The organism is Streptomyces sp. NPDC034049 (assembly GCF_055575575.1).
This window is the reverse complement of sequence record NZ_JBVISJ010000001.1, coordinates 171,226-228,896: the sequence shown is the minus strand read 5'-3', so window position 1 is coordinate 228,896 and position 57,671 is coordinate 171,226. Positions and strand designations below refer to the sequence as shown.

The following is a 57,671-nucleotide window of genomic DNA, read 5'->3' as shown; positions in this document are numbered from 1 at the left end:
TGATCGGACCGGTGAACCCGACCGCGTACGCCGTGTACGAGAACCTCGGCGGCGACTCGATCAACGTGCCGAGCGACCTCACGCTCGACCACCTCACGGAGATCCGGCGGATGTCCGGCGCGCCCATGGACATGTACATCGAGGCGCCCGACGACCTCGGCGGTTACGTCCGGATGTACGAGGTCGCCGAGCTGATCCGGCGCGGCGCGCCGATCTACCTGAAGTTCGGCCTGTCGAAGGCCCCCGGGATCTACCCCTACGGCAACCACATGCGCGACCTGACGCTGGCCACGGCCAAGGAGCGGGTGCGGCGCGGCCGGCTGGCCCTGGACCTGCTGGCGCGGCACGGAGCGGACGGGCAGATGGCTCCGCTGGGCTCCCGGCTGCCCGGCGAACTGAAGCGATTCGGAAATCCCTCATAACGAAGCGGACAACTGTCTTCACAGAAGAAGACGCAGTCACACAGAATCCCCCACATCTCCTCTGGCATCTTTCGGCTCATGAAGCGCCGTCCTCGCCAGAACGTTCCAGGCCTTCAAGACATCAAGGATGATGATCATGCGCACTCGCCGAGCCGCACTCGCCGCCATAGCCTCCGCCGCCTCTCTCGCCCTCACTCTGTCCGCCTGCGGCCAGAGCGGTCAGGGTGGCAGCAAGGAGGAGAGCGACAGCACCGGGGACGCGACCATCGGCATCTCGATGCCGACCAAGTCCTCCGAGCGGTGGATCGCCGACGGCAACAACGTCGTCGCGGACCTGAAGTCCAAGGGCTACAAGACCCAGCTGGTCTTCGGCGAGGACGACCCCGCCAAGCAGGTCTCCCAGATCGAGAACATGATCACGCAGGGCGTGAAGGCCCTGATCGTCGCGGCGATCGACAACAAGTCGATGAACAACGTGCTCCAGCAGGCCAAGGACGCGAACATCCCGGTCATCTCCTACGACCGTCTGATCCTCGGCACCGAGAACGTCGACTACTACGCCTCCTTCGACAACGAGAAGGTCGGCGAGCTCCAGGGCAACTACATCGTCGAGAAGCTCGGCCTCAAGGACGGTTCCAAGAAGGGCCCGTTCAACATCGAGCTGTTCGCCGGATCCAACGACGACAACAACACCCGCTACTTCTTCAACGGCGCGATGAGCGTCCTCAAGCCGTACATCGACAAGAAGCAGCTGGTCGTGAAGTCCGGCGAGACCGACATCACCAAGGTCACCACCCTGCGCTGGGACGGCGCCACCGCCCAGCGCCGTATGGACGACATCCTGACCAAGGACTACAAGACCGGCAAGGTCGACGCCGTCCTCTCGCCGTACGACGGCATCTCCATCGGCATCCTCTCCGCGCTGAAGTCCGACAGCTACGGCTCCAAGGACAAGCCGCTGCCGATCGTCACCGGTCAGGACGCCGAGGTCGCCTCGGTGAAGTCGATCATCGCGGACGAGCAGTCGATGACCGTCTACAAGGACACCCGCGAGCTCGCCAAGGTGGCCTCGAACATGGTCGACGCGCTGCTGAACGACAAGAAGCCCGAGACCAACGACACCGAGACCTACGACAACGGTTCCAAGGTCGTCCCGGCGTACCTCCTCGAGCCGGTCGCCGTCGACAAGACCAACTACCAGAAGGTCGTCGTCGACTCCGGCTACATCAAGGCCGGCGACCTCAAGTAACCGCCGGCATCAACTGATTGGAAGGCACGACCATGGCGGGACCCGTCCTGGAAATGCGCTCGATCGTCAAGACCTTTCCCGGCGTCAAGGCGCTGTCGGACGTCACCCTGACCGTCCGCCAGGGCGAGGTCCACGCCATCTGCGGTGAGAACGGCGCCGGGAAGTCCACCTTGATGAAGGTGCTCTCCGGCGTCCATCCGCACGGCAGCTACGAGGGCGAGATCCTCTTCGAGGGAGAGGTCTGCGAGTTCAAGGACATCCGCGCGAGCGAGCAGCGCGGCATCGTCATCATCCACCAGGAGCTGGCGCTGTCGCCGTACCTCTCCCTGGCGGAGAACATCTTCCTCGGCAACGAGCACGCCAAGGGCGGGTTCATCGACTGGCGGGAGACCCTGCGGCACGCGACCCAACTGCTGCGCAGAGTCGGTCTCGACGACCACCCCGAGACCCGGGTCACCGACATCGGTGTGGGCAAGCAGCAGCTGGTGGAGATCGCCAAGGCCCTGTCCAAGAAGGTGAAGCTGCTCATCCTGGACGAGCCGACCGCCGCCCTGAACGACGAGGACAGCGGCAAACTCCTCGATCTCATCCTGGAGTTGAAGAAGCAGGGCATCACCTCGATCATCATCTCCCACAAGCTCAACGAGATCCGCAAGGTCGCCGACTCGGTGACGATCATCCGCGACGGGAAGTCGATCGAGACCCTGGACGTGAAGTCCGCGGAGACCACCGAGGACCGGATCATCAGCGGCATGGTCGGCCGCGATCTCGACAACCGTTTCCCCGACCGCACCCCGCACAAGACGGAGGTGGGCGCGGCACCGGCCCTGGAGATCCGCGACTGGACCGTGCTCCACCCCATCGACCAGCAGCGCAAGGTCGTCGACGACGTGTCGATCCAGGTGCGGCGCGGCGAGATCGTCGGGATCGCGGGCCTGATGGGCGCCGGCCGCACGGAGCTGGCGATGAGCGTCTTCGGCCGGACCTACGGCCGCTACGTGGGCGGCACGGTCCTGAAGGACGGCACCGAGATCCGTACGAAGTCGGTCGCCGAGGCCGTCAAGCACGGCATCGCGTACGTCACCGAGGACCGCAAGCACTACGGCCTCAACCTGATCGACACGATCAACCGGAACATCTCGCTGACCGCCCTGAACAAGGTCGCCAAGCGGGGCGTCGTCGACGAGCACGAGGAACGCCAGGTCGCCGAGCGCTACCGCAGGACCATGAACATCAAGGCACCGACGGTGTTCGAGCCGGTGGGCAAGCTGTCCGGCGGCAACCAGCAGAAGGTCGTCCTCAGCAAGTGGATCTTCGCCGGTCCGGACGTGCTGATCCTGGACGAGCCGACGCGCGGTATCGACGTCGGTGCCAAGTACGAGATCTACACGGTGATCGACAAGCTGGCCGCCGAGGGCAAGGCGGTCGTCTTCATCTCCTCCGAGCTGCCGGAGCTCCTCGGGATGTGCGACCGCATCTACACCATGGCGGCGGGACGGCTGACAGGCGAGTTCTCGCGTGCCGAGGCCACGCAGGAATCGCTGATGCGCCAGATGACGAAGGACAAAGAGGTAACCCGATGAGCACGGATGTGACCGCCAAGAGCCCGGCCCCGGCGCCGCCGGGCGGCACCGGATCGGCCACGGGCGGCGGCCTGTTGCAGTTGATGCTGGACGGCATGCGCCGCAACATGCGGCAGTACGGCATGCTGATCGCCCTCGGTCTGATCGTCGCCTTCTTCGCGATCCTGACCGGCGGCGACCTGCTGCTGCCGCGCAACGTCTCCAACCTGGTGCTGCAGAACAGCTACATCCTGATCCTCGCGATCGGCATGATGCTGGTGATCGTCGCGGGCCACATCGACCTCTCGGTCGGTTCGCTCACGGCCTTCGTGGGTGCCTTCGCGGCCGTACTGACGGTGCAGCAGGACGTGCCCTGGCCGCTCGCCGTGGTCCTCTGTCTGATGGCGGGCGCGGCCGCGGGCGCGGCCCAAGGGTTCTTCATCGCGTATCTGGGCATACCGTCGTTCATCGTCACCCTCGCCGGCATGCTCGTCTTCCGCGGTGTGACCGAGATCCTCCTGGAGGGCCAGACCCTCGGCCCCTTCCCCAAGGGTCTGGAGAAGATGGGCAACGGCTTCCTGCCCGAGGTCGGCCCCACCACGAACTACCACAACATCACACTGCTGCTGGGCTTCACGCTGATCGGCTTCGTGATCCTCCAGGAGATGCGTGACCGCAAGCGCCAGCAGGAGTTCGCCCTCGACGTGGCGCCGCGCAACATCTTCCTGCTGAAGCTGGTCGCGATCTCGGCCGCGCTCCTCACGGTCACGATGCTGCTCGCCAGCTTCCGGGGCGCGCCGATCATCCTCCTGGTCCTGGGTGCGCTCGTGGTCGGCTACGGCTATGTGATGCGCAACTCCGTCTTCGGTCGGCACATCTACGCGATCGGCGGCAACCTGCCGGCCGCGAAGCTCTCCGGCGTGAAGGACAAGAAGGTCACCTTCCTGGTCTTCGTCAACATGGGCGTGCTCGCGGCGCTGGCGGGTCTGGCGATCGCCGCCCGCCTCAACGCGGCCTCGCCGAAGGCGGGTCTGAGCTACGAACTGGAGGCCATCGCCTCGGCGTTCATCGGCGGCGCGTCCATGAGCGGCGGTGTCGGCACCGTCCTCGGCGCGATCATCGGTGGTCTCGTCCTCGGCGTGCTGAACAACGGCATGAACCTCCTCAGCATCGGCACCGACTGGCAGCAGGTCATCAAGGGCCTGGCCCTGCTGGCGGCCGTCGGGTTCGACGTGTGGAACAAGCGCAAGAGCGGTTCCTGACACACCGGAAGGGGGCCCCGCCGACGGGCGGGGCCCCCTTTTTTTCATGAAAGTGGGGCGCCACCCGTGAAGGAACTCTTCGGCAGGCTCGCCGACGGGACCGAGGTCCACCGCTGGTCGCTGGAGAACGGCGGCACACGGCTGAAGGTCCTGTCCTACGGCGGGATCGTGCAGTCACTGGAGGTGCCGGACGCCGAGGGCCGGTACGCCAACGTCTCCCTCGGGTTCGACACCCTCGAGGAGTACGTCGCCGACTCCCCGTACTTCGGCGCGCTGATCGGCCGGTACGGCAACCGGCTCGCCGGGGGCCGTTTCACCCTGGACGGCGTGCCGTACGAGCTGTCCGTCAACGACGGCGCCAACAGCCTGCACGGCGGCGCCGGCGGCTTCGACAAGGTCGTCTGGCGGGTCGAGCCGTTCGAGCGGGACTCCGAGGTCGGGCTGCACCTGACCCACACGAGCGCCGACGGCGACATGGGCTACCCGGGCACGCTCGACGTGAAGGTGACGTACACCCTCACCGCGCGGGGCGAGTGGCGCGTCGACTACGAGGCCACCACCGACCGGACCACCGTCGTCAACCTCACCAGCCATGTGTACTTCAACCTCGCGGGCGAGGGCAGCGGCTCGGTCGGCGACCACCGGCTGACGATCGCCGCCGGCCGCTACACCCCCGTCGACCCGGGCCTCATCCCCACCGGTGAGCCGGCCGGGGTCGAGGGCACCCCCTTCGACTTCCGGACCGGCAAGACGATCGCCGAGGACCTCCGCCGGGCCGACCCGCAGCTGCTGTACGCCAAGGGCTTCGACCACAACTGGGTCCTCGACAAGGGCGTCACGGCCGAGCCGGAGTGGGCCGCCACGCTCACCGACCCGGCGTCCGGCCGGACGCTGAGGATCTCGACGACCGAGCCGGGGCTGCAGTTCTACTCCGGGAACTTCCTGGACGGCACGCTCGTGGGGCCCTCCGGGACGATCTACCGGCAGGGCGACGCGCTCTGTCTGGAGACCCAGCACTTCCCGGACTCGCCCAACCAGCCGACCTACCCGTCGACCGTGCTCCGACCTGGGCAGACGTACCGCTCGACGACGGTCCACGCGTTCGACTGAGGTCCGGCCGACAGCCCCGCCGACGCCGTCTTCACAGCTCGCTCACAATTTCCCGCCAAATCCTCGGTGGTTGAACAGCGCCACCCGAGCCTCCGTATGTAGGGGCGGCCCGTGCTCCCCGCGCGGGCCGCCCTTAGTCGTCGGACCCGGTCGTCCCCAACGGGTCCGCCCCCTACGGAGGTTCCATGGCCGACAACGTCACCTCGTTGTTCCGCAGCACTGCGGCGCACAGCCCCTCGATGGCGGCGCTGACACGTGAGGGCGGCGACGGTGCGGGTCCGGTGGACTTCTGTATCCCCTGCAACCCCTACTTCCCCACCCCCGCCATGTTCGACGACATGGCGAGCAAGCTGCGCGACATCATCACGTACTACCCGAGCAGCGCGGACACGATCACGTCCGAGCTGTGCAACCTGCTCCAACTGCCGCCGCAGTGCGTGGCGATGGGCAACGGGTCCACCGAACTCATCACCTGGCTCGACCACTTGATGGTCCGGGAGTCCCTCGCCGTCCCCGTCCCCACCTTCGGCCGCTGGACCGACCAGCCGATGGAGACCGGCAAGCGGGTCGACATGTTCCCGCTCCAGGAGTCCAGCGGCTTCGCCCTCGACCTCGCGCAGTACGCCGAGTTCATCCGGGCCCGCGGCACCAGGGTCGCCGTCATCTGCAACCCGAACAACCCCGACGGCGGCTTCCTCCACCGGCACGCACTGGTGCAGTTCATGGACGCGATGGCCGACCTGGACCTGATCGTCATCGACGAGTCGTTCCTGGAGTTCGCCGACGCCGAGTCCGAGCCGTCCACGGTCCAGGACGCGGTCATGCGGCCCAACGTGGTCGTGCTGCGCAGCCTCGGCAAGAACTTCGGCCTGCACGGCATCCGCTTCGGCTACCTCGTCGCCAACCCGGCGCTCGCCGGCAAGGTCCGCTCGATGCTGCCGAAGTGGAACCTCAACTCCTTCGCGGAGCACGTGGTGTTCATGCTGAAGAACCACGGCGCCGAGTACATGGAGAGCCTGCACCAGGTCCGCCGGGACCGGCTGGACATGGCCCGCCAGCTCTCCGCCCTCCCCGGGCTGACGGTCTACCCGTCGCAGGGGAACTTCCTCTTCGTGCGCCTGCCCGTGGGCGCCGAGGGCACCGTGGTCCGCGACCGGCTGCTCACCGAGCACCGGATCCTGGTCCGCGAGTGCGGCAACAAGGTCGGCTCGTCCAGTCGCTTCCTGCGACTCGTGGTCCGGCCCCAGGTGGACGTGCGTCGCCTGGTGTCCGGCCTGGAGTCGGTTCTCTACGGGTCCAGGAGGGGAGCCGCCGTACCCGAGCTGAGCACCGGGACCAGCTACAGCTCGGGTACGGCGGCCGTGGACCGGCTGATGGGCGAGACCAGCGGCACCGGCATGCAGAACCTCGCCGCGCAGGCCATGAGCATGCCGACCCCGGCCCCCGCGTCCTCCATGCAGTTCGCGTCCCCGGCGCCGACGCCCGCCCCGGCCCCCGCGCAGGCGCCCGCTCCCGCCGCCGCGTCCATGCAGTTCCCGTCCCCGGCCCCCGCGCCGGCCGCCGCGTCCATGCAGTTCCCGTCGCCGGCCCCCGCGCCGGCCCCGATGCCGATGCCGGTGCCGGTCCCCGCGCCCGCCCCGGCCCCGATGCCCGCCGCACCGGCGGCCTCCATGCCGGCCCCGGGCCTCCAGCCGGTCGCCCAGACCGGGATGCCCGGTCTCGCGGCCGCCGCCCAGGGCCGCCGTTCCATGGGCGCGGCCCAGGGCCTCACCGCCGCCCAGGTACGCGGCCGCACCCAGCCGGAGCCCCTGGAGGAACCCCAGGGGTGGCCGGCTGCGGGAGGGGTCTACAACCAGGTGGGCTGAGCCTCGCCTCCCGGATGACATCACGTCGACGCCCCCGACGGGCCCCGCACGGGCCCCCGTCGGGGGCGTCGGCCTGTGGTGGGCCGAGTGAACGGCCCCGAGTGAAGACCCTGGCGCCGATTCCGTACTTCCTGCCGGCGAGGGGACATCCCGGTCGTTCCGGGCCGCCGTCACGCCGTCGGAATCAAAACGCAACGCCCGCGGCCCCGTACCCACCGGCACGCACCATACGATCAAGCCCGATCACGACTCCTGTAGGAAGCTGGAAGTGGGTGGACCGTGCGCCACAACGCCCGGACGATCGTGGCGGTCACAGCCGCGCTGGGACTCACGGCCGGGCTCTCCGGCTGCGGCGGCGACGCGGACGCGGAGTCGGGGGCGGTCTCCCTGACGGTCGTCGCGACCAACTACGGCGACAGCGTCCACAAGAACTCCGAGGGCTACTGGGACCGGGTGGTGCTCGCGTTCCGCGCCGAGCACCCGGGGATCGACGTCGACGTCCAGGTCCATGACCCCGACGAGGTCGACGAGAAGGTGGCCGAGCTCGTCGAGCGGGGCGAGGCACCGGACATCGCGCAGACGGACAGCTACTCCGAGTACGCCGCGCGCGACCTCCTCTACAGCGCCGACGAGGTGCTGTCGGTCCCCGTCCAGGCCTCCTTCGTCCGAAGCCTCGCCAACGCAGGGGAGCTGGACCGCGCCCAGTACGGCATGCCCTTCACAGCGAGCACCCAGCTGCTCTACTACAACAAGGACCTGTTCGCCCGGGCGGGCCTGGAGCCCCCGAAGACCTGGGACGAACTCACCGCCGACGCACGGGTGTTGAAGGCGCAGGGCGTGAAGTACCCGATCGCCGTGCCGCTCGGCCCGGAGGAGGCGGAGGCCGAGACGCTGATGTGGCTGCTGGCCGGCGACGGCGGCTACACCGACTCCACCAACCGCTACGACATCGCCTCCGCCGCCAACGTGGCCACACTGACCTGGCTGAAGGAGGACCTGATCGGCGAGGGTCTCACCGGCCCGGTCCCGCCCGGCGACCTGAACCGGGCGGACGCGGTCGAGGCCTTCCTCACCGGCGAGGCGGCCATGGTCAACGCGCCGCTGTCGCTGATCCGCCAGATCGACGACTCCTCCGACTCCGTGCCCTACGGTGCCGTACCGCTGCCGAGCCGCGACGGCGACGAGACGCCGACCATGGGCACCGCGGACTGGGTCGTCGCCTTCCGTGACGACGACCACCGCACCGCCATCGGCCAGTTCCTCGACTTCCTCTACACCGACAAGTACGTGACCGAGCAGGCCGCCGAGTACGAACTGCTCCCCGTCACCACGTCGGCCGCCGACGCGATGCGCGCCGACAAGGCCCACAAGCCGCTGTGGAAGGGCCTCGACACCCTTCAGAACCTCCGCCTCTACCCCGTCGCCGAGACCAACTGGTCCGAGGTGGCCACCGAGATCCGCCGCCGGATCGGCAAGGCGGTGACTCCGGACGGCAACCCCCGCGAGGTGCTGGAGTCGATCGCGAGGACGGCGCGGTAGCGGCCGGTTTCGCGTGGAGGCCGGTGCGCGTACAGGCCGGTGCGCGTACAGGCCGGTCCCCGTACAGGCCGGGTCCGCGCCTGCGGGAACAAACCGATCGCCCTCGCACCGGTGCTCCCGTAGGGTGCGCGGGTTGTCCCGGCGAGAGGCGGTACGGAACATGGCACCCGGTGTGCTGACGAGGGAGCGGCTGGCGAGCGCGGCGCGGGCCGCGCTGGGCGGTGGGCGACGGCTGGCGGCGGTCGAGCGGCTCGCCGGCGGCAGCAAGAAGGGCGTGTACCGCCTGGTGATGGACGACGCGTCGACCGCGGTCGCCTACCTGTGGGACGACGCCGAGAACTACTGGCCGGCGGCCGAGGGCGACGACGACCTCACCGACCCGTTCTCCCCCGGCCTCGGGCTCGAACTGTTCGAGGCCGCGCACACGCGGCTGGACGCGCTCGGTGTCCGCGTCCCGGCGATCCGTCTCGTCGACCGCGACGGCATCCACGGCCCGGCCGATCTCGTGATCGTCGAGGACCTCCGGGGCGAGAGCCTGGAGGAGCTGCTCGCGCGCGACCGGCGGGCGGCGGCTCCGGTCATGGCCCGGCTCGCGGAGTCGCTGGAGGCGATGCGGGGCCACCGGGCACCGGCGTACGGCAAGGCGGCCGTCGTCGACGCGGGCGGAACCTCACGCGGTACGTCGTGCGAGGGTGTGGTCCTCGACCGCGCGCTGCGGGACCTCGCGGAGGCGGCCTCCCGTGATCCGCGGATCGCGGGTGCGCGGGACCGGCTGGAGGAGCGGCTGCTGCACCTGGCGGCGGCGGTGCGGCCGCGCGCGGAGTACGCGGTCGTGCACGGCGAACTGGGGCCCGACCACGTCCTGGTGGACGCGGACGGGAACCCCGTGGCGATCGACATCGAGGGCCTGATGTACTTCGACGTCGAGTGGGAGCACGTGTTCCTGCGGATTCGGCTGCACGACGACTACCGGCCGCTGTGGGTGGCCGACCTGGACGAGGACCGGCTCGCGCTCTACACGCTCGCTCAGCGCCTCTCGCTGACGGCGGGGCCCCTGCGGCTGCTCGACGGCGACTTCCCCGACCGGGCGTTCATGGCGGGCGTCGCCGAACACAACCTGCGCCAGGCACTGGAGCTGCTCCACGTCTGATCCCCGGGCCGTTCAGGAGGGAAGCAGGCGATCCGCGTGCGCGTTGTGCTGTCGCATGAGCCTGCGATTCTCGCTGATGGGACCGGTACGAGCCTGGCGCGACGAGGAGGAGATCGAGCTGGGGCCACGCCAACAGCGGGCGGTGCTGGCGGCGTTGCTGCTGAACAACGGCGTCCGGCTGAGCAACGACCAGCTGATCGGCATGGTCTGGGACGACCCGACGCCGAGCGCGGTGATGGCGTTGCGGACGTACGTGTACAAGATCCGCAAGGCGCTCCCGGAGCTGGACCTGAAGTCCAGGGACGGCGGGTACACGGCCCGCGCGGAGATCGTCGACGACTGCGGCGGCGAGCCCCTGGAGGGCCTCCGGGGCGCCTACTTCGACGCCCAGCGGGTGCGGCTCGGCGACCGCCGGCTCAAAACGCGCGAGGACTGCCTCGAACGCCGGCCGGACGTGCTGGAGCTGGAGGCCCACGTCGCCGCCTTCCCCCTGAGGGAGCGTCCCCGCGCCCTCCTGATGCGCGCGCTCTACCTGGAGGGCAGACAGGGCGAGGCGCTCGACCACTACCACCGGGCGCGCGCCCTGCTCGGCGAGGAACTCGGCCTCGAACCGGGGCCGGAGCTGCGCAGGGTCCATGCGCAGATCCTCAGCGGCGAACTCACCGTGCCGCGCAGACCGGAGCAACTGCTGCCGGACCTGATCGACTTCACCGGGCGCGCCGAGGAGATCGCGCGGGCGCTGCGGACGCTGCCGGGCACCGTGGGCATCACCGGTATGCGGGGCAGTGGCAAGACCGTGCTGGCCACCCGGATCGGCCACCTCGTCAGGGGCCGCTTCCCGGACGGGCAGATCGTCGTCAGGGGCGAGAACGTCGCCGGTGAGCTGTTGCGGGCGGTCGGCGTGGAGAACCCGGTCGGCGACAAGGCAGCGCTGTGGCGGGAGAAGGCGCGCGGCAAGCGGTTCCTCGTCGTGGTCGACGACGTGCGGGACGCGGAGTCCGTACGCGACCTGGCCACGCCCGGCTCGGCGATGATCCTCACGAGCGTCCGCCGGTTGCACGAGCTGCCGGGTGTGACCTGGGTGCAGATCGCCGGGCTGACCGAGCGGGAGGCGCGGGAGTTCTTCCGCCGGACCATCGGACCGGCGCGCGCGGACGCGGAACCCGAACAGGTCGGGGTGCTGCTGGAACGCTTCTCGCGACTGCCGGCCCCGATCAGGGTGGTCGCCGGCAAGCTCGCCTCGCGCCCCGACTGGACGATCGGGATGTTCCTCGCGCAGCTGGACCGGGCGAGCAAGCCCACCGGCACGCTCCCGTCCGACTGCGTCGCGATGCTGGCGCCGATGATCGACGCCGACCGGCGGCTGAGCGACCCGGAACGGCACCTGCTCCTGTGCTTCGCGCGCCAGGACACCGAGATGATCGACTCCCACGAGGCGGCGCGGATGTCCGGGGCCGACCCCGGCGAGATCGAGCGGATGCTGGAGTCGCTCGCGGGGGTCCACCTCATCGAGCCGCTCGTGCTCGGTCGCTACCGGCTGCCGCGGTTCGTGCGCCTCTACTTCGTGCTGCGCACGCCGGCGCTGACCGGTTGAGGTGCGCACTCATGCCCTGGCCAGGCGGTATATACGGAATTTATGCGCCGACGATCCGGCGGGGCCACCGTTGCGGGCATGTCGACCAACGAACTCAAGGGCAAGAAGGCACTCGTCACCGGCGCCACGTCGGGCATCGGCCGCGCGATCGCGGTCAGGCTCGCGGAGGCGGGTGCCACCGTCTATGCGACCGGGCGCAGGGCCGAGCTGGGCAAGGAGACCGTCGAGCTGATCGAACGGGCGGGCGGCACGGGCCACTTCGTCGTCGCGGACGTCGGGAACATCGACGAGGTCCGCAGGCTCGCCGAGGAGGTCGGCGAGGTGGACGTGCTCGTGAACAACGCGGGTGTCTTCCCGTTCTCGCCGACCCCCGAGCAGTCGCTCGACGACTACGAGCGGATCTTCGACGTCAACGTCCGTGCGACCTACTTCCTCACGGCCGCGCTCGTGCCGGCCATGGTGGCGAGGAAGAAGGGCGCGATCGTCAACGTGTCGTCGATCGCCGGGCAGGTCGGCACCGCGGTGGGCTCCGTGTACAACGCCTCCAAGGCCGCGATGGACGCGCTGACCCGGTCGTGGGCCGTCGAGTTCGGCGCGGCGGGAGTGCGCGTCAACTCCGTGGCCCCGGGCCCGATCCGTACCGACATGGCCGTCGACACTGCGGGTGAGATCTTCGAGACGTTCAGCCAGAACACGCCGCTCACCCGGGCCGGCGAGCCCGAGGAGATCGCCGAGGCGGTGGCGTTCCTGGCCTCCGACAGGGCCGGCTACATCACCGGTGCGGTGCTCCTCGCCGACGGGGGTTACCTCGCGACCTGAGGTGACCGTCGGGAGTCGTCCGCCGTCCGTCAACTCACTTGTCCTACAAGGAACTTGACGGTAGCTCACTTTACCGAACTGACAGCGGGGGGACAGCTTCCGCTTCTACAGTGCCGTGTTCATGACAGACACTTCAGCGCCACCAGAGGCATCAGTGCCCCCAGAGGCAACCGAGGCGACCTCGGTCGGACGCCGGACCGTCCTGATCGCCACCGGCGCCACGGCCGCCACCCTGGCCGTCGGCGCCGCCGCCACGCCTGAAGCCCCCACAACCGCGGCGGCCGACACCGGGGACACCACCCCGGTGGCCGCCGCGGCCGTCTGCACCCTCACGAAGGAGATGACCGAAGGCCCCTATCACCTCGACGGACAACTGGTCCGCGCCAATATCAGGGAGGACAAGACCGGCTTCCCGCTCCAGCTGACGCTCACCGTCGTCGACGACGACACCTGCGCCCCGCTGGGCAACGCCCTCGTGGAGGTCTGGCACTGCGACGTCCTCGGCGAGTACTCCGGCTTCGTCGGCGACAACGGCCATGACGAGCCCGACAACGGCACGTTCCTGCGCGGCGCCGTCCTGTCGAACGCCGGCGGCGTCGCACGGATCACGACGGTCTACCCCGGCTGGTACCGGGGACGGTGCGTCCACATCCACCTCAAGGTGCACACCGACGTCACGCTCACCCCCGACGGCTCGTTCACGGGCGGCCAGGAGCTCCACACCGGCCAGCTCTACTTCTCCGAGACCGTCACCACCCGCGTCGCCGCGCTCTCCCCCTACTCGGCGAACCGGGTCCCCCGCACCACCCTCGCCCAGGACCCGATCTACGACGACAGAGGCGCCGCGTCCGGGCTCCTCACCCTGACGGCCCTGGGCACCTCACCGACGGCCGGGTACGCGGGGTCGCTGACGGTGGGGGTGGAGACCGGCTGACACGGCAGACCCCGGCGCGACGTCCGGGGCGTCGGCCGTGACACGCCGTCGGCTCCCTCCCAGACCGTGCGGGAGGGAGCCGACGGGTGTCGGGACCCCTCTCTCTGATCGATCGACGGAAACCGATCAGCAGAGGTCGAGCGAATCCGATCACCATCCGATCGAATTCATACGGTTACGACCAGGCGTGATGTCCTCTCGATCCGCTGGGTACTCATCGGGCGAGCACGGCTAGCGTGGGCGAGGTGCGGCAGTTCGCCTTTGACTCCCAACGACCCGTGTCCGTGCCCATCGACACCCATCGAGAGGAGGCGGCCGTGATGCCGGGCGGGGAGAGGAAGAGTGGCGCCGGGGCGACCGGAACGATGGGCGCCGGGACGACGGGCGCGGGTGCCAGCGTGGACGCGGGTGCCGCCGTGGAGGCGGGTGCCACCGTGAATGCGGGTGCCACCGTGGAGGCGGCCGGCGCGGTGGGCGGCTCCGGCGGCGAGGTTTCACCCCTCCCTCCCGAAACGCTGCTGCTGAAACGCCACTTCACCGGAGAGAACCTCCCCCAGGTGCGCGTCCAGGTCGAGGACACGGCCGCCGCGGCGGGCCTGGGCGGCGTACGGCTCGGCGAGTTCACCCTCGCGGTCAGCGAGATCGCGGCCAACGCGGTCGAGCACGCGGGCGGTCAGGGCCGCCTCGAACTGCGCCTCCTCCCCCACGAACTGGAGTGCCGCATCACCGACGACGGCCCCGGCTTCACCCCCGCCATCCCGGAACTCCTCCCCGGCCTCACCGACACCTGCCCCGGCCGCGGCCTCTGGCTGGCCCACCTGGTCACCGACCGCCTGACAGTGACGACGGCCATGAGGGGAGCGGGCGCGGAGGTGACACTGGCCGTACGGCTGGGGTGAGGCCACGGGTTCCCCCTGCTCCTGGAGCCCGTGGAGGTGGAGAGGCGCCTGGCCTGCAACAATGCTCCTGCCGTACTGCGCGGGCGCGTGCAGAGCACTGAACTCGTGGACCCCGCAACGTGATTCGGGGAGGGCGTCATGGAGCCGTCGGAGCTCCGCCGGGCGGTCGAGGCGGGACGGGCGACCGCTGCGGGCCTCGGCCTTCAGGTGGACGATGTGGTCGTCGTCCACGATTCGGACCGGGTCGCGCTTCGCCTGGCTCCGTGCGACGTGCTGGTTCGGGTCGCGCCTGTGGGGCACCTGGCCGATTCCGAGTTCGAAGTGGAGGTCGCCCGCCGTCTCGCCGATGCCGGGGCTCCGGTGGCGGAACTCGATCCCCGGGTCGAGCCCCGGGTCCAGGTGCGTGATGCCTTCGCCGTCTCGCTCTGGACCTACTACGAACCGGTGGGAACGGAGATCGCGGCGCCCGATTACGCGGACGCGTTCCTGCGACATCATGCCGCCCTGCGCCGGATCGCTCTGGACGCACCGCATGTCACCGATCGAGTCGCCGCGGCACTCAGAGAGGTGAACGACCGGGAGCGCTCCCCCGAGCTGCCCGATTCCGGCCGCGAACTCCTCAGCGCCACACTCAGCGAGCTGAGCACCGAGATCAGCGCGGAGAAGGCCGGCGAACAGCTGCTGCACGGCGAGCCGCATCCGGGCAACCTCCTCAGCACATGGCGTGGCCCGCTCTTCGTGGACCTCGCCACGTGTTGCCGTGGACCGGTGGAGTTCGACCTCGCCCATGCGCCCGAGGACGTGGCACAGCACTACGCGGGGGCCGACCACGGCCTGATCCAGCGGTGCCGTGCCCTGAACTGGGCGATGTTCTCGGCCTGGCGATGGCGCCGGGACGACCAGATGCCCGACCGGGAGCAGTGGAGGGTGGAAGGGCTCAGCCGGGTCCGTGCCGCACTCGACCGCGGCGAACCGGGCTGAACTCGGGACGGAACTCCGGAGCACCCCTGACCCTGGCGGCACGGCGGCCCGGCCCGGCTGTCAGCGACGGGTCGCCAGCGGCTCGTCGTGGCTGGTCACGCCGTCCTTGGCGGCTCCCAGGGGCGCGGGGGCGTTCGCCGGCCTCTCCTTCAGATGCTCTCGGATCGAGTACGTGAGCGCCGCCGCCCACAGTGCGTACACCGTCACATAGACCATCGTGCTCACCGTTCCCGACGCCGCGATCCAGTCGCTGTTCAGCAGGGTGCGGGTGTTCGTCGCGATGATGACGCCGCCCACCGCCGAACCCAGTACGCGCGGCGGGACCAGGCGGACCAGCCACGCGGCGATCGGCGCGGCGATCAGGCCGCCCAGGAGGAACGCGGTGACCCAGGCCCAGTCCAGGCCCTGGGAGCCGAGGGAGAAGAGGAAGCCCAGGCTCGCGGCGACCGCGACGAGGAACTCGCTCGTGTCGATGGAGCCGATCACCTTACGGGGTTCCATGCGGCCGCTCGCGAGGAGTGCCGGCGTGCCCACCGGGCCCCAGCCGCCCCCGCCGGTCGCGTCCAGGAAGCCCGCGACCAGGCCCAGCGGGGACAGGAACCGCTTCCGCAGCGGTCGGCCGAGGCGTCCCCGGGGCAGACCGCGCAGGGTGAAGCGGGACAGGACGTAGAGGCCGAGGCCGAGGAGGATCAGCGACATCATGGGGCCCGCGGCCTCGGTCGACAGCGACGAGAGGACCGTCGCGCCGAGGAACGCGCCCACCGCGCCCGGCACACCGATCCTGGTGACGACCTTCCAGTCCACGTTCCCGAACCGCCAGTGCGAGGCGCCCGACATCAGGGTCGTGCCGATCTCGGCGAGGTGCACCGTGGCCGACGCGGCGGCCGGGTTGGTGCCCATGGCGAGCAGCAGCGTCGTCGAGGTCACGCCGTAGGCCATGCCCAGGCTGCCGTCCACGAGCTGTGCGCCCAGGCCCGCCAGCGCGAGCAGTACCAGCGTCCGCATGCGTCCTCGTCCCGTCTTCCGTCGCCGCCGCCGTTCCCCGGCTTTCCCACCGGTTGAGTAGGGATGAGCCGAACGGCAACGGTACGAGATCGAGCTGAGGAAAGGCTGAGGAGGAGGTGACGATCCTGTGCACGGGGACCGGGCGGGACTTTCGAAACACCCGCTAGGGGTTCTCCCAGGCCGCCGGCTCCGCCGCCAGCTCCTTCACCGGCTCGGGCAGCGCGTTCGCCGCGATGTCGGCCACCGTGACGCCCTCCAGGATGCGGCGGACGTTGGCCCGCAGCGCGATCCACAGCGGCAGCAGCGGCTCGGCGGAGCCCGTGTAGGTCAGGCCGGTGGGCCGTTCCCCGCGCACCGACACGATGGGGCCGTCCACCGCCCTGATGACGTCGGCGACGGTGATCGCGGCGGCGTCCCTGGCGAGTCGGTAACCGCCGCTGCCGCCGCGCCGGCTGGTGACGACGCCGCCCCGCCGCAGGTCCCCGAGGATGCCCTCCAGGAACTTGTGCGGAATCTCCTGCACGGTCGCGATGACTTCCGCCTTCACCGGACCGCTGTCCTGCCGTACGGCGACTTCCAGTACCGCGCGTACGGCGTAATCCGCCCGTGCCGAGATCCTCATGGCCCACATTGTCGACCACGCGTGCACCACGGCGGTCCCGCGCCCCGGCGGGGCGCGGGAGGTGGGCCCGGGGCCTGGCGGCGCGCGCCTCAGGCGAGCCGGATCACGTTCCACGACAGCGGTTCGAGGACCGCGCTCAGCACGCCGTCCCGAAGTGACGCCCCCTCAGCCGCGTGCGGGACGACCCGCTCGGGCTCGGCCAGCGTGTTCCGCGCGTCGGGATCCGCGTCGGCCAGCGCGCTGTGCTCGACGACCCGGGTCAACTCCAGCCCGTTCAGGGCGACTTCCAGCGGCAGCGCTTCCGTACGGCCCCGGTTGACCGCGAACACGGTCACCGACCCGTCCTCGGCACGCACCGCCGTCGCGTGCAGCAGATCCGTCTCGCCGTACTTCTTCGTCTCGTACGTCGGCGAGTCCACCCGTACGTCGAGCACCTCGCCCCGCCCGTACTTCGCGGCCTGGGCGAAGGGGAAGAACGTGGTCTGCCGCCAGGCCGGGCCGCCCGGTTCGGTCATGATCGGGGCGATGACGTTGACGAGCTGGGCGAGGCAGGCGACGGTCACGCGGTCGGCGTGGCGCAGGAGGGCGATGAGGAGGGAGCCGAAGACGACGGCGTCGGTGACGCTGTAGTTGTCCTCCAGCAGACGGGGGGCCTCCGCCCAGTCCCGCGCGCCGGAGTTCTCGATCTCGTGCCACCTCGAGATGTACCAGACGTTCCACTCGTCGAAGGAGAGGTTGATCTTCTTCTTCGACTTCAGCCTGGCGCCCACGTGGTCACAGGTGGCGACCACGTTCTCGATGAACGACTCCATGTCGACGGCGGAGGCCAGGAAGGAGTCGAGGTCGCCGTCCTCGGGCTGGTAGTAGGCGTGCAGGGAGATGTAGTCGACCAGGTCGTACGTCTCCGCCAGGACCGTCGCCTCCCACTCGGCGAACGTCGGCATGGACTGGCTGGAGGAACCGCAGGCGACCAGTTCCACGGACGGGTCCATCTGGCGCATCGCGCGGGCCGTCTCGGCGGCGATGCGGCCGTACTCCGTCGCCGTCTTGTGGCCGGTCTGCCAGGGGCCGTCCATCTCGTTGCCCAGGCACCACAGGCTGATGCCGAAGGGGTCCTTGTCGCCGTGGGCGGCGCGGAGGTCGGAGAGGGCGGTGCCGGCCGGGTGGTTGGCGTACTCCTGGAGTTCAAGGGCCTCCGCGACGCCCCGGGTACCGAGGTTGAGGGCCATCATCGGCTCGGCCCGGGGGCCGATCTTCTTCAGGAAGCCGATGTACTCGGAGAGGCCGAAGCGGTTGGTCTCGGTCGAGCGCCAGGCGAGGTCGAGGCGGCGGGGACGGTCCTCGGCGGGGCCGACGGAGTCCTCCCACTTGTAGCCGGAGACGAAGTTGCCGCCGGGATAGCGGATCGTGGTGACGCCCAGTTCGCGGACCAGGTCCAGGACGTCGGTGCGCAGGCCCGCCTCGTCGGCGGTGGGGTGGTCCGGTTCGAAGATGCCGGTGTAGACGCAGCGGCCGAGGTGTTCGACGAAGGAGCCGAAGAGCCGGGGGTTGACCTCGCCGACCTTGAAAGCGGGGTCGAGGGTGAAGCGGGCGGTGCGGGTCATCTCGGGGCGGCCCTTCGGCTACTCGGCGTTCACTGCGCGGCGTTCGGTATCACGGATGGTGCTCGTCGTGTCGAACGGGACGCTAGGGTCGAAGTGGGGGTGAGTCAATGGGGCCCCGCGTCCACGCCCGGGGCCTTGCGCCCATTCGTCCGCCAGGTGCGGCAGTTCGACCGTTCAGCGGTGCGGCGGTTCGGCGGATGCGGGTCGGTCGTGGTCGCTCGCGCGGTTCCCGGCGCCCCTGAAGCGGCGCCGCCCAACCATCGTTCGTCGGGATTCAACGATCGTTGGATTTTCATGGTGTCGGCGGGCGGTGGCACGTAGGGTCGGCCGCGTGCCCGCGCTCCACGATGCCCTTGCCGAGACCCTGTCCCGACTCGACGTCCGTATCGCGGAGACCGGTGCCGACCGGAGCCGCCTGCTCGACGCGAGAGCCCTGGCGGACCGTACGGCTCTCGGCGAGGAGGAGGTGCGGGCCCTGCTCGACGGGGACGCGCCGGTGGCGGACCGGGTCGACGACCGGGTGCGCCGACGGGTGCGGGCGGTGCACGGATCGTATGTCGCGCGGAGCGGGAAGCGGGCCGGAGAGGTCGGCAGGGAGGTCGCGGAGCGGCTCTCGATCAGCCCCGAGTGGGCCCGGCAGCTGCTGCTCGGCCGGAAGATGCCGAACGTGCCCGACCTGACCCAACTCGCGGAGTTCTTCGGGATCGAGGAAGGTGTCCGGTTCTTCACCGACCCGGCCGCGACCGTCCTGGACCGCGAACTCGGGCGGATCCTGGCGGGACTCGAAGGGGGCGCGCACGACGACGGGCCGCTGGTCGAGTTCGCCACCCGGCACGGCGTCGCCACGCTCGCCCTGCGCGGACAACGGCTCACCCCTCGCAAGCAGGAGGCGCTCGCCGTCATGCTCGAAGGGTTGCTCGGCGTCGACGACGAGGGGGCCCGGTGATACGCCGCGGCGAGCGCCCGGGCGGCGGGCGGCCCACGGAATCCACCGGGCTGCGCGCGGTGCTCGGCAGGGTGCGGGGCGCGTTGGGGCCGCCGCCGTCCGCCGCCGAGATGCGAAAGTTGACGGCCGGGCTCAGCAAGGCGGTGCGGGGAAGGCTCGACGCGCCCGTCGGCGTACGGGAGTTGGGCGCGGCGCTGTGCGAGGAGATGAGCGCGCGGCGCGGCGGGCGGCCGGTGAAGCTGCGGTTCGAGCGGTTCCCGGACGGGATCGGGGTGACCGGACTGTGGATGGAGTTCCCCGACTTCGATCTGGTGATCGTCGAGGAGCGGGCCGAGACCGTGCAGCAACTGGTCATCCTGGGGCACGAGTTGTGGCACATGCACGCCGGGCACTGCCATCACCATCTGCCGGGGGTGGACGCGGCGGCGCTCGCGGCGGAGACCGTGGACCCGGGCACGAGCGGCGAGCACGCGTCCGCGCTGCCGCCGCTCTCCCCCGAGCTGTCGGCCGCCCTCGGGCAGGGCGGTACGCCCATCGCGGCCCGCAACGGCTCGCACGAATCGGACGAGCAGGAGGCCGAGGACTTCGGCCACCGGCTGGCGACCGCCTTCCGCTCCTGGGTGGACACCGGGCAGAGCGGGGCCCCGGCGGGCGGCGGAACGGCCGGGGCGCCCGGGACAGCGGGGTCCGGCGACCCCGTCGGGCAGGCCATCCAGGCGTCCCTCGGCTATCGCCGGCACGGGAGATGAGGGGGGCGGCCGTGCCCGCGACGACGACCGGGGCCCTCGGCGCGGGCGGTCCCGCCGACTTCTTCGGCGAGCTGTACATCTCGTTCTGGATCCCCACGGCCGTCCTGACCGCCGCCCTGGTGATCAAACTGCCCAGCATCGTGAAGCTGTGGCGGGACTCGCTGCTGCGGGCGGTCGGCGGGGTGCTGCTGCTGGCCTGCTGTGTGTTCGTGTTCGCGGTGCCCTCGGTCATCGCGTGGACCAACCAGGTCGTGGGCGTGCCGAACGTCGCCGCACCCTGGGTGTACTCCCTGATCACCGCGTTCTGCGCGTGCTGTCTGCTGCTGATCGTCGCCTGGCGCAACGGCCCCGCCGACCGCTCCCCGGCGACCCGTCGGCTCATGCGGTGGGTCGTCGCCGTGTACGCGGGGGTGATCGTCGTCCTGTGGGCGCTGTTCGCGCTGGCGGACGTCCCCCGCGAGCGGCTGCGCGACCTGGACACGTACTACGCCACGACGCCCTTCATACGCGAGGAGATCCTGCTCTACCTCGTCGCGCACACGGCCGCCTGCCTGATCACCTACCGGCTGATACGGAACTGGGTCCGCGCGGAGAGCCTGGACGTGTGGCTGCGCGGCGGTCTGAAGGCGCTGGGTCTGGGCTGTGCCCTCAATCTGGTGTTCGACGCCGCGAAGCTCACGGCGGTGGTGGCCCGCTGGACGGGGCACGACCTGGACTGGCTGAGCACGCACGTGGCACCGCCGGTCGCCGCCCTGGCGGCCATCTGCATAGCGGTGGGCTTCATCCTGCCGCACGGCGGTCAGTATCTGCAGGACCGCTGGCGGGTGCGCGCGAGCCATCGGCGGCTGCGGCCGCTGTATCTGCTGACCCGGTCCGTCGACGACTCCCGGGTCCCCTTCGCGCTGCGGGCCACCCCCGAGCTGCGGCTCACCCGCCGGGAGACGTTCATCCGGGACGCCCTGCTGCGGCTGACCCGTCACCTCGACGAGGATCTGCGGCGCCGCGCGTACGACGCCGCGCTGGACCTCGGGCACGAGGCGGGCCGGGCGAAGGCCCTCGCCGCCGCCGTGGCGATCCAGGACGCGGTGGCGACGCGGAGGAGGTCACCGGAGAGCGGGCCCACGGTCACGCTCTTCTCGGGCCCGCTGGTCTTCCCGGGTCTCGGAGCGGACGGAGGTCCGGGCAGGGGTACGGGCGAAGGTCCGCGCGGGGGTCCGGGCGGGGGTACGAGCGGGGGTCCGGGTGCGGGTGATTCGGCGGGGGCGTCCGGTCGTAGGGCCTTCCCCGAGTTCAGGGTCTCCTCCGACCCCACCGATCTGTTGCAGGACATCGAGGCCGTGTCGCTGGTGCTGCGCGAGCCGGCCGAGATCGAGGCGGTACGGGCGCTCTCCGCCGCGCCTCGGGCGGAGAGCGGTGTACCCGCGCGTGACTGAACGCCCCTGCGGGTTCAGCCGGTGAACGCCGGCTGGGCAAGGCCCTTGCCCGCGCCCGGTACCACCAGCAGGGAGCCCGACAGGGGGTGCGGGGTGTCCGTTCCGGTGCGGGCCGTGGTGATGTACAGGTCGGTCAGGTCGGGGCCGGCGAAGGCGCAGGCCGTGGGGCGGGGTGTGGGGAGGGCGATGACCCGGTCGAGGGTGCCGGCCGGGGTGTAGCGGCGGACCGCGTTCCCTTCCCACAGGGCGACCCAGACACAGCCCTCGGCGTCGACGGTGAGGCCGTCGGGGAAGCCGCCACCGTCCTCGATGGTGACGAAGGGGCGCCGGTCGACGGGCAGGTGGACGCCGTCCCCGGTGTCCACGTAGTCGAAGACGTCGATCCGGCGGGTCGGCGAGTCGATGTAGTACATCAGCCGGCCGTCCGGGCTCCAGCCCGTGCCGTTGCTCACGGCGACGTCGTCGAGGACGGTCGTGGTGAGGCCCTCGGCGGTGAAGCGGGCCAGCGTGCCGCCGCCCGGGGCCTCGTCGTAGCGCATGGTGCCGGCGAAGAGGGAGCCGTCGGGGGCGACGGCGGCGTCGTTGGCGCGGCGGCCCGGGACGGGCTCGTGGTGCAGCCAGCGGAAGGAGCCGTCGGGGTCGGTCAGGGCGACGCCGTCCCGGAGGTTCAGGACGAGGCCGCCGCCGGCGCGGGGCTTGACCGCGCCGACGTGCTGCTCGGTGACGAGGACCGTGCGGCGGTCGGAGGCCGGGTCGTAGGTGTGGACCCGGGAGCCGAGGATGTCGATCCAGATCAGTCGCTGGGCGGCGGCGTCCCAGGTGGGGCCCTCACCGAGGGCCGCGAACTCCCGGACCGCGACCTCGTAGGCCGGGTGACTCGTGTGGGTGCTCATGCCACGCTCCGGTGACCGAGACGCTCGGACAGTTGCGCGGCGCCCTTGGCGGCGAGCTGCTCCAGCTCGATCCGGCGCTCGTCGCTCCAGCGGATCATGGGGACGGAGATGGAGAGCGCGGCGACGACCTTGCCGGTGCGGTCGCGGACCGGCGCGGCGACGCAGGAGACGTCCGGGTTGGACTCGCGGTTCTCCACGGCGAGACCCCGCTCACGGATCCGGGCCAGGGTCTCGCGCAGGGCGGCCGGGTCGGTGATGCTGTTGGGAGTCATGGCGAGGAGGTCGGCGTCGTCCGGGACGCGGGCGTTCAGCTCGACCTCGGGAAGGGAGGCGAGGAGCATCTTGCCGACGGAGGTGCAGTGCGCCGGGAGGCGGCGGCCCGCGGCGGAGACCATGCGCACGGCGTGCGTGGAGTCGACCTTGGCGATGTAGATGACGTCGGTGTACTCCAGGATCGCCACGTGCACCGTCTCGTCGCAGGTCTCGGCGACGGAGCGGGCCACCTGCTGGCCCTCGGCGGCGAGGTCCAGCTGCTCGGCGTAACGGCTGCCGAGCTGGTACGGGCGGACTCCGAGGCGGTAGCGCCCCGGCTGGCCCTGTACCTGGACGATGTAGCCCCGGGCGGCGAGCGTGGTGACCAGCTCGTGCACGGTGGTGCGGGGCAGTTGGAGTCTGCGCACGATGTCGGGGGCGGACAGCGTGCCGTCCCCGTCCAGGAAGAGCTCCAATATGTCGAGCGCTCGGGTCACGGCAGGTACGAGGCGTCCCACGGCCGGCCCCCTTCCTCTGTCAGTCGGTTCGGTGTTCTGTCTGCGGCGGTGTTCGAAATTTCAACGGTCGATCGGCATGACGAACACAGGCTAGTCATAGTGCGTTGACCGGGCAATAACCGCGGACGATCGAGAGGTGTGTGGTGGGGGTGGGGCGCGTTGTCGAGCGCGGCTCCGGTGGGGCTTCTCGCGCAGTTCCCCGCGCCCCCGAAAGACCAGGCCCCTGCGGGCCTGAAAGACCACGGCCCCGCGGGCCGCAAAAGCACGGGGCGCAGCCCCGGCTTTGCAGGGGCGCGGGGAACTGCGCGAGAAGCCCCACGCACCCGCGGTCGCCGACGCACCCGCACCCCCGAGCCAGGACGCGCCCCGGTCACCGCCGCCCGCGCGGATCCCCCAGCTCCCCCCGCAACCGCTGCGCCCGAAGCACCAGCTCCAGTTCGAACCGGCGATCGGGATCGTCGATCTCGTCGCCCCAGAGTTCCCGGATCTGCCGGAGACGATAACGAACCGTTTGCGGGTGTACACCAAGACGCGTGGCGATCTCCGGCGCCCCGCCCCGCGTCTCCAGCCACGCGAGAAGGGTCTCGGCGAGACGACGACCGTGGGTGGGACCACAGTGGGCCAGCGGCGCGAGACACCGCAGGGCGAGGTCGTCGATCAGTTCCTCGGGCTGGAGGAGGACAAGCGCCTCGGTGTGCTCGGTGCAGTGCAGCACCTCCCCGGTGGGCAGCAGCCGCCGTTCCATCAGACGCACCGCCGCCTCCGCCCAGCGCAGCGACTTCGCCGCGTCGGCCAGCGGCACCGGCGGCCCGATCGCGCCGGACCAGCCGGTCAGCGCGCGGTGGAGAAGTTCGGGGCGGCCGGCCGCGTCCGGTTCGGGGACGACCATGCGGGGCTGCTCGTACTCCATGTCGAGCAGGACGCCCTGCCCGACGGCCGGTGCCATGGCCTCACGGGCCGGGCGTAACAGGACCCCGACCGCGACCTTCTCCGGGAGGGCCCAGCCGATCCGGGCCGCGCGTTCGGCGAATGCGTCGGCCGGGTCGCCCCGATGGTGCTCGGCGAGCAGCAGCTCCATCAGTCGGCGTTGCAGTCGCAGACGCTCGCCCGCCTGCCGGGCGGCCGCCTCCGCGTAGCCGCGCACCGACTGGTCCACCAGGCCGTCCAGATATTCGTATCCGGCGTCGACGAGCTCGTACATCGCGGGCGGCGGGATCTCCACGCGCTGGCCGATCTCCGCGAAGCGGCGCCAGGCGAGGCGTACACCGAGCCGGTAGATCGCCTGGAGCGAGTCGAGGCTGCGGCCGTGCAGGCCCTCGCCGCGGCCGAACTCCTGGAAGACGCCGGGAGGGACGCGCGGGCGGCCCTCGGCGGTCTCCAGGTGCTGCACGAAGACCTCGATCGCGCGGCGGATGCCGATGAGGGCCATCGGTTCGCCGGAGTCGTCGAGGACGACGGGCAGGTGCGGGTACTCGCGGCGGATCTCGCCCAGGATCTCCTCGGCGAGGGCGGGTGCCTCGGCCATGGCGATCGCGGCGAACTCGCGCACCTGGAGGCGCGGCACGTCGTGCCACGCGGAGCGGACCGTCACGGTTCCCGGCACACCGGTCACCCCTCAGCGCTCCCGACCGGCGTTCTCGTACGTGATGAGCGGCGTGTTCGGCTGGTCCGGCGTCGCGTCGAGCAGCGCGACGATGCCGAACGCGGCCCCCAGCGCGAGAGCGGCGGCGGCCGCCATGGTGAGCACGGCGGCGAGCAGTCTGGACATCGCAGGGTCAGCCTCTCGGTCGACAGGTCGGCCCCACCCAGGCACCCCGCCGACTCAGTGTCAGCAATGCATTGACACTGCGTCAAGACTCCGCCTACGGTTCCCGGCCCATACGTCACGCGCACCTTCCCCTGGCGTCGTCTCTGCCGCACGTCTACCCGAGCCGCACCTCCCAACGCCCCCTGGAGTGCCCGGATGCGCCGTACCGCCTCACCGTTCTCGCTGGTCCTGCTGGGCCTCGGCACCTTCCTGCTGGTGCTCGCGCCGCTGCTCGCGTGGTACGTGGAGCCACGGGCCGCCGTGAATCCGATCGACATCGACACGACCGCCGTCTACACCGGCACGGGCAGCGTCTTCGACGTGGAGCAGGTGAAGACCGTGCCCGACCAGAAGATCACCGTGACGCAGCGGGTGCGCGGCGATGTGGCCGAAAGTGAGCGCAGCGGGGCCGCGGTGTGGGACGTGATCACCTCGGTCGACACCGACGAGTCGCTGCCGGCGGCCGACCCGCACGACGCGCTGGACTTCGCCCCGCACCGCTGGGTCAGCGACCGGAAGACCAACCGGCCGGTGCACTGCTGCGACGAGAAGCCGTACATCGAGGGCGAGGCGTACCTGAAGTTCCCCTTCGACGTGCAGAAGCGCTCCTACCGCTGGTGGGACAACACGCTCGGCGCGACGGTGACACTCCACTACGAGGGCCGGAAGAAGATCCGGGGCTACGAGGGACTGCGCTTCACGGCGAAGGTTCCGGCCACCAGGACCGGCACACGGCTCGTGCCCGGCGCGCTCGTCGACGAGCCGAACCGGCCGCAGGTGCTCGCCGAGGAGTGGTACGCCAACCACGGTCTCGAACTGGTCGTCGACCAGAGCACGGGCCGGGTCCTCTACGCACAGACCGGGCCGCGCCGGACCCTGCGGGCCCCCGGCGGCGACGAGGACGCGGCGGTGCTGCTCGACAGCGAGAAGCTCGCGTTCACCCCGGCGACGCAGAAGTTCGCGGTGGACCAGGCGGAGAAGGACAGCGGACTGCTGCGACTGGTGGGGCTGACGGTGCCGATCGGTGGCGCTGTGGCCGGGTTCGTCCTCGCCTCCGTGGGCGCCGCTTTGGTCGTGCGTGGCAGGCGGCGCCCCGATACGCCCGAGTCCTCCCAGGCGCCGATCACGATGTGACAGGTCGTCAGTTCAATAAACCCCGGAAATTGTCACGCCGGTGAGTAGCAGCTTCTTACCTCTGGGCGAAAACTGTCCACCCCACCCGAGCACAGCCCACCCACACCTCGCCCACGAGAGCCCACCGGAGAACAGCAGAAACCGTAGGAACCAACAGATCCATCCGGACCCCCTCCCACCGGAACATCCCCCACAGCGAACGTCCTTCTCCCCGCTGAGTTCCGCACCCCGAGACGAGTTGGAGCACCCATGCCCCAGCACGTGCCGTTCTCGCTGGTCGAGGTGTTTCCGCGCCTGGACCAGCACCGTTCGGCAGGCCCCCCACAGCCGCGCCGGATCGTCTTTCTCGCCCGCCGTGACCTCGGTAATCCGGCGGCGGGGGGCTCCGAGCTCCTCGTCGACCGCCTTGCCGAGGGACTGACCGCGCTCGGCCACCAGGTCACCCTGGTGTGCGGCGGCCCCGCCGCCTACCGCGACTACCGGGTCGTCTCCGCGGGCGGCGACCTGAGCCACCATCTGCGCGCCAGATCGACCTTCGCCCGTCAGGTCGGCGACTGCGACCTCCTCGTCGAGGTGTGCAACGGCATGCCCTACCTCGCGCCACTCTGGCACAACGGTCCGACGATGTGCCTGGTCAACCATGTGCACACGGATCTGTGGAAGCAGCGGTTCGGCGGCCCGCTGGCGCCGGCCGCACGGCTCGGCCGCAGACTCGAACACTGGTCCCTGACGGCCGCGCAACGCGGGAACCTGCTGGTCGCCGTCTCCTCGTCCACGGCCACCGCGCTCCGCTCGATCGGTGTGGAGCGGGAGCGGATACGGGTCGTGCACAACGGCGTCGAGGAGCCCGGCCCGCGTGCCGACCGGTCCTCCGAGCCGCTGTTCGTGGCGGTGGGGAGGCTGGTCGAGTACAAGCGGATCGATCTGCTGCTGCGGCTGTGGGAACGGGTGCGGCCGGTCACGGGCGGACGGCTCGTGATCGTCGGTGACGGGCCCGAGCGGTCCCGGTTGGAGGCGATGGCCGGGGCCGGGGTCGAGTTCGCCGGGCATGTCTCCGAGGAGGAGAAGCACCGGCTGCTGTGTGCGGCCTGGCTGCTGCTGCACCCGTCCTCGGTCGAGGGCTGGGGGCTGGTCGTCACGGAGGCCGCCGTGCGGGAGACACCCTCGGTCGCCTTCGACGTACCCGGACTGCGGGACTCCGTGGTGGACGGGGAGACCGGGGTGCTCGCCCGCGGGGAGTCCTCGTTCGCGGCGGCCTGGTGCGCGCTGGCGCTGTCGACCGATCGGCGGGTGCTGATGGGGAAGGCGGCGCGGGAGCGCGCCGCGCACTATCGGTGGGGGCACACGGTTCGGCAGTTCCGGGCGGTGGCTGCGGAGGCGGTGCGGGGTTGGGCGACTTGAGCGCCAAAGGGAGCGCCACGAGGGCCAGTTGGCGGTTGCAGGTGCGTCGTGGCTTGTCGCGCAGTTCCCCGCGCCCCTATCGGGGCGCGGCAGTCGACGCTCGTTTCAAGGACCCCTCTTTTCGCCGCTCCCTCACCCTCTTCCGGGCCTTCATGCGGGAGCAGGACGATCCCGAGTACTGCTACTCCCTGCTCGCCCGGGACGCCGTCGATCAGGTCGAGGCGTACGGGGGCGGGCCCGTCGACGGGCTGACCGTGGTCGATGTCGGCGGCGGGAGCGGGTACTTCACCGAGGAGTTCCGGCGGCGCGGGGCGCAGGCCTATCTCTTCGAACCGGACCTGCGGGAGTTGGGGACGAAGCCGCCGGACGGGGCCGTCGTCGCCGACGGGTATCTGCTGCCCCTCGCCGACGGGGTCGCCGACGTCACCTTCACCTCCAACGTGCTGGAGCACGTCGCCGATCCGCCGACCTTCATCAGTGAACTGGTACGGGTCACCCGGCCCGGTGGGCTGATCTACGTCTCGTTCACCAACTGGCTGTCCCCGTGGGGCGGGCACGAGTGGGCGCCCTGGCACTACCTGGGGGCGGAGCGGGCGCGGGCCCGCTATCGGCGCCGTACGGGTGAGGACGCCAAGCACACCCTCGGCGAGAACCTCTTCGCCGTGCACATCGGACGCACTCTGCGGCAGGTGCGCGACCGGGACGACGTCACGGTCGTGTCGGCGCGCTCCCGCTACTGGCCGTTCCTCGCGGAGACCGTCGTGAAGGCGCCGGTCCTGCGTGAGTTCGCCACCTGGAACCTCCTCCTCATCCTCCGGCGGTGTCCACCATGACGAGCACGGTCCAGGCTCCACCTCCCGCGCCGGTACGGCCGCCGGGCACGACCGAGGGACCCCCTCCTGAGGGCCCTCGGTCGCGGCGCTGGCTGCTGGGGTTCTGGGCCGTGGTGTTCGTGCTGCTGGTCGCGGCGCAGCCCGGGCGGCAGACCTTCGACACCAAGCTCGGGGTCACCACCGATCCCTGGCAGTTCGTCTCCGACCTCGGGCAGCTCTGGCACGACCAGGGCGGGTTCGGCGGCATCGCGGACCAGTACGTCGGCTATCTGTGGCCGATGCTGCCGTACTACGGGCTGACCGATCTGGTCGCGCTGCCGGTGTGGCTCGCGGAGCGGCTGTGGCTGTCGCTGATCGTGTCGGTGGCGTTCTGGGGCGCGCTGCGGCTAGCGGAGCGGCTCGGGGTGGGGAGTTCCGCGTCGCGGCTGCTGGCCGCCGGGGCCTATGCGCTGTGGCCGGTGTTCACCACGGTCGTGGGGTCGACCTCGGCCGCCGCGCTGCCGGGGGCGTTCCTGCCGTGGGTGCTGCTGCCGCTGACGAACGAGCGGTACAGCGCGCGGGTGGCGGCCCTGCGGTCGGCGCTGGTCATCCCCTTCATGGGCGGTGTCAACGCCTCCGCGACCCTGGCCTCGCTGCTGCCCGTCGGGCTGTATCTGCTCACCCGGACACCGGGACCCCGGCAGCGGAGACTGATCGCCTGGTGGGTGCCGGGGGTGATCCTGGCGACCGCCTGGTGGGTGGTCCCCCTGCTGCTGCTCGGCTTCTACGGCGAGAACTTCCTTCCCTACGTGGAGAGTTCGCAGACCACGACGGCCACCATGTCGGCCACCGAGGCGCTGCGGGGCGCCGGGAACTGGGTGGCGTATCTGAACTTCGGCGAGCCCTGGCTGCCGGCCGGCTGGTCCGTCGCCGCCTCCGTGCTCGTGATCCTGTCGTCGGCGCTGGCGGCGGGGCTGGGCCTGGCCGGGCTCGCGCGACGGGACATGCCCGAGCGCCGGTGGCTGGTGCTGACCGTGCTGGTCGTCGCGCTGATCACGCTCGCCGGGTACGGCGGTGTGTTCGGGGCGCCCTTCCACGGCGTGGTCCAGGACTGGCTGAACGGGGGCCTCGCGCCCTTCCGGAACATCTACAAGTTCCAGACCGGGCTGGCGCTGGCGCTCGTGCTGGGCCTCGCGCATCTGGTGGGCGTGGCCACGCAGGCGCGCGGGGCCCGCCCGGTCCGGGGGCGCCGGTTCGCGCCGCTGGTCGCCGCCGTGCTCGTCGTCCCCGGGCTGCTGTGGCCGTACCTCAACGGGTCGGTGCTGCAACCCGGTTCGTTCCGGGAGCTGCCCAGGTACTGGCAGGCGACGGCCGACTGGCTGGAGAAGTACTCGCCGGACTCGCGGGCGCTGGTCGTGCCGGCCACCGCGCACGGCATCCACACCTGGGGCACCACCGTCGACCAGCCCCTCGACGTGCTCGCCGAGTCCCGCTGGGCGCAGCGCGACTACGTCCCCTTCGGCACGCCCGGCAACCGGCGCGCGATGGACGCCGTCGAGCAGGCGCTGCTCTCGGGCGCCGAAGTGCCGGGGCTGGCCGACTACTTGAGCCGTGCGGGCCTCTACTACGTCGTCGTCCGCAACGACCTGGACCCCGACCAGATCGGTGCCGTGCCGACCACGACCGTGAAGCGGACGCTGGAGCAGTCGGGGTACGAGCGGGTCACCGGGCTCGGACCGGTGATGACCGGCGGGCGGATCGCCGAGGGCACCCCGCTTCAGGTCGAGGGACTGTACGCGCGGCAGCGGGCCGTGGAGATCTACCGGCCCGCCGAGGACGTGCCGCGCCCCGGTCAGGCCGGGCTGAAGGCGATCGCGGACACCGCCGTCGTCTCCGGCGGGCCCGAGTCGCTGCTGCCGCTGGCCGCCGACCCGGAGCTGCGCGACCGGGCGACCGTGCTGACCGGCGACAACCATCCCGGCCTCGGCACCCCGGCCGTCCAGGTGGTCGGTGACGGGCTGCGCCGGGCCGACACCCGGTTCGGCCTGGTCAACGCCAACACGTCGTACACGTACACGGCGAACGAGCGGAACGCGAGCGGGAGCGTGCAGGACGCCGGTGCCGAGCCGAAGCAGATCCTGCCGGTGTCGGGGCTCGACCACCAGACGGTGGCCGAACTGCGCGGCGCCAGGTCGGTGACGGCGTCCACCAGCGGCAACTGGCTCTTCCACCTGCCGCAGTACGACCCGGTGAACGCCTTCGACGGCGACCGGGACACCGCCTGGGCGGAGGGCGCGGCCGGATCGGCGAACGGGCAGTGGCTGCGGATCGACTTCGACGGCGGCCAGGACATCCCGGAGACCTTCGAGGTCACGCCGCTGCCGCAGGACGGGGTGCGGTCGGCGCCGACCCGGATCAAGGTGGAGACCGAGCGTGGCTCGCGTTCCACGAACCTCCAGCCGGACGGCTCCACCCAGACCGTCAACGCCCGCCCCGGCGAGACACGTTGGCTGAAGATCACGATCCTGGACTCGACGGAGCGGCACACCGGTCTCGTCGGCGCGGGCTTCGCCGAGGTCGACATCCCGGGCGTCAAGGTCACCCGGATGCTGCGGCTGCCGACCGACGCCCAGGGCCCCGAGGGCACGGCCGCCTCGGCCGACGTGATCTCGCTGGCGCGGGCCGCCGACCCGACCGGTCTGTCCCCCACGGGCACCGAGCCCGGCCTGCACCGCACCTTCGCCACCGGCGCGGCGGGCACGTACGAGATGAAGGCGACGGCCGTGCCCGTGCCGGGCGACGAGCTGGACAGGCTGCTGTACGAGGTGGCTCCCGACCAGCAGACCCGGATGACGGCGACCGCCGACTCCACCGCCTCCCTCGGCGCCGGGCTGTCGCCCCGCAACCTCACCGACGGCGACCTGACCACGGCGTGGATCGCGGGCGACGAGCCGACGATCCACCTCCGCTGGGGCGACAAGTGGCCGGTCGGCTCGCTCGTCCTGGCCCCGGCGGGCGGACTGTCGGCCCGGCCGACCCAGGTCGAGATCAGCTCCCCGGACGGGGCCGTGATCGCCGCTGTCGACGAGAACGGCTGGGTCCGCTTCGACCCGATCAACACCGACCAGTTCGACATCACCGTCACCGAGACGGCCCCGATGACCGTCCACAACCCCGTCGCCGACGACGACCTGCAACTCCCGGTCGGACTCACGGAGGCGTACGTCCCGGCCCTCGACCAGTACCGCACACCGCCGCCCGCCCCGACCCGGGACTTCGAGCTGCCGTGCGGCGAGGGCCCGACGGTCGAGGTCGACGGGACGCTGTACGAGACGAGTGCGCGGGGGACCGTACGGGATCTGGTGGACCGTCGGCCGGTTGATCTGACGCTCTGCCAGAACAGCCGTGCGGGCGGCGGGTTGGAGCTGGACGCCGCCGACCGGCACACCTTCGAGTCCGAGGACTCGGGCGCGCTGGCCGTCACGACCGTGACCCTCACCCGGGGCACGGTCACCGAACCCGCCGTCTCCGGAAGGGACCTGGGCATACGGGACTGGCTCGGCGACCGCCGCGCGGTCACCGTCGGCGACGGCGCGGCCTCCTACCTGACGACGTACGAGAACTTCAACGACGGCTGGAAGGCCACACTGAACGGCCGCGAACTGACCCCGGTCAGGCTCGACGGCTGGCAGCAGGGCTGGCGCGTCCCCGGCGGCGCGGGCGGCACGGTCGAGCTGTCGTACGAGCCGTCCGTGACGTACGAGGCGGGGCTGATCGGCGCGGGTGTCGGCCTGGTGGCCCTCATCGGGCTGGCCCTCTGGCGCCGGCGGGAGCCGAACCCCGACGAGCCGCAGCCGACGCCGCCGGGCCCCGGCCTCTGGCTCGGCACGATCGCGCTCACCCTCGTCGGCGTCGTCATCGCGGGCTTCTTCGCCCTCCTCGTCCCGCTGCTGGCCCTCCTCGCCTGGAAGCGGCACACCCTGCTGGTGCCGATCGCGTTCCTCGCGCTGGCCGGCGCGGGGGTCGCGGCCGCGTTCGGAGCGGGTGAGCCGGTGGCCGCGGACGAGGGCGCGTTCGGACACGTGGCCCAACTCCTCGCGCTCATCGGTCTGTTCGCGGCGCTGGTGAGCGTGGGCGCGGATGTCGCGACCTCGCCGGAACGGCCCGGCGCCACACGGGAGTTCGAGCGGCCGCCGGGGGTGGGGGCGCCGACGGAGCCGCTGCCGCAGCGGCGACGGTTCGGCAGGACGCTGAACGGCGGGCCGGGCGGCGCAGGAGGGGGAGGCGGCGGCCCGGTCGCGAGCCCGACGATCTCGGCACGCGGCCCGGGCGTCCTGCGCGAAGAGCCGGACACCCCGACCCGCCGCATCCCCCTCACCAAGCCGAGATTCCGCACGGCACCGGTGGAGGACGGGAACGGCGGAAGCAACGGCGGCCCCGGGCAGGGCGCCGCGGGAGGCGGCGGCACCGGAAGGGGGGAGCCGGGATGACGGCGCTGGACCGGCCCGCGCGGGACGACGCCGCGCCGGGGCCCGTGCGGATCCCCTTCCCGGTGGTGGACGAGGTGTCCCGCCACTGCCTCCAGGAGAAGGAGCCCGAGACCGTCCACATCGAGGTCCACCTCCCCGGCCGGCTCGACCCCGACCGCCTCCGCACCGCCTTCACGGCCGCGCTGCGCCACCACCCCCGCATCCTGATGCGTGAGGCCCCGGGGCACTGGTACCGGCGCCGCTACGAGTGGGAGCTGACGGAAGAGCCGGAGGTCGAGGTGGTGACCTTCCTGCCGGCCGGCCCGCACGCGCTGCGGGACGCCCGGACCAGGGCCCTGATGGAGGCCCCGCCACTGACCCTCTCCCCGCCGATCCGCCTGGAGGTGGTGGAGGGCGCGGGCCCGGCGGTCGGCAGCGAGGCCTCGGACGCGGTCGGCCTGACCACGATCGGTCGCGCCGCGGCAGCCCCCCGCCCATCCGCGGCCTCCTCGCCCGCCCACTCAGCCGCGGGCAGTCGCGCCGCGGCACCCCCCCGCCCACCCGCGGCCTCCTCCCCCGCCCACCCAGCTGCGGGCAATCGTGCCGCTGGGGCGGCACGGGTGGGCGCAGCGGCACCTCGCACCGCCGAGCAGCGGACCCACCCCCCGGCCAGCACCACCCCCGGGCACCCGAGAACCACCGGCAGCGACACCACCCCCACGCCGCCAAAAAACCCCGGCACCGTCCTCTTCCTCACCATCAACCACACCGCCCTGGACGGCCCCGCCTGCCTCCGTATCCTCGCCACCGCCGCGCAGCTGTACGGCGGTCAGGACAACGCCCCCACCGCCCCACCCGTCCGCCCCACCCCCGCCCAGGACGCACCACCCCCGGCCGAGACCGCGGCCCCCTCCAACTGGGCCCGCCCCGCCCGCGTGGCCCCCGGCACCCCCGAGCCCTCCCCCGGCAACGGCCTGCTCGTCGCCGAGCTGCCCGTCCCCCGCCGCCCGAAGTCCGCCCCGTACACCGTGAACGACCAGCTCATGGTCACCACGGCCCTGATGCTCGCCCACTGGAACCGGGAGCACGGCGCCCACCCCCGCCCCCTCCGCATCACCATGCCGGTGGACGACCGCACGCGGGACACGGACATGCCGATAGGCAACGGCACCCGCCTGGTCGAAGTCCCCTTCTCTCCGGAGGAGTTGCAGCCCGCCACCACCCCGCTCGCCGTACTCCTGCGCCGCACGGCCGACCGCACCCGCGCCCTGAAGTCCCTCCCCCGCCCCCAACTCGGCCACGGCGCCTCCCTGTTGACGGCCCCGGTCGTCCCGGTGTCCTGGCGCGCCGCCCTCACCCGGGGCCTGCGCCGGGCGGCCGCGCCCTGGACGTCGACCACCCTGCTCAGCAACATCGGCCGCGTCCCGTACGCGCTGGACTTCGGCGAGGAGGCGGGCCGCGCGCACGCCGTCTGGTTCTCGGCCCCCGCCCGTATGCCCCGCGGTCTCACCGTCACGACCGCCTCGACGGCGGGCCGCCTGCACCTGGCCCTGCGCTGGTCCCGGGCCTTGCTCAGCCACGGCGACGGCGCCCACCTCCGCGACCTCTTCGAGCACTATCTGCACGCGACGGAAGAGGACACCGAGTGATGCCGACCACCACATCCACCGGCACGACAACAGCGGCCCGGCGCGGGGGACTTCGTGACTTCTACGAGGACCCGTCCGTCCCGGTCGCCTCCGGCACCCCCCGCAGCCTCGCGCAGGCCCGCATGCTGGCGGCCGCGCTGGGCCCGGCGGCCCGCACCGGCCCCCGCACGATCCTCGACATCGGCTGCGGCGACGGCACGGCCGCGGCCACCGCCGCGCCCCTGCTCCCCGGCCACCGCATCATCGGCGTCGACTGGTCGCAGGACGCCCTCCGCCGCGCCCGCACCCGTGTCCCGTACGCGATCCGCGGCGAACTGGCGGACGGCGGGCTGCCGTTGCGGTCGGAGTCCGCCGACGCGGTGCTGTTCAGCGAGGTGATCGAGCACCTCGTCGACCCGGACGCGGCCCTCGACGAGATCCGCCGCGTCCTGCGCCCGGGCGGCCATCTGATGCTGTCGACGCCCAACCTGGCCGCCTGGTACAACCGCGCCCTGCTCCTCGCGGGCATCCAGCCGGTGTTCTCGGAGGTGAGCCTGCGCGGCATCCACGGCCGCCCGGGGACGGAGGTCGTGGGCCATCTGCGGCTCTACACCGCCCGCGCGCTCAAGGAGTTCGTGGCCGCCTCCGGCTTCGAGGTGGTCCGGCTGCGCGGGGCGCCCTTCCACGGCGTACCGCGTCCGCTGCGTCCTCTGGACCGGCTGGTCTGCGCGGCCCCGTCGGCGGCGTCGATCCTGCTGCTGCACGCGCGGAGGACGTAGCCGATGTGGTGGGGAGTGGCCGCGGCCCTGTTGGCGAACGCGCTGTACAGCACGGGATTCGTCCTGGAGAAACGAGCCCTCACCGCGATGCCGCAGGTGACCGTCCGGGAGCCGGTGAGGCTGCTGCGGCTGGTCGTCGGCAGCCCGCTGTGGATCGCGGGCTCGGTGTCGCTGGCCGCCGGGTTCGCCGCCCAGCTGGTCGTCTACCGGACGCTGCCGATCGCCGCCGCGCAGGGCATCTTCGTCTCGGGCCTGGTGCTGCTGGTCCTGCTGTCGGCGCGGTTGCTCGGGGAGGAGACGACGGGCCGGGAGCGGTACGCCCTCGGGGCCATCCTCGCCGCGCTGCTGATGGTGGTGCTGTCGCTGGACGAGGGCACCGACACGGTCAGCCGCGAGGCGCCGTACGCGCTGGTCCTCACGATCTGTCTGCCGGCGCTGGCGGCGGGTGTCGGGCTGTACCGGTCCGCCGAGCGGCGCGCCCGGCACCGGCACCGGCTGCCGACCACGGGCGTCGAGTACGGCGTGGCCGTGGGCCTGCTGTACGGCGTCAGCTCGCTGGCGATCAAGGGGGTGTCGAGCCGGCTGACGACCGGCGGGATCGGGGAGGCGGTCGTCGGCCTGCTGCGCTCCCCGTACCCGTATCTGCTGCTGTTCACCGGCGCGTTCGGTCTGGTGATGTCGCAGGCGGCGCTCCAGCGCTGCCGGGCCTCGCTGATCGTGCCGGTCTGCACGACGGTGACCTGCCTGTTCACGGCCGTGCTCGGCACGCTGTCGTTCGGCGAGTCGCTGCCCGACGATCCGCTGCGGCTGACGCTGCGGCTGTCCGGCACGGTGCTGGCGGTGGGCGTACTGCTGAGCATGCCCAAGCACGACAGCCCCCCGCCGGCCTCCCCCTCCCCCGCACCCGCCAAGGAGTTGACCCCACCTTGAACCCCGACGACCCGTTGCTCCAGATCCTGGCGTGCCCGCTGGACAAGGGGCCGCTGCATCTGGTGGTCCACGACGAGGAACAGCCCGGTGACGCCGGTGCCGGCGCCGCCCGGGCTCCGGAATCGCTCTACAACCCCCGGCTGCACCGCCGTTACCCGATCGTCGACGGCATTCCGCAGTTGCTGCCGTCGTCGGGCGAGCAGGTGACGGAGGACGAGCACGCGAGGCTCACCGAACTGCTGAGGGAGTCGGACGCATGACCACACTCGCCGCGCGGCTCGCGCCGCTGCTGCCGGAGCGGGCGGTCGCCGCGACCGCCCGGCTCGTCTATCCGCGCTTCGAGCCGGAGCTGTCCCGGCTGGACGAGCTGTGCCCGCCGGGGTGCGGCACGGCCGTGGACGTCGGCGGCTGGTACGGCCCCTGGACGCGACGGCTGGCGGCACGCGCCCGGCGGGTGGTGACCGTGGAGCCGGTGCCCCGGCTGGCCCGGCTGCTCGTCTCGACGGCCCCCCGCAACGTCCGTGTCGTGCAGGCCGCCGCCTCGGACCGCCCGGGCACGGCCCGGCTCTGGCTGCCGCCGGGCGACGACGGGGGGCGCGGGGTGTCGTCCCTGGTCCGCCGGGACATCCACGCCCGCGCGCTGGACGTCCGCTGTGTGACCCTGGACGGTCTGGGGCTGACCGATGTCGGCTTCGTCAAGATCGACGTCGACGGCAACGAACTGTCCGTCCTGCGCGGCGCGTCCGACCTCCTCGTCCGGGACCGCCCGGCGCTCTTCATCGAGCTGGAGGCCCGTATCCAGCCGATCGCCCCGGTCGTCGACCTGCTCGCCGGCCTCGGCTACGCCGGCTGGGTCCTCCCCGCCGGCACCTGGCTCCCGCTGGACCCGGTCACCCTGGAGGCCCACCAGGCGCGTACGTCGCACATGGCGTCCAAGGGGCTGCTCCGGCGGGTCCTGCCGTTCTCCGGGCCCCGGTACGTCAACTCGGTGCTGTTCCTGCCGGACGGGCGCCGCCCGGGTGAGCCTGCCGCCGCGTCCGGCGCCGTGGGCGACCATGGAGGGCATGTCCTCCGCGAAGCGCCCCGGGCCGGATAGGCCCTCCGGTCCGTTCACCCCGCTCGACTTCCAGCTCGTGCTGCTGCGCCGGATGGCCGACCACAATCCGGAACTCGTCGAGGACGCCCGGCGCGAGCTGGGCGTGTCGGTCGCACAGATGCGTGAGGCGAACCGGCGGTGGCAGGCCATGGCGCGCTCGCCCCGCGGCCGGGGGTCGGCGTCCCGGTACCGGTCGGTGCTGGGCGCGCCCGAGTCCGTGACCCGGCGCCGTATCGGGGACCTGGACTGCGAGGCGTGGCTGTGGCCGGTGCCGCTCTGGGACGACCTCCGCTTCGAGGTGCTGCTGGCGCCGAACGGGGCGGTGTGGAACGAGTGGCTGGTGCGGGCCCCGGGGGCGGCGGGGCCCGAGCCGCGCGCCCTGGAGGATCTGACGCCGTGGTCCTGCACGGTGGACGAGGTGGCGCGGGCGTTCCCGCCGGCACGGCCGTTGGAGGGCACGGCACCGACGCGGTGGGGGCTGCGGTTCGTCGCGCCGGACGGGGACGGGGTGCGGCGGGAGTGCGTCGCGGAGTTCACGTGGGGGCTGTTGCAGCGGGTGGCCTGAGCGAAAACCCTCCGGTCGCGCCCGGTCGGACCGCGCACATTCCCGATCGGACTTCTCTCCGATCCGTCCCTGAATCGACCCGAGCGGAAGATTGGCGATCATCCGGCCGACGGGGGCGCCGGTGGGCCTACTGTCCGTGCAGAGTTCTGATCCTCACGGGAAGGCGCCCCCATGACGACGCAGCACCCCGCGGAGCGAACCGTGCCCGTCGAGCGGCTGCGGCTGGGGGATCACGCGTGCATGGGGCCGCGCGACCAGGAGGGGGCCGGGGAGTCGCCGTGGAAGGTCTTCACCGCGTACACCCGCACGAGTCTGGCGCGCGGCGAGAAGGTCCTGCTGGTCATGGACCCGGACGACATGAGCGACGACGAGGTGGTCGCGCTGCTGGACCGGGGCAGCGGGCAGGTGGCGGCGGCCCGGGACGACGGCCAGCTGTCGGTCCGGCGCAACACGGATATCTACGTGCCCGACGGCCGCTTCGAGGAGCGCCGCACCATCGACACCTACGCCGCCGAGGTCGACCGTGCCTGCGACGAGGGCTGGGCGGGGCTGCGGGTCACCGCCGACATGAGCTGGGCGCCCCGGGTCAACCTGGGCCACGACCGGCTGCTCGACTACGAGGCCTCGGTGGCGCCGCTCTTCGCGGACCCGCTGTTCACCGCGATCTGCTGGTACGACCGTCAGCGCTTCGACGACACGCTGACCTCCCGCGTCGGCAAGGTCCATCCGCTGCGGGTCATGGAACGGCTGGACTCCCTGGAGGTCACCGGGACCCAGGACGGCGGCCGGATGGCGGGCACCGCCGAGCTGAGCACCCGCAGCGCGTTCGTCGAGGCGCTGCGCGAGGCGCTGGAACACCGTGACGACTCGGGCCCCAGCCGCTTCGTCCTCGACCTGCGTGACCTGTGCTTCATGGAGGCCCACTGCGCCTGGCAGCTGATCAGCCTCGCCGCCTCGCTCCCGGCCGGCAGCGAGGTCACCGTGCGCTGCGGCGAACTGCTGGGGCTGGTGCTGGAGCAGCTGGGCGCCGACGAGGTGCCCCAGCTGCTGGTCCGTGTGGAGGGCGACGGGGACGAGGGGGGCGCCGCGTGAGCGGGGGGCTCAGGCTGCGGATGGAGTTCCGCGTCCGCGAACTCCCCCTGGTGCGGTCCCTGGTGGAGGAGGCGGCGCTGCGCGCCCGGCTCACCGCCTCGGTCAGGGGTGCCTTCGGGCAGGCCGCGGTGGAGATCGCCACGGACGCCGCCGCCCGGGGCGCCGACCCGGGAGTCGTCGAACTGCGCGTGGGAGAGGGCGAGTTGCGCTGCGAGGTGAGGTACGGCGGCGCGGTCCTCCCGGCGGGGCGGCCCGAGGGGCGCGGCCCGCGTCTCGCGGAGTCCCTGGTCGCCGGGATCGGCGCTCCCGCCCGGATCGACGTCCACGACACCCCCGGCGGCGCTGCCTCGGTCACCCTGTCCGCCCCGCTGCCCGTGCCGCTGCCCGCCCCGGTGCGTACGCCGCCCGCTAGAGCCCTGCCCGCGCGCTGAACCAGGCAGCCACCTGACTGCGGTTGTGGAAGCCCAGCTTCACGAGGATGCGTTCGACGTGGCCCTCGGCGGTCCGGCGGGCGATGACGAGGTGGTCGGCGATCTGCTTGTTGGTGCGGCCCTGGGCGACGAGGGCCGCGACCTGGAGTTCACGCCGGGTCAGCGGCACCGGGTCGACGGCCGGGGCGGGTGCCGGTGCCTTCGTCGACGCCGGGGCGCGGGCCGGCCCCCCGGCCGCGGGGGAGCCCTCCCGCGGGCCCGAGGAGGAGTTCCGCGCGGTCCGGCGTCCGGCGGACACCTCCCGCGCAGGTGCCACGGCGCCCAGTCCGTCCCGGCCGTCGTCCGCCCTCGGCGCGCAGGCGAGGCCGTCCCGCCGCCCGCCCGTACGCGCGGCGGCGACCGGTCCCTCCGGCGGCTCGCCCAGGGCGTAGGCCACCGCCTGTTCCGCCGTCAGACGGCCGCCGCGGCGGTGAGCCAGGGCGTAGGCGTGGTCGCCGAGGGCGCGGCGGGCGTGGTGTTCGGCGGCGCGGGGGCGGCCCGGCCGGTGGTCGCCCATGGGGTTGCCGCCGATGTCGTGCCAGATCCGGTCGACGGCGCCGCGCAGCACCCCGGCCCGCTCGGCGTCGCCCGCCAGCGCCTCGGCGGCGGCGAGCAGATCGAGGGTGCGGGCGAGGCTCTGGTGCTGGCTGACGGTGTACGGCAGCCGCAGACAGGCGCGGGCGTGCTCGGCGGCCCGGTCGTACTGCCCGGCCGACCAGTGCGCGAGGGCGAGGGTGCGCAGCGCCCAGGACCGGGCCCACTGTTCCCCGTGGGCCTCGCAGAGGGCGACGGCCTCGGCGCACAGCGGGATCGCCTCGTCGGCGCGGCCCCGGCTGACCAGGGTGCAGGCCAGTTCGACGCGGGTGAGGACGACGAAGGCGGTGGAGGCGCGGGCCCGGCCCGGGGCGAGGGCGCCGGCCGGCATGGGCGGCGGCGCGGGCACCGGGAGTTCCTCGTCGGCGTCGGCGGCGGCCCGGACCGGGTCGAGGCCGGCCAGGACGGCGGCGGAGCGGCTGTGCACCAGGGAGGTCAGGGCGCCCGCCCACATGGCACGGGTCAGCGCCACGTCGGGCCGGGCCCCGGCGCGCAGGGCACCGTCCATCCAGTGCCGTCCCTCGCCCCAGATGCCGCCCGCGACCCAGTGGAACCACAGCCCGGCGGCCAGCCGCAGCCCGTGCTGGGCCTCGCCGGGCGTGGTGAGGCAGAAGTCCAGGGCGGCCCGGAAGTTGTCCTGGTCGATCCGGATGCGTTCGGTGATCTCGGTCTGGTCGGGGCCGAACCATGCCTGCTCGTACTCGGCGCCGAGGCGCGCGAAGTGGTCCCGGTGGCGTCGCCGGGTCTCGGTCGCCGCGCCCAGGGCATCCAGTTTCTCCAGCCCGTAGTCGCGCAGCGACACCAGCAGCCGGTAGCGGACCTGGCCGCCGTGCTCCTCCCGGACGAGCACCGACTTGTCGACGAGCCCGGCGACGGCGTCCAGCACCGCGCACGGGGCGATCCGCTCCCCGGTCCCGGCGTCCTCCCCGGCGCAGACCGCCTCGGCGGCGGCCAGGTCGAAGCCGCCGACGAACACCGACAGCCACGCCCACACCAACTGCTCCTGCGGGGTGCACAGTTCATGGCTCCAGTCGACGGCGGAGCGCAGGGTGCGGTGGCGTGGCGCGGAGGTCGGGCTGCCGCAGGTCAGGAGCTGGTAGCGGTCGTCGAGGCGTTCGACGAGCTGGTCCACGCCGAGGGCCCGTACCCGGACCGCCGCCAGCTCGATGGCGAGCGGCAGCCCGTCGAGGCGGCGGCAGAGCCGGGCCACGGCCTGCTGGTTCGCCTCGCCGACGGTGAAGCCGGGGACGACGGCCGCCGCCCGGTCGGCGAACAGCCTGAGGGCGGGGAAGGACTCGACCGCCGACGAACTCGTGGACGGGCTCAGCTCCTCCGGCGCGGGCGCGGGCAGCGGCGGCACCTCGAAGAGCTGCTCCCCGGCCAGCCCGAGCCGGTGTCTGCTGGTGGCGAGGATCCGTACGCCCTCGGTGGCCGCCAGCACGGTCCCGGCGAGGACGGCGCAACTGCGCAGCAGATGCTCGCAGTTGTCGAGCACGATCAATAAGCGTCGCTCCCGCAGATGGTCGACGAGGATCTCCAGCGGGGGCCGCACGGTCTCGTTGCGGACGCCGAGCGCGTCGTTGACTGCGTGCGGGACGAAGGCCTCGTCGCTCAGCGCGGCCAGCGGCACGAGCCACACGCCGTCCGGGAAGGCGCGTGCGACCTGTCCCGCCACATGCCCGGCGAGGCGGGTCTTGCCCACCCCGCCGGGTCCCGTCAGCGTCAGCAGTCTGCCCGCCGACAACAACCGTCTGACATCGGCCGCCTCGTCCCGCCGCCCCACGAAGCTCGTCAGCTCCGCCGGGAAACCGGAAGTGCGCCGCGACTCCGATCCGCCCACGATGCTGGTCACGCCCTCAGTTGTGGTTCCCGTACGCGCTGTTGTAACCCCGAAGGGTAGGCAGCGGGCACGGGCGGGACGCCCGCTTCATGGATTTCCCGCCTCTTCGGGTGAGGCGCGGGCGGGGTCAGCCGGTGGCGGCGGCCAGGATCGCCGCGACCACAGGGGGCAGCGAGGCGGGGTGCAGCCACAGGAAGAGGTTGGGCTCGACGAGTTCCAGCTCCATCACACACGGCTGCCCGTCCGCGCCGGTGACCAGGTCGACGCGCGCGTAGAGCAGCTCGGGCCGGCCCGGTACGGCGGCCAACGCCCGCTCGGCCACGGCGAGTTCGGCCTCGGTCGGGGACCAGTGGACCAGGTCGGGGTGGGCGGTCTTCTCCGCGTCGTACGCGGTGCCGGGCGCGAGCACCGCGCCCTTGCGGCTGGCGTGCAGCAGCCGGCCGCCGAAGAACTGCAGGGCCCGCTCGCCCTCGGCGTCGATGCTGGTCATGAACGGCTGCACCATCGCGGTGAGCCCCTCGGCGCGCATCCGCTCGATCTGCGCGGCGGCGGTCTCGCGCTGGTCGGGGGTGTAGCGGGCGGCGTAGCGGGCGCCCGCTCCGGAGGTGGGCTTCACGACGTACTCGTGCGCCTCGGGGAGCCGGAGGGGGTCGCCGGGCGCGAGGTAGTCCGTCGGCACGACGGGCACCCCGGCCCGTGCGAGGTCGCCGACGTACCGCTTGTCGGTGTTCCAGCGCACGACGTCGGCCGGGTTGGCGAGCCGGGTGGCCTCACCGGTCTTCTCCGCCCAGGCCACGAACTCGGCCGCGCGCCAGCTGTAGTCCCAGGTGGAGCGGATGACGACGAGGTCGTACGCGGCCCAGTCGGCCGCCGGGTCGTCCCAGCGCACGGCCGCCGCGTCGGCCCCGGCCTCCCGCAGCGCCTCCACCAGCACCGGCAGATCGCGATCGTGGTTGACCCGGGGCCCGGGGTCGTAGGTGGCGAGGGCGATGCGGGGGGCGGCTGTGCGGGCCACGGGGGCTCCGTTCTCGTGTCGCGTACGGCCACGTCGGCGTCTGCGGCTCGCGTACGTCTGGGGCGGGGACCGCGGACGGGACCGGGTCCGGGACTCCGGCGCAGGCTAACAACCGCGGGTGACATGACGGGACCGGGTTCTCGCGGGCAGCCGGGTCGTCGTGGGCCCGTGCCGGCTCACGGCACCGAGGGCCCCGTGAGGAAGCGGCCGTCGCTGTCGTACGGCCAGACGTTGGGGAGGCAGCCCTTCATGCCCTTGATCTGCTGCATCATCGCCGGGGCGGGCTTGCCCTCGCCGGGGCAGGTGACGTGGCCCTGGCCGAGGAAGTGACCGACCTCGTGGTTGATGATCAGGGCGCGGTAGGCCTTGACGTCCTCGGCGTAGACGGGGGTCGCCAGCTCCCAGCGTTCGAGGTTGACCATGACGTCGTCGCCGGCCTGGCAGTTGAACTCGCCGCGGGTGTTCAGCCCGACCCGGCGGCAGAACGCGTCGACCGTACCGGGCGTCGCCACCTTGACGACGAAGTCGGTGGGGCCGCTGGAGACCCGCTGGAACGCCGATGCGCCGTCGGTGGTCCAGCCGCGCGGGTCGGCGAGTACGGCCTCCACCTCGTCGGCGACCTCGGCGGCCGACAGCGACAGTCCCTTCTCGACGTCGACCCGGTAGCGCAGGGGCGTGCCCTTCCCCACCTTGGGGCTGCCGCCGGAGGCCGTGGTGAAGGTGCCGGGCCCGGTCCTGGGGATGGTGACGGGCGAGCTGCCGGGCGAGGGGGAGCCTAAGTCGCTCGACGACGAGCTGGGCGAGGAGGAGGGGCCACCGGACGCACCCGTGTCGGAGTCGGAGTCGGTGTCGGTGCCGGTGTCGGCGCTCCGGCTGGGAGAGGGGGAACGCCGGGACCGCTCGGGCGAGGCCTCGGCGGACGTGCCGGCCCCGGCCTCCCGGGCCGACTCGCCCGTGCCGCCGCCCACCCACCCCACCGCGGCCAACCCGGCGACCCCGACGACCGCCACCGCCCCGAGGCCGCTCCACAGAGGCACTCTCGCGCGCGGCTCACGGACCTTCCGCCGACGGCCGGTGCTGGTGCCGGCGCCGGTTCCGGTGCGAGTGCCGGTACGAGAACGTGTTGCTTTGTGCGCGCTCATGTTCCTTCAGAGTGTGATCAGTATGTGATCGGATGTGGCCGAGTCAGTCACGAAAAGATAACGGATGATCGACTCGGCTCCGCACCACCGCTTGACCTTCACCTTCGGTGAAGCCCCAGCATCGAGAGCGGAACGAGGAACGCCAGGACCACAAGAGCCAGGGGGAGCCATGGACATGCTGACGATCGGGGCCTTCGCCAAGGCGTGCCGGCTGTCACCGAAGGCCCTGCGGCTCTACGACGAGCTGGAGCTGCTGCGGCCCGCCCGCGTCGACCCCGACACCGGCTACCGCTACTACGCCGCCGAGCAGTTGGAGCGGGCCCGGCTGGTGGCCTGGCTCCGCCGGCTCGGGATGCCGCTGGCCCGCATCCGTACGGTGTGCGCGCTGGAGCCGGGCCCGGCGGCCCGGGAGATCCGGGCGTACTGGGCCGGGGTGGAGGCCGAGACGGCGACCCGACGCGACCTGGCGGCCTTCCTCGTGGACCACCTCACCCACCCGTCCGAGGAGGACACCGCGATGCTCGAACTCCGTTATGCCGCCCTCTCCGACACCGGCCTCGTCCGCGCCGCCAACCAGGACACCGCCTACGCCGGCACCCGCGTCCTCGCCGTCGCCGACGGCTTCGGCCCCGCCGGTGCCCCCGCGAGCACGGCCGCCGTGGAGGCGCTGAAGACGCTGGACCGCGAGACCCTCCCGGCCGGCAGTGTGCTGAACCTGCTGGAGGACGCGGTGCGGGGCGCGAGCGACGCCGTGCGGGACGTCCCGGGGACCGGGGACGACGGCACGACCCTGACGGCGATGCTCTGGACCGGCTCGCAGCTCGCCCTCGTCCACATCGGCGACTCCCGCGCGTATCTGCTGCGCGACGGCGAACTGTTCCGGATCACCCATGACCACACCGTCGTCCAGTCGATGATCGACGAGGGCCGGCTGACGCCGGAGGAGGCCACCGCCCACCCCCAACCCGCCCTGCTCCTCAAGGCGTTGACCAACAGCGGGGCCACCGCCACGCCCGACCTGCGCCTCCACGACGCCCACCCCGGCGACCGCTACCTCCTGTGCTCCGACGGCCTCTCGTCGGTCGTCCCCGACCCGGCCGTCCGGCGCACCCTGTCCTCGGCCCCCGACCCCGAGACCGCCGTACGCGCCCTCGTCACCGAGGCGAACGAGGCGGGCGGCCCGGACAACGTGAGCTGCGTGGTGGCGGACGTGGTGGGCGGGGAGGGCTAGGAGGCGCCGCCCACCTGTCCTCCGCCGTTCCGCCGCGCCGCCGGCGGCCCCGGCACCCGTTCCAGCGCCCGGCCCAGGCGCTCCACCCACTCCTCGGCCGTGCCCCGCACCCGGGGATGGGCGGTGCGGAAGTCCGCCCAGTCCTCGGCGTCGAGGACGAGCGTGTCCACGCGCAGGGCGTCCTCGGGGGCCGGGGCGCCGTCGAGGGGCGGGGTGTCGGCGGGGGCCGGGGCGTCGGCGCCGGGCGCACGGCGGAAGACCTTCTGGAGCAGGCGCGGGGAGAGCCGGGTGACCTCGGCCTCGGCGAGGAGGACGGCGTCGTAGAGGTCCTTGGCCCGGGCGCGGCCCTCGGAGGCGCAGTCGGTGTGCAGCCACAGGAGCTTCCAGGCGAGCGACAGCGCGGGGCCCGGAGTGCGCACGACGGTCCGGCCGGTGCCGTCGGCGCGGGGTATCGCCGTCCACACGGGAAGCTCCGGGAGCCGCTCGTCCCGGGCGAAGTCCAGCCGCGCCTCACCGGGCGGCAGACCCTCCGCCGCCCAGGGGATGGTGAGACGGACGCCGGGAGTCTCGTACTCCACATAGGTCCAGATGCCGTCGGGCCGGGCGCCGTCCACGTCGAGCACCACGCCCGGCGCGGCGACCGGCCGCTCCCGCACCAGGTCGAGCAGCGCCAGATGCGGCGGGCGCTCCTCGGGCTCCGCCTCGAAGACCCAGTGCAGCCCGTCGGGCGGAACCATCGGCCGCAGGCCCCCGGTGTCGAACTCCTCGAACTTCCAGATCTCGTACCGCTCGGCCCCGTCGGCCGCCTCCGGCCACTGCTGTACGGACTCCAGCGCGTCCACGTACGGGTAGGGGTGCGCGGGGTCCACCGGGACCAGCAGGGGCTGGGGCACGATCCAGTCGAGGTCGGCGGGCTCGCGCGCCGCGGCCCCCACCCACGCCGACATGACCATGCTGCCGCGCAGCACCAGGTCCTCCCCCAAGGGCGAGTACTCGGCGACGAGACGGAGCAGGTGGTCGAGCACGGCCCGGTGCGCGGCCCGCCACCGCTCGTCGTCCGGTGACCGGGCCCCGTCGCCCGCCCGGGAGCCGGTCACCGGGCGCCCGCCGGCTCATCGGCACGCACATCCGTCCGCCGGTCACCGCGCGGGGCGGTGCGGAGGTCCGTCCGCTCCCTTATCCATCCGGCGTCCAGCTGCGGGCGGTCGTCGTGGACGACGAACTCCTCCTCCACCTCCACCGCCTTGAACCCCGCCGTCGCGAGCGCGTCGAGGAGGGCGTCGAGACGGCGGCGGGCCTCGGGCCGGCCGACGTCGCGGCAGCGCTGGGTGACGAAACGCTCGTGCCCGCGGGCGGGCCGACCGTCCGGCCCGTCTCCCCCGGCGGCGCCCCGCTGTCCGCCCGCTCGGCCCGTGGCGCCCAGCACGCGGCGGGCGTTGCGCGACACATGGGCCTCATGGCGCTCGGCGAGGGCGCGGACCGTCGCCACCTCGGTGTCGTCGGCGAGGGCGAGCTTCACATGGTGCTCGAAGTAGCAGCCGGGAGGGAGGGCGCGGGCCTCGGCGGCCGTCCGGGGCACGTCCTCGTTCCACGGTGTGGCCTCGATCTTCACCCGGGCCACCACGAACCCCTCGGCGCCCAGCCGTTCGACCCACGCGGACGCGGCCGCGCGCTGCGCCGACAGGGCCCCCCGGCCACGGACCGTCAGCATCGGCTGGTCGGGCACCGCTCCCCGGTCGAGCACGATCCGGGTGTACTTGACCCGGTGACGCTCCGCCCAGTGCCGTATCCGGCTCTCGTCACCGGCCACGGATCCGGCCGCCACCGTCAGATGGGTCTCGAACTCCCCCGCGAACTCCCGCACCGCCGCCCCGCATTCCCCCGTGCTCGCCCGCCGGCTCTCCGCCGACGACCGTCCTCCGCCGCTTCTGTGCACCCGTCGGCACCTGCCGACTCGCCGGGGGCCGACTGTACTGACCACCACTGACAACGGCGGGCGGGAGCGGGCTCAGGAGGGTGGGGCGGGAGCGGGCTCAGGAGGGTGAGTCGCCCGGGTCCCAGTCCAGCAGGCGGACCTTCGCGACCGTGCGGACATGGCGGCGCATCGCGGTGGCCGCCTGCTTGGGCTGCCGGGCGGCGATGGCGTCGAGGATCGCCTGGTGCTGGGCGAGCGAACGGTCGGGGCGGCCGGGCTGACGCAGCGACTCGGTGCGGCTCTCGGCGATCTGGTCGGCGATGGAACGCATGAACTCGGCGAGCAGACTGCTGTGCGCGGCGGCCGTGACCGCCGCGTGGAACAGCCGGTCGCCCTCGATGCCGTGCCCGTCGCGCTCGATCTCGCCGGCCATGTGCGTGAGGGCGTCCCGCATCGCGGTCAGGTCGTCCTCGGTGCGGCGCTCGGCGGCCAGTTCGGCGAGCTTCGTCTCCAGCGCCTCGCGGGCCTCCAGCACATCGGGCAGCCGACGACGCCGTTCGACCATCCTCTCGACCGGCTCGACGTCCAGGCTGTCCCGCACGAGGTACGTGCCGCCCCCGTGCCGGGCCTCCACCAGGCCCTGGACCTCCAGCACCACGATGGCCTGCTTGACCGAGGCCCGGCTCACCCCCAGCCGCTGGGCCAGGTCCCGCTCGGGCGGCAGCCGGTCGCCGGCCCTCAGACCGCCCTCGGCGACGTACTGCCGCAGCCGGTCGAGGACCTGCTCGTAGAGCCGCTGCTTGGCCATGGGGCGCAGGGCGTCGCTCACGATTCCCCCTCGTGCTGCTCGTGCTGCTCGTGCTGCTCGTGCTGCTCGCAGTGCGTGTGCCGTCGGTCCGGCGTCGCTCGTCGGGAGCGTAACACCGGGTGGAGCCAGTGGAGCGGTGGCCGAGTGGCTGAACCAATTGACGCGCACCCCCTTGACGTCACCCTCGTACGCCCCCACGCTGACCAACCGTAAGTGGTTCAGCCACTCGGCCACTTGCCCGACGACGGGAGCCCGTATGTCCCCCGAACTGATCTCGATCCTCGTCCTCGCCGTGGTGTTCGTCATCGCCACGACCCGTTCCGTGAACATGGGTGCGCTGGCCTTCGCCGCCGCCTTCGGAGTGGGCGAACTCGTCGCCGACCTCGACGCGGACGGCATCTTCGCCGGCTTCCCCGGTGACCTCTTCGTCGTCCTCGTCGGCGTCACCTATCTCTTCGCGATAGCCCGTGCCAACGGCACGACCGACTGGCTGGTCCACGCCTCGATCCGGCTCGTACGGGGGCGGGTGGCGCTGATCCCGTGGGTGATGTTCTTCCTCACCGCCGCGCTGACGGCGATCGGCGCGGTCAGTCCGGCGGCGGTCGCGATCGTCGCCCCCATCGCCCTCAGCTTCGCCTCGCGCTACGGCATCAGCCCCCTGCTGATGGGCGCGATGGTCGTCCACGGCGCGCAGGGCGGCGGCTTCTCCCCCATCAGCATCTACGGGACGATCGTCAACGGGATCGTCGAGCGCGAGCACCTGCCCGGCAACGAGCTGTTCCTCTTCCTGACGTCCCTGATCGCCAACCTGGTGATCGCGGGGGTGGTGTTCGTCCTCTTCGGCGGCCTGAAGCTGACCTCGGCCCCTGTCTCCGCCACGGCCCCTGCCACTGCCACTGCCACAGCCACCGCCTCTACGCCTCCCTCCGCCTCTGTCTCCGAGCCCGAGCCCGACCCGGACCCGGACCCGGACCCCGACACCCCACTCACCCCCGCCGTTGCGGCCACCCTCGCCTCCCTCGCGGCCCTGGTCGTGGCGGTCCTCGCCTTCGACCTGGACGCGGGCCTCACCGCCGTCACCCTCGCCGCCCTCCTCAGCGCCCTCTGGCCGGACGACAGCCGCAAGGCGGTGACCCAGATCGCCTGGTCCACGGTCCTCCTCATCTGCGGCGTCCTCACCTACGTGGGCGTACTCGACGAGATGGGCACCATCACCTGGGCCGGCGAGGGCGTCGGCGGCATCGGCATCCCCCTCCTCGCCGCCGTGCTCCTCTGCTACATCGGGGCCGTCGTCTCGGCGTTCGCCTCCTCCGTCGGCATCATGGGTGCCCTGATCCCCCTGGCCGTACCGTTCCTGGCCCAGGGCGAGATCGGCGCGGTCGGCATGGTCGCGGCACTCGCCGTCTCCGCGACGGTCGTGGACGTCAGCCCCTTCTCCACCAACGGCGCACTGGTCCTGGCCGCCGCGCCGGACGTGGACCGCGAGCGTTTCTTCCGACAGCTGATGATCTACGGAGGGATCGTGGTGGCCGTGGTGCCCGCCGTGGTGTGGCTGGTGCTGGTGGTCCCGGGATTCGGGTAACCCCACCGGGGGAGCCCGCACCCCGGACGCCGACGACCGATCACCACCACCGACGACCCAGGCCCCCCGCCCGACGACCGACGACCGACGACCGACGACCGACGACCGACGACCGACACCAAGGAGATACGGCACCGTGTCCTCTCTCTTCCCGGCCCTCACCGGCGAAGCCCGAATCCCCGACCGCCCCGCCCTGCGCTTCGGCGACCGGTCCCTGACCTACGCGGAACTCGCGGCCGTGACCGACGCGCTCGCCACCCGGATCCGCGACGCGGGCCGCGTGGCCGTCTGGGCGACACCGACGCTGGAGACGGCGGTGGGCGTCGTGGCCGCGCTACGCGCCGGCGTCCCCGCCGTACCGCTCAACCCGAAGTCGGGTCAGAGCGAGCTGGGCCACATCCTGAAGGACAGCGCCCCCGCGCTGGTCCTCACCGCTCCCGATGCCGAACTCCCGTCCCCGCTAGCCGAGTTGAGGCGCGTGGACATCGACGTACAGGACCGCTCGACGTCACACGGTTCGACGACACACGGTTCGACGTCGCACAACTCGACGTCCCACGGCTCGACCTCGCACCCGCCGCTCACGGACGACCCGACAGCCGAACCGGCCCCCACGGCCCCTGCCCTCGTCGTCTACACCTCCGGAACGACCGGCCCGCCCAAGGGCGCCGTCATCCCCCGCCGCGCCATCGCGACCACTCTGGACGCGCTGGCCGACGCCTGGCAGTGGACCGCCGACGACGTCCTGGTCCACGCCCTGCCGCTCTTCCATGTGCACGGACTGATCCTGGGCATCCTCGGCCCGTTGCGGCGCGGCGGCGCGGTCCGCCACCTCGGCAGGTTCGACACGACCGCGGTGGCCCGGGAGCTGTCGGCCGGCGCGACGATGCTGTTCGGCGTCCCGACGATGTACCACCGCATCGCGGAGACCCTGCCAGGCGACCCGGAACTGGCGAAGGCACTCGGCGGCGCCCGCCTGCTCGTCTCCGGCTCCGCCGCGCTGCCGGTGCACGACCACGAGCGGATCGCGGCGGCGACGGGCCGCCGGGTGATCGAGCGGTACGGCATGACGGAGACGCTCATGAACACCAGCGTCCGCGCCGACGGCGAACCCCGCGCCGGCACGGTCGGAGTCCCCCTGCCCGGAGTGGAGTTGAGGCTCGTCGAGGACGACGGCACCCCCCTCACCGCGGACGACGGCGAGTCGGTCGGCGAGATCCAGGTGCGCGGCCCGAACCTCTTCACCGAGTACCTCAACCGCCCCGACGCCACCGCCGCCGCGTTCACCGCCGACGGCTGGTTCCGCACCGGCGACATGGCCGTCCGCGACCCCGACGGCTATGTACACATCGTCGGCCGCAAGGCCACCGACCTCATCAAGAGCGGCGGATACAAGATCGGCGCGGGTGAGATCGAGAACGCGCTCCTGGAGCACCCGGGCGTACGGGAGGCGGCCGTCACCGGCGCGCCGGACCCCGACCTCGGCGAACGCGTGGTCGCCTGGATCGTGCCGCAGAACCCCGAATCCCCGCCCCCGGCAGGGGAGTTGGCGTCCCATGTCGCCACTCTCCTCTCCCCCCACAAGCGCCCCCGGACCGTCCACTACCTCGCCGCCCTCCCCCGCAACGACATGGGCAAGATCATGAAGCGGGCACTGACGACGGACGCGCCCGAATGACCGACCGCCGCTTCTCGGCCCGCGAGGCCCTGGCCCTCCTGACGGACGACTTCACCGAACTCCCCACGCCTCAAGGGGAGTACGCCCCCGACGGCCCCCTCGCCTGGCAGGACTACGACACCGCACGCGCCCGCGCGACGGCCCGCACCGGGGAGGAGGAGTCGGTGGTGTGGGGCCGCGCGCTGATCGGCGACCGGACGCAGCCGGAGGCAGGGGCCGAAGCGACCGGCACCCCCGTCCGCACCGGCACGGCGGCCGTGCTCATCTCCTTCGAGTTCGGCTTCCTCGGCGGCTCGCTCGGTGAACGCACCGGTGACCGGCTGGAGGCCGCGTACACCTACGCGCGTGAGCACCGCCTCCCGGTGGTCTCGCTGATCGCGACGGGTGGCAGCCGCATGCAGGAGGGCATGCGCGCGCTGACCCAACTCCAGCGCGTGGCACGGGAGTCGGCGCTGACGAGCGAGGCCGGGCTGCCGCAGATCGCGGTGCTCCGCGATCCGACGACGGGCGGCGGCTGGGCTGCCCTCGGCGCCGGCGCCGACATCGTCCTGGCCCTGCCCGACGCCCAGATCGGCTTCGCCGGCTCCCGGGTCCGCCCACCGGACGCGGACCCGGCGGCGTACACGGCGGACTCCCAGGTCACGGCGGGCTCCGTGGACGCGGTGGTCCACCCGGACGACCTGCGCGACACGCTGTCCCTGTGGCTGACCCTCCTGACCAGCCCGTCCAAGGACCCCGCACCCCCACCCCACGCGCTCCGCGGCCCCCACCCCCACGGAACCCCGCTGCCCACCACCGGCTGGGAAGCCGTGCAACGTGCCCGCTCCCCCCACCGCCCCCGGGCCGAGGCCTACCTGGACGCCTACTTCACCCGCCGCGCACCGCTCAGCGGTGACCGGGCCGGCGGTACCGACCCCGGCATGCTCTGCGGCTTCGGCGAACACGAGGGGCGGAGCGTGGCCTACGCGGCCCAGTGCGGCACCGCGACCCGCCCGGCGGGCTACCGCACCGCCACCCGCCTCATCCGCCTCGCCGACCGCCTCGGCATCCCCGTCCTGACCCTGATCGACACCCCCGGCGCCGCGAACGACGCCGAAGCGGAACGCCAGGGCGCGGGCCCCGCCATCGCCGCCCTCTTCACCACCGTCGCGAGCGCCCGCACCCCCGTCACCACCCTCCTCATCGGCGAGGGCGGCTCCGGCGGAGCCCTCGCCCTCGCCTCCCCCACCCACACCTGGGCCACCCCCGACTCCTACTTCTCGGTGATCGCCCCGGAACTGGCGGCGGCGATCCTGAAGCGGCCGGAGACCGAGGTGCGCTCGACCGCCGATCAACTCCGGTTGAGACCACAGGATTTGGTGGAGCTCCGGCTCGTACGGGGCATCACGGATACATACGGGTAGCGGAAACCGGGACAACCCCGAGTACCGTCCGTAACAATGTGCGTCGGTGAGAGTCACGGACAACGGGGGCGTCATGGATGGCTTGGTGGAGTTCGAGACCGAAGACGGCTCCATGATCGTGGTGGAGCCTTCCGAGGATCTGTCCGGTTCACAGCTCGTCGCAGACCACGACGGGGGGACGGTCCGGGCCGCCCGCACGTTCGAGAACGCCCTCGGCCACGTCCGTACCGCCGCCCGGTCGGCGCTCCGGGTCCTGCGGGACGACTCGCTCGCGCCCGATTCCGTAGAACTCGAGTTCGGGGTGAAGCTGAGTGCCGAGGCGGGGGCGGTGATCGCCAAGAGCACGGTCGAAGCCCATCTCGTGGTCCGGCTCACCTGGTCCCCCGCTCACGCATCCGGCGCGCCCGGAACCTCTGTGAACTCATGAGGAGCGGTTCCTGGAACGCAAGGATCGAGTGTGGAGGAAGTACCGGAGCCGGCATCCTGATCAATGCTCGCCATGTTCTTACGTGCGCGCATGTCGTCAAGGACAGCGACCGGCACCAGGTGTGCGTCACCTTCGCTGGTGGTGACGACATGCAGCACGTCGGCCACGTCGTGGCTCGAGGCCCTTGGGACGGCACACCGACCTCGCGCGGTGACGTCGCCGTGCTCGAACTGGGTCGTCCGGCCAACCTGACACCCGCGCGCTTCGCGGCCCCCTCCGACGCGTTCGGAGACCCCCCGCCGAAGCTGCTGGCCCACGGCTTCCCCAGACACAACCGACGGGGGACCCTCACCGAGTACCGCACCACCGCCGACCAGTTGCTCGACAGCGAATGGATTCAGCTGGAGGCCTGGAAGACTTACGGTCAGCCTCTCGCTCCGGGTTTCAGCGGAGCAGCCTTGACCCTTACGGACGGCAGAGTCGTCGGTCTGGTCACGTCGGCCGCGAAGGATCCCGGGATCCGCGACGGAAAGATGCTCCCCGCCCATGTCGTGGCCCGCTACTGGCCCCCTTTGGCCGAGCTGATACCGAATCCCGTATACAGCCCGAGTCAGTTACGGCGGTTACGGAAGCTGATCGAGGAGGCGTCCGATCAAGGCAAACTGCAGTGCAGCCCCGAACGGCTCTACCGCGACGCCGTAGGTATGGGGCCTCCCCCGCCGAACGGCTTGAACTCCCTGTGGGACGCAGCGTGGTACCTCCTGTTCGAGGTGCCCGACCCCCGCGCCATCGCCCGGTTCACGGGACGGCTCGCGATCTTCATCGACGACCTCGGAACCCGCCGGGGATTACGGGCATGGTCCCAAGGAAGCGGATCGGTGGCCCCACCCCGGACGAGGCAGGCTCCTGACTGGTCGCCCATCCTGGTCGAGATAGCGCCGAGCGGCCGCGGCAACAATCATTTCCTTGTCGAGGTGTCCGCATACAACGGCCGGGACCGCCTGGTGGTGGGGTCCAGCCGGCTCCCCGTCGAGGACATCCGCGCCTACGCCCTGGAGCGCATAGACGAGGCCTATCACGTACTGGAACCGGAAGCACGTGAGTTGATCGCCTTCGTGTTGCCACTGCGCTACCTCAACCTGGACATCGCACAGTGGCAGCGCAGCCCCGACGACGACAGCCCGCTCGGCTCCTTCGCACCGCTCGTGGTCATCAGCCTGGAACGGCGACGTAGCTTCGGTCTCCAGCACAAGCTCAGGCAGAAGTGGGCCCAGCTGGACACGCACCCGATGGCACAGTTGCACCGCATCGGCTGCGCGTCCCTGAGACAGAGCCCGAAGAGCCTGACCATCGGCCTGCACCGCAGCACCGACATGGTCGGCTTCGGCACCCCGCCCCGCGCGGAAGGCGTCCGTCAGCTGCTCCGCGCAACCTTGAATGCCCCCGCACCGGCGATCCTCTGGCCGCGGAACAACTGCAGGGGCGGGGCCGCACCACACGACGACTGCCGGGGAACAACCTTTCTGGACCACCTCGACGAGAACCTGGTGGGGCGCCCCCTGCGCGATCTTCCGGCCTACATCCACGAACTGCGCGAGGCTGCCTGCTCGGTCGAGGACGGGTCCGACCCCAGAGCCGTCGAAAGGCATTGGGCGCACGACCTGACGTTGCTGTGGGAGGACCCCCGTTGTCTTCCCGACCCGGACAGTTTCCAGGAACTTCCGGTCTGATTCCCCGAGCCTGCGCGAGGAGACACGTATGTCCCTGTGGCCTGTCTACACGGGTACCGGCGAGCCCCACGACGGCGTCGACCGCCTCCCTTCGCCACCGCCATGGCGCGCCTTCGACGGCGGGCCCGAGCTGGCGACCCCCAGCGAGGACGACGACATCTCGGCCACCTCGCCCGACCGCAGGCACCGGGCCCTCACCTACCGCGCCACCGACCGGGCCGTGCAGCTCGTCAACGCGGCCCTGTATCTACGCCGCCCGCTGCTGGTGACCGGCCCGCCCGGCAGCGGCAAATCCAGCCTTCCGTACGCCGTGGCACATGAACTCCGCCTGGGCCCGGTGCTCCGCTGGAACATCACCAGCCGCACCACGCTCCACGATGGCCTCTACCAGTACGACCCTCTCTCACGGCTCTATGCCGCCGGCCGTACCGGATCGAAGACACGCCCGCAGGACGGCGAACTTCAAGACCATCTCCGGCTGGGGCCCCTGGGGACGGCGCTCCTCCCGTACACCCGGCCCCGTGCCCTGTTGATCGACGAGATCGACAAGAGCGACCTGGACCTGCCCAATGATCTGCTGCACATCCTGGAGGAGGGGGAGTACGAGATACCGGAGCTGGTGCGCGCTGCCCAGCACATCCCCTCGGCCCAGGTGATGGTCGACGGGACTGACGCACGCGTGGCAGTGGCACGAGGACGGGTGCGATGCAGGGCCTTTCCCTTCGTCGTCATGACCAGCAACGGGGAACGGGAGTTTCCGCCCGCGTTCCTGCGGCGGTGCGTACGCCTGGAGCTACCCCAACCGCGGGGCACCCATCTTGAGGAGATCGTGCAGGCACATCTGGGTGAACCAGACGCCTACGCACGGGAGTTGATGGGGCGCTTTCTCGACCGGGGTACGGACGGGGAGCTGGCGACGGACCAGTTGCTGAACGCCATCTATCTGACGGGAGTCTCTGGAATCGAGGCGTCCTCCCGAGACGAGTTGGCCGAACAGCTGATGCCGTACCTGAGCCGCACCCGAGACGCCATGGACGATCTCGGAGGCTGAGTGGCGGAGCGGCGGAGAATGTCGGGAGCGGGGCCATGAACGACAGGGCAGCAGATGGGGCGGGGACGCCGGATGATTCGCTGAACCGTCCGGCTACGGGCGTCGGGCACCTGGCTGAGGTGCTGATCCGGGCGAACAAGGGATCGAGTCAACTTCTGACCTCCATCGAGCTGGCGGAAGTCTTCTGGCTCTCGCGGTACATCCGGCCGGACGGCACCCCCGGGTCGGCCTCAGGCCCTGTTCCCGGCACTGCCGAGAAGCCCGGAACCGCGGGGCCGGACGCGCCTGGGCCGACCGAGTCCAGCTCCGACACGACGACTACGCGTGCACGGCACGCTCCCGCCCCGCCCAGCTCCGTATGGCGCACGACGCCTCGGATTCCCCTCCACCTTCCGGGATCCCCTCCACCGCCCGACGCCGGCACCGGCACGCACACCCCCTTGCTCGCTCCCGCTCCACCGCTGCTGCCCCACCCCCTCACTCTGCAACGCGCGCTGCGCCCCTTGAGGCGCCGGGTTCCCGCGCCGATGGGCCAGGAGTTGGACGAGGTGGCCACCGCCCGCCTCGTCGCCCGACTCGGTGTGCCACCGCGGTGGTGGCCGCCCGTACTCCGGCCAGTGACGGAGCGCTGGTTGTCCTTGCGTCTCGTGTACGACACCGGCCCCACGATGCCGATCTGGCGCCCTCTCGTCGGGGAACTCCACGCCATGCTGGCCCAGTCCGGCATCTTCCGCACAGTGACGCTGAACCGACTGACCGCCGAAGGCACACTGCGCCGCGTCGGTGAGCGGGATTCCTTCGGCGACGGGCGCACGGTCACGCTCCTGATCAGCGACTGCATGGGCCCGCAGTGGCGGAGCGGGACTCCGGGCAACCGCTGGTACCGGACGCTGCGCCGTTGGTGCGCTCGTATGCCGGTCGCGATCGTTCAGCCGCTGCCCGAGCGCCTCTGGCGCACGACGGCCCTGCCCGCCGAGACCGCAAGGATCAGCGCGTCCTGGCCCGCCGCACCCAACTCGTCGTACGGCGTGGAGTCCTACTCTCTGGAGAGCGCTGAGCGTGGCGCGGTCCCCGTTCCGTTCCTGGAGACATCGGCCCCCTGGCTGGGAAACTGGTCCCGGTTGGTCGCCCATGCGGGCCGGTTCCCCGGTTCGGTCGGCCTGCTCGGTGAAGTCCCGCCGCCGTCACCCGTCGACGAGCAGGGCCGCGGGGATGTGAGCCGCCTTTCCCCGGAGGAACTACTGCTTCGGTTCCGTTCACTCGCCTCGCCCGAGGCCTTCCGCCTGGCAGGCCATCTGGCGGTCGGGGAACCCCGTTTACCCGTGATGCGCCTGGTGCAAGCCGCCATCGAACGGGACCCACATCCGCAGCACCTGGCGGAAGTGATTCTCAGCGGCATGTTGACCACGGCCCCTGGCCCTCCGGGGTCGTACGCATTCCGGCCTGGAGTACAGGAGCTGCTCCTGCGCACATTGCCCAGATCAGCCCGATACCTCACCACCGAACTGTTGCTACGCATGGGCGAGTTGATAGACGAACGGGCGGGCGTCGCACCCGGGACGTTCCAGGTCGCGGCTCCCGGCGGCACGGATGTGACCGCGGACGGGGGTCCGATCGCCGTGGTCCGGGAGGAAAGTGTGCACCTGATGGGCGGCCCGGCAACA

At 72.0% G+C, this 57,671-nt stretch carries 48 protein-coding genes and 1 pseudogene (2 of these 49 only partly in view); 36 read left to right on the top strand and 13 right to left on the bottom strand.

Features of this window, described 5'->3' with window-relative positions; translation table 11 throughout:
* The 13 genes and pseudogenes from ACZ52C_RS00985 to ACZ52C_RS00925 form a co-directional block, all read left to right on the top strand.
* Window positions 1–422 carry the 3' end of a hypothetical protein gene (locus ACZ52C_RS00985; RefSeq protein ID WP_469072779.1) on the top strand. It extends 547 nt beyond the left edge of the window, so 422 of the gene's 969 nt are visible here — the last part of the coding sequence; its start codon lies beyond the left edge, outside the window; its stop codon occupies window positions 420–422.
* A 136-nt stretch (window positions 423–558) separates the two neighbouring features.
* Window positions 559–1,671, top strand: a complete 1,113-nt coding sequence (gene chvE, locus ACZ52C_RS00980) for a multiple monosaccharide ABC transporter substrate-binding protein (protein ID WP_469072778.1) — start codon at window positions 559–561, stop codon at window positions 1,669–1,671.
* A gap of 32 nt (window positions 1,672–1,703) precedes the next feature.
* Window positions 1,704–3,254: a multiple monosaccharide ABC transporter ATP-binding protein gene (gene mmsA / locus ACZ52C_RS00975; protein WP_469072777.1), complete on the top strand. Its 1,551-nt coding sequence runs from the start codon at window positions 1,704–1,706 to the stop codon at window positions 3,252–3,254.
* On the top strand, window positions 3,251–4,495 hold the full coding sequence (gene mmsB, locus ACZ52C_RS00970) for a multiple monosaccharide ABC transporter permease (protein ID WP_469072776.1): 1,245 nt from the start codon (window positions 3,251–3,253) through the stop codon (window positions 4,493–4,495). Before mmsA ends, mmsB begins: the two co-directional genes overlap by 4 nt.
* Before the next feature lie 54 nt (window positions 4,496–4,549).
* Window positions 4,550–5,605 (top strand): annotated as a pseudogene (locus ACZ52C_RS00965) (aldose epimerase family protein); the annotation flags it as partial.
* A gap of 185 nt (window positions 5,606–5,790) precedes the next feature.
* A complete protein-coding gene (locus ACZ52C_RS00960; protein ID WP_469072775.1) occupies window positions 5,791–7,470 on the top strand; it encodes a pyridoxal phosphate-dependent aminotransferase in 1,680 nt (559 codons plus the stop codon).
* A gap of 279 nt (window positions 7,471–7,749) precedes the next feature.
* A complete protein-coding gene (locus ACZ52C_RS00955; protein WP_469072774.1) occupies window positions 7,750–9,009 on the top strand; it encodes an ABC transporter substrate-binding protein in 1,260 nt (419 codons plus the stop codon).
* A gap of 160 nt (window positions 9,010–9,169) precedes the next feature.
* A complete protein-coding gene (locus tag ACZ52C_RS00950; protein ID WP_469072773.1) occupies window positions 9,170–10,159 on the top strand; it encodes a phosphotransferase family protein in 990 nt (329 codons plus the stop codon).
* A gap of 55 nt (window positions 10,160–10,214) precedes the next feature.
* Complete coding sequence (locus ACZ52C_RS00945) at window positions 10,215–11,753, top strand: BTAD domain-containing putative transcriptional regulator (protein ID WP_469072772.1); 1,539 nt, start codon at window positions 10,215–10,217, stop codon at window positions 11,751–11,753.
* Window positions 11,754–11,831: 78 nt separating this feature from the next.
* Window positions 11,832–12,572, top strand: coding sequence for an SDR family NAD(P)-dependent oxidoreductase (locus ACZ52C_RS00940; RefSeq protein WP_469072771.1), 741 nt, complete (start codon window positions 11,832–11,834; stop codon window positions 12,570–12,572).
* Between the two features lie 121 nt (window positions 12,573–12,693).
* Window positions 12,694–13,506: an intradiol ring-cleavage dioxygenase gene (locus ACZ52C_RS00935; protein ID WP_469072770.1), complete on the top strand. Its 813-nt coding sequence runs from the start codon at window positions 12,694–12,696 to the stop codon at window positions 13,504–13,506.
* A gap of 470 nt (window positions 13,507–13,976) precedes the next feature.
* Window positions 13,977–14,405, top strand: coding sequence for an ATP-binding protein (locus tag ACZ52C_RS00930; protein ID WP_469073399.1), 429 nt, complete (start codon window positions 13,977–13,979; stop codon window positions 14,403–14,405).
* A 138-nt stretch (window positions 14,406–14,543) separates the two neighbouring features.
* Entirely contained in the window at window positions 14,544–15,386 is an 843-nt protein-coding gene (locus ACZ52C_RS00925; RefSeq protein ID WP_469072769.1) for an aminoglycoside phosphotransferase/kinase family protein, read from the top strand.
* Window positions 15,387–15,446: 60 nt separating this feature from the next.
* Here the strand turns inward: ACZ52C_RS00925 and ACZ52C_RS00920 are convergent, their stop codons facing one another.
* From ACZ52C_RS00920 to arfA, 3 genes are all read right to left on the bottom strand, one after another.
* Complete coding sequence (locus ACZ52C_RS00920; RefSeq protein WP_469072768.1) at window positions 15,447–16,391, bottom strand: sulfite exporter TauE/SafE family protein; 945 nt, start codon at window positions 16,389–16,391, stop codon at window positions 15,447–15,449.
* Between the two features lie 163 nt (window positions 16,392–16,554).
* On the bottom strand, window positions 16,555–17,013 hold the full coding sequence (locus tag ACZ52C_RS00915; RefSeq protein WP_469072767.1) for an RrF2 family transcriptional regulator: 459 nt from the start codon (window positions 17,011–17,013) through the stop codon (window positions 16,555–16,557).
* Between the two features lie 89 nt (window positions 17,014–17,102).
* Window positions 17,103–18,617: an arabinosylfuranosidase ArfA gene (arfA, locus tag ACZ52C_RS00910; RefSeq protein WP_469072766.1), complete on the bottom strand. Its 1,515-nt coding sequence runs from the start codon at window positions 18,615–18,617 to the stop codon at window positions 17,103–17,105.
* 331 nt (window positions 18,618–18,948) lie between these two features.
* Here arfA and ACZ52C_RS00905 point away from each other — a divergent pair, with 331 nt between their 5' ends.
* The 3 genes from ACZ52C_RS00905 to ACZ52C_RS00895 all read left to right on the top strand — a co-directional run bounded on the left by ACZ52C_RS00905 (window position 18,949) and on the right by ACZ52C_RS00895 (window position 21,745).
* Window positions 18,949–19,563, top strand: a complete 615-nt coding sequence (locus tag ACZ52C_RS00905; RefSeq protein WP_469072765.1) for a transcriptional regulator — start codon at window positions 18,949–18,951, stop codon at window positions 19,561–19,563.
* Window positions 19,564–19,673: 110 nt separating this feature from the next.
* Entirely contained in the window at window positions 19,674–20,312 is a 639-nt protein-coding gene (locus ACZ52C_RS00900) for a toxin-antitoxin system, toxin component (protein WP_469073398.1), read from the top strand.
* Window positions 20,309–21,745: an MAB_1171c family putative transporter gene (locus tag ACZ52C_RS00895; RefSeq protein WP_469072764.1), complete on the top strand. Its 1,437-nt coding sequence runs from the start codon at window positions 20,309–20,311 to the stop codon at window positions 21,743–21,745. The genes ACZ52C_RS00900 and ACZ52C_RS00895 overlap by 4 nt, the downstream gene beginning before the upstream one ends.
* Before the next feature lie 14 nt (window positions 21,746–21,759).
* On the opposite strand, the gene ACZ52C_RS00890 is transcribed toward ACZ52C_RS00895, so the two are convergent.
* The 4 genes from ACZ52C_RS00890 to ACZ52C_RS00875 form a co-directional block, all read right to left on the bottom strand.
* On the bottom strand, window positions 21,760–22,638 hold the full coding sequence (locus ACZ52C_RS00890; RefSeq protein ID WP_469072763.1) for an SMP-30/gluconolactonase/LRE family protein: 879 nt from the start codon (window positions 22,636–22,638) through the stop codon (window positions 21,760–21,762).
* Window positions 22,635–23,408 (bottom strand): IclR family transcriptional regulator, encoded by a 774-nt coding sequence (locus ACZ52C_RS00885; protein WP_469072762.1) that lies wholly within the window; start codon window positions 23,406–23,408, stop codon window positions 22,635–22,637. Before ACZ52C_RS00885 ends, ACZ52C_RS00890 begins: the two co-directional genes overlap by 4 nt.
* A gap of 370 nt (window positions 23,409–23,778) precedes the next feature.
* Window positions 23,779–25,020: a PucR-like N-terminal domain-containing protein gene (locus ACZ52C_RS00880; RefSeq protein ID WP_469072761.1), complete on the bottom strand. Its 1,242-nt coding sequence runs from the start codon at window positions 25,018–25,020 to the stop codon at window positions 23,779–23,781.
* A gap of 3 nt (window positions 25,021–25,023) precedes the next feature.
* Entirely contained in the window at window positions 25,024–25,176 is a 153-nt protein-coding gene (locus ACZ52C_RS00875) for a hypothetical protein (RefSeq protein WP_177261771.1), read from the bottom strand.
* 195 nt (window positions 25,177–25,371) lie between these two features.
* Between ACZ52C_RS00875 and pgfA the strand changes: the two genes are divergently transcribed.
* From pgfA to ACZ52C_RS00815, 12 genes are all read left to right on the top strand, one after another.
* Window positions 25,372–26,349: a cell envelope lipid trafficking protein PgfA gene (gene pgfA, locus ACZ52C_RS00870; protein ID WP_469072760.1), complete on the top strand. Its 978-nt coding sequence runs from the start codon at window positions 25,372–25,374 to the stop codon at window positions 26,347–26,349.
* Window positions 26,350–26,598: 249 nt separating this feature from the next.
* The gene (locus tag ACZ52C_RS00865) at window positions 26,599–27,750 is read left to right on the top strand and encodes a glycosyltransferase family 4 protein (protein WP_469072759.1); all 1,152 of its coding nucleotides are present in this window, start codon (window positions 26,599–26,601) and stop codon (window positions 27,748–27,750) included.
* A gap of 152 nt (window positions 27,751–27,902) precedes the next feature.
* Complete coding sequence (locus tag ACZ52C_RS00860; RefSeq protein ID WP_469073397.1) at window positions 27,903–28,583, top strand: class I SAM-dependent methyltransferase; 681 nt, start codon at window positions 27,903–27,905, stop codon at window positions 28,581–28,583.
* A complete protein-coding gene (locus ACZ52C_RS00855) occupies window positions 28,580–33,052 on the top strand; it encodes an alpha-(1->3)-arabinofuranosyltransferase (RefSeq protein WP_469073396.1) in 4,473 nt (1,490 codons plus the stop codon). Before ACZ52C_RS00860 ends, ACZ52C_RS00855 begins: the two co-directional genes overlap by 4 nt.
* On the top strand, window positions 33,049–34,680 hold the full coding sequence (locus ACZ52C_RS00850) for a condensation protein (protein ID WP_469072758.1): 1,632 nt from the start codon (window positions 33,049–33,051) through the stop codon (window positions 34,678–34,680). Before ACZ52C_RS00855 ends, ACZ52C_RS00850 begins: the two co-directional genes overlap by 4 nt.
* Complete coding sequence (locus ACZ52C_RS00845; RefSeq protein ID WP_469072757.1) at window positions 34,680–35,438, top strand: class I SAM-dependent methyltransferase; 759 nt, start codon at window positions 34,680–34,682, stop codon at window positions 35,436–35,438. The genes ACZ52C_RS00850 and ACZ52C_RS00845 overlap by 1 nt, the downstream gene beginning before the upstream one ends.
* A gap of 15 nt (window positions 35,439–35,453) precedes the next feature.
* Entirely contained in the window at window positions 35,454–36,368 is a 915-nt protein-coding gene (locus ACZ52C_RS00840) for a hypothetical protein (RefSeq protein WP_469073395.1), read from the top strand.
* Window positions 36,365–36,628 (top strand): Trm112 family protein, encoded by a 264-nt coding sequence (locus ACZ52C_RS00835; protein ID WP_469072756.1) that lies wholly within the window; start codon window positions 36,365–36,367, stop codon window positions 36,626–36,628. The genes ACZ52C_RS00840 and ACZ52C_RS00835 overlap by 4 nt, the downstream gene beginning before the upstream one ends.
* A complete protein-coding gene (locus tag ACZ52C_RS00830) occupies window positions 36,625–37,464 on the top strand; it encodes an FkbM family methyltransferase (RefSeq protein WP_469072755.1) in 840 nt (279 codons plus the stop codon). The genes ACZ52C_RS00835 and ACZ52C_RS00830 overlap by 4 nt, the downstream gene beginning before the upstream one ends.
* Window positions 37,424–38,029, top strand: coding sequence for a hypothetical protein (locus ACZ52C_RS00825; RefSeq protein WP_469072754.1), 606 nt, complete (start codon window positions 37,424–37,426; stop codon window positions 38,027–38,029). The genes ACZ52C_RS00830 and ACZ52C_RS00825 overlap by 41 nt, the downstream gene beginning before the upstream one ends.
* A 171-nt stretch (window positions 38,030–38,200) precedes the next feature.
* A complete protein-coding gene (locus ACZ52C_RS00820) occupies window positions 38,201–39,121 on the top strand; it encodes an MEDS domain-containing protein (protein ID WP_469072753.1) in 921 nt (306 codons plus the stop codon).
* The gene (locus ACZ52C_RS00815; protein ID WP_469072752.1) at window positions 39,118–39,552 is read left to right on the top strand and encodes an ATP-binding protein; all 435 of its coding nucleotides are present in this window, start codon (window positions 39,118–39,120) and stop codon (window positions 39,550–39,552) included. The genes ACZ52C_RS00820 and ACZ52C_RS00815 overlap by 4 nt, the downstream gene beginning before the upstream one ends.
* Here the strand turns inward: ACZ52C_RS00815 and ACZ52C_RS00810 are convergent.
* The 3 genes from ACZ52C_RS00810 to ACZ52C_RS00800 form a co-directional block, all read right to left on the bottom strand.
* Complete coding sequence (locus ACZ52C_RS00810) at window positions 39,530–42,037, bottom strand: LuxR C-terminal-related transcriptional regulator (protein ID WP_469072751.1); 2,508 nt, start codon at window positions 42,035–42,037, stop codon at window positions 39,530–39,532. The genes ACZ52C_RS00815 and ACZ52C_RS00810 overlap by 23 nt on opposite strands.
* Window positions 42,038–42,152: 115 nt before the next feature.
* Window positions 42,153–43,040 (bottom strand): ATP-grasp domain-containing protein, encoded by an 888-nt coding sequence (locus ACZ52C_RS00805; protein ID WP_469072750.1) that lies wholly within the window; start codon window positions 43,038–43,040, stop codon window positions 42,153–42,155.
* Window positions 43,041–43,216: 176 nt separating this feature from the next.
* A complete protein-coding gene (locus ACZ52C_RS00800) occupies window positions 43,217–44,050 on the bottom strand; it encodes a DUF3152 domain-containing protein (protein WP_469072749.1) in 834 nt (277 codons plus the stop codon).
* Window positions 44,051–44,351: 301 nt separating this feature from the next.
* On the opposite strand from ACZ52C_RS00800, the gene ACZ52C_RS00795 reads away from it, so the two are divergent.
* Window positions 44,352–45,413, top strand: a complete 1,062-nt coding sequence (locus ACZ52C_RS00795; protein WP_469072748.1) for a MerR family transcriptional regulator — start codon at window positions 44,352–44,354, stop codon at window positions 45,411–45,413.
* On the opposite strand, the gene ACZ52C_RS00790 is transcribed toward ACZ52C_RS00795, so the two are convergent.
* The 3 genes from ACZ52C_RS00790 to ACZ52C_RS00780 form a co-directional block, all read right to left on the bottom strand.
* Window positions 45,410–46,510, bottom strand: a complete 1,101-nt coding sequence (locus ACZ52C_RS00790) for a nucleotidyl transferase AbiEii/AbiGii toxin family protein (RefSeq protein ID WP_469072747.1) — start codon at window positions 46,508–46,510, stop codon at window positions 45,410–45,412. The two genes, ACZ52C_RS00795 and ACZ52C_RS00790, sit on opposite strands and share 4 nt — an antisense overlap.
* A complete protein-coding gene (locus tag ACZ52C_RS00785; RefSeq protein ID WP_469072746.1) occupies window positions 46,507–47,349 on the bottom strand; it encodes a hypothetical protein in 843 nt (280 codons plus the stop codon). The genes ACZ52C_RS00790 and ACZ52C_RS00785 overlap by 4 nt, the downstream gene beginning before the upstream one ends.
* A 97-nt stretch (window positions 47,350–47,446) precedes the next feature.
* Window positions 47,447–48,157 (bottom strand): FadR/GntR family transcriptional regulator, encoded by a 711-nt coding sequence (locus tag ACZ52C_RS00780; protein ID WP_469072745.1) that lies wholly within the window; start codon window positions 48,155–48,157, stop codon window positions 47,447–47,449.
* A gap of 235 nt (window positions 48,158–48,392) precedes the next feature.
* Between ACZ52C_RS00780 and ACZ52C_RS00775 the strand changes: the two genes are divergently transcribed.
* From ACZ52C_RS00775 to ACZ52C_RS00745, 7 genes are all read left to right on the top strand, one after another.
* Complete coding sequence (locus ACZ52C_RS00775; RefSeq protein ID WP_469072744.1) at window positions 48,393–49,718, top strand: SLC13 family permease; 1,326 nt, start codon at window positions 48,393–48,395, stop codon at window positions 49,716–49,718.
* A 136-nt stretch (window positions 49,719–49,854) separates the two neighbouring features.
* Window positions 49,855–51,396, top strand: coding sequence for an acyl-CoA synthetase (locus ACZ52C_RS00770; RefSeq protein ID WP_469072743.1), 1,542 nt, complete (start codon window positions 49,855–49,857; stop codon window positions 51,394–51,396).
* Window positions 51,393–52,799, top strand: a complete 1,407-nt coding sequence (locus tag ACZ52C_RS00765) for a carboxyl transferase domain-containing protein (protein ID WP_469072742.1) — start codon at window positions 51,393–51,395, stop codon at window positions 52,797–52,799. The genes ACZ52C_RS00770 and ACZ52C_RS00765 overlap by 4 nt, the downstream gene beginning before the upstream one ends.
* 73 nt (window positions 52,800–52,872) lie before the next feature.
* Window positions 52,873–53,226 carry a CU044_2847 family protein gene (locus ACZ52C_RS00760; protein ID WP_469072741.1) on the top strand — a complete coding sequence of 118 codons (354 nt, stop codon included), beginning with the start codon at window positions 52,873–52,875 and terminating at the stop codon, window positions 53,224–53,226.
* A complete protein-coding gene (locus ACZ52C_RS00755; protein ID WP_469072740.1) occupies window positions 53,223–54,956 on the top strand; it encodes a VMAP-C domain-containing protein in 1,734 nt (577 codons plus the stop codon). Before ACZ52C_RS00760 ends, ACZ52C_RS00755 begins: the two co-directional genes overlap by 4 nt.
* 28 nt (window positions 54,957–54,984) lie before the next feature.
* Window positions 54,985–56,007: an AAA family ATPase gene (locus tag ACZ52C_RS00750; protein WP_469072739.1), complete on the top strand. Its 1,023-nt coding sequence runs from the start codon at window positions 54,985–54,987 to the stop codon at window positions 56,005–56,007.
* A gap of 35 nt (window positions 56,008–56,042) precedes the next feature.
* Window positions 56,043–57,671, top strand: partial view of an SAV_2336 N-terminal domain-related protein gene (locus tag ACZ52C_RS00745; protein WP_469072738.1) — the 5' portion only. 1,920 nt of this gene lie beyond the right edge of the window; only the first 1,629 of its 3,549 coding nucleotides appear in the window; the start codon lies at window positions 56,043–56,045; its stop codon lies off the right edge, out of view.

What these genes read in the sequence shown, in the direction of transcription:
- chvE (WP_469072778.1), top strand. Translation starts at nt 559, where the DNA reads ATGCGCACTCGCCGAGCCGCACTCGCCGCCATAGCCTCCGCCGCCTCT.
- mmsA (WP_469072777.1), top strand. Translation starts at nt 1,704, where the DNA reads ATGGCGGGACCCGTCCTGGAAATGCGCTCGATCGTCAAGACCTTTCCC.
- mmsB (WP_469072776.1), top strand. Translation starts at nt 3,251, where the DNA reads ATGAGCACGGATGTGACCGCCAAGAGCCCGGCCCCGGCGCCGCCGGGC.
- ACZ52C_RS00960 (WP_469072775.1), top strand. Translation starts at nt 5,791, where the DNA reads ATGGCCGACAACGTCACCTCGTTGTTCCGCAGCACTGCGGCGCACAGC.
- ACZ52C_RS00950 (WP_469072773.1), top strand. Translation starts at nt 9,170, where the DNA reads ATGGCACCCGGTGTGCTGACGAGGGAGCGGCTGGCGAGCGCGGCGCGG.
- ACZ52C_RS00945 (WP_469072772.1), top strand. Translation starts at nt 10,215, where the DNA reads ATGAGCCTGCGATTCTCGCTGATGGGACCGGTACGAGCCTGGCGCGAC.
- ACZ52C_RS00940 (WP_469072771.1), top strand. Translation starts at nt 11,832, where the DNA reads ATGTCGACCAACGAACTCAAGGGCAAGAAGGCACTCGTCACCGGCGCC.
- ACZ52C_RS00935 (WP_469072770.1), top strand. Translation starts at nt 12,694, where the DNA reads ATGACAGACACTTCAGCGCCACCAGAGGCATCAGTGCCCCCAGAGGCA.
- ACZ52C_RS00925 (WP_469072769.1), top strand. Translation starts at nt 14,544, where the DNA reads ATGGAGCCGTCGGAGCTCCGCCGGGCGGTCGAGGCGGGACGGGCGACC.
- ACZ52C_RS00920 (WP_469072768.1), bottom strand. Translation starts at nt 16,391, where the DNA reads ATGCGGACGCTGGTACTGCTCGCGCTGGCGGGCCTGGGCGCACAGCTC.
- ACZ52C_RS00915 (WP_469072767.1), bottom strand. Translation starts at nt 17,013, where the DNA reads ATGAGGATCTCGGCACGGGCGGATTACGCCGTACGCGCGGTACTGGAA.
- arfA (WP_469072766.1), bottom strand. Translation starts at nt 18,617, where the DNA reads ATGACCCGCACCGCCCGCTTCACCCTCGACCCCGCTTTCAAGGTCGGC.
- ACZ52C_RS00900 (WP_469073398.1), top strand. Translation starts at nt 19,674, where the DNA reads ATGCGAAAGTTGACGGCCGGGCTCAGCAAGGCGGTGCGGGGAAGGCTC.
- ACZ52C_RS00895 (WP_469072764.1), top strand. Translation starts at nt 20,309, where the DNA reads ATGAGGGGGGCGGCCGTGCCCGCGACGACGACCGGGGCCCTCGGCGCG.
- ACZ52C_RS00890 (WP_469072763.1), bottom strand. Translation starts at nt 22,638, where the DNA reads ATGAGCACCCACACGAGTCACCCGGCCTACGAGGTCGCGGTCCGGGAG.
- ACZ52C_RS00875 (WP_177261771.1), bottom strand. Translation starts at nt 25,176, where the DNA reads ATGTCCAGACTGCTCGCCGCCGTGCTCACCATGGCGGCCGCCGCCGCT.
- pgfA (WP_469072760.1), top strand. Translation starts at nt 25,372, where the DNA reads ATGCGCCGTACCGCCTCACCGTTCTCGCTGGTCCTGCTGGGCCTCGGC.
- ACZ52C_RS00865 (WP_469072759.1), top strand. Translation starts at nt 26,599, where the DNA reads ATGCCCCAGCACGTGCCGTTCTCGCTGGTCGAGGTGTTTCCGCGCCTG.
- ACZ52C_RS00860 (WP_469073397.1), top strand. Translation starts at nt 27,903, where the DNA reads ATGCGGGAGCAGGACGATCCCGAGTACTGCTACTCCCTGCTCGCCCGG.
- ACZ52C_RS00855 (WP_469073396.1), top strand. Translation starts at nt 28,580, where the DNA reads ATGACGAGCACGGTCCAGGCTCCACCTCCCGCGCCGGTACGGCCGCCG.
- ACZ52C_RS00850 (WP_469072758.1), top strand. Translation starts at nt 33,049, where the DNA reads ATGACGGCGCTGGACCGGCCCGCGCGGGACGACGCCGCGCCGGGGCCC.
- ACZ52C_RS00845 (WP_469072757.1), top strand. Translation starts at nt 34,680, where the DNA reads ATGCCGACCACCACATCCACCGGCACGACAACAGCGGCCCGGCGCGGG.
- ACZ52C_RS00830 (WP_469072755.1), top strand. Translation starts at nt 36,625, where the DNA reads ATGACCACACTCGCCGCGCGGCTCGCGCCGCTGCTGCCGGAGCGGGCG.
- ACZ52C_RS00825 (WP_469072754.1), top strand. Translation starts at nt 37,424, where the DNA reads ATGGAGGGCATGTCCTCCGCGAAGCGCCCCGGGCCGGATAGGCCCTCC.
- ACZ52C_RS00820 (WP_469072753.1), top strand. Translation starts at nt 38,201, where the DNA reads ATGACGACGCAGCACCCCGCGGAGCGAACCGTGCCCGTCGAGCGGCTG.
- ACZ52C_RS00795 (WP_469072748.1), top strand. Translation starts at nt 44,352, where the DNA reads ATGGACATGCTGACGATCGGGGCCTTCGCCAAGGCGTGCCGGCTGTCA.
- ACZ52C_RS00775 (WP_469072744.1), top strand. Translation starts at nt 48,393, where the DNA reads ATGTCCCCCGAACTGATCTCGATCCTCGTCCTCGCCGTGGTGTTCGTC.
- ACZ52C_RS00765 (WP_469072742.1), top strand. Translation starts at nt 51,393, where the DNA reads ATGACCGACCGCCGCTTCTCGGCCCGCGAGGCCCTGGCCCTCCTGACG.
- ACZ52C_RS00760 (WP_469072741.1), top strand. Translation starts at nt 52,873, where the DNA reads ATGGATGGCTTGGTGGAGTTCGAGACCGAAGACGGCTCCATGATCGTG.
- ACZ52C_RS00755 (WP_469072740.1), top strand. Translation starts at nt 53,223, where the DNA reads ATGAGGAGCGGTTCCTGGAACGCAAGGATCGAGTGTGGAGGAAGTACC.
- ACZ52C_RS00750 (WP_469072739.1), top strand. Translation starts at nt 54,985, where the DNA reads ATGTCCCTGTGGCCTGTCTACACGGGTACCGGCGAGCCCCACGACGGC.